We start from the raw sequence: 57,671 nt of genomic DNA on the forward strand, positions 1-57,671 counted from the left end.
CTCTTATAGAAGAACCTGGCGTGAAAGATATCCTTGAGATAATTAAGTCAGCCGGTATTGTGGTTCATGGGATTGGGGAAGCTAGAACGATGGCACAGAGGCGTAAGTCTACGCTTGATGTTGTTGAAAAGATTGAGCGAGAGCATGCTGTTGCTGAAGCGTTTGGGTATTACTTCAATCAGTCAGGAGAAGTCGTTCACAAAGTGAAGACAATCGGACTACAGCTTGAAGATTTAGAACGTAGTGAATTAGTCATTGCGGTAGCCGGCGGCCGTTCGAAAGCAAAAGCCATCGAAGCCTATCTAAAGACAGGGATCCAAAGTATCCTTGTAACTGATGAAGGCGCCGCTAAAGCGTTATTAGAGGGAGATTCCCTTTATTAAATAAAACACACCTCGGGAAACGAGGAAATTCAAGGAGGAACTACACAATGGCAACAAAAGTAGGTATTAACGGTTTTGGACGTATTGGACGTAACGTATTCCGTGCAGCATTAAACAACCCTGGTGTTGATGTTGTAGCTGTAAACGATCTTACAGATGCAAACATGCTTGCACATCTTCTTAAATACGATTCCGTACATGGAGAACTTAATGTTGAAGTTGAAGTTAACGGTGAGAATCTTGTAGTTAACGGAACTGAAATCAAAGTTCTTTCTGAGCGCGACCCAGCACAACTTGGATGGGGAGATCTTGGTGTTGAAGTGGTAATCGAATCCACTGGCCGTTTCACAAACCGTGACGATGCTGCGAAGCACCTTGAAGCAGGAGCTAAGAAAGTTGTCATCTCCGCACCAGCTAAAGACGAAGATATCACAGTTGTTCTTGGTGTTAACGAAGACAAGTACGATGCAGCTAGCCACCACGTTATCTCAAATGCATCTTGTACAACGAACTGTCTTGCACCAGTTGCTAAAGTATTGAATGACAAGTTCGGTATTAAGCGCGGTCTAATGACGACAACTCACTCTTATACAAACGATCAGCAAATTCTTGATCTTCCACATAAAGACTACCGTCGTGCTCGTGCGGCTGCTGAAAACATCATTCCAACATCTACAGGCGCTGCTAAAGCAGTATCTCTTGTACTTCCAGAGCTTGATGGTAAGTTGAATGGTATGGCTATGCGTGTACCTACGCCAAACGTATCAATCGTTGACCTTGTAGCTGAACTTGATCAAGACGTTTCAGTTGACGAAGTAAACGCTGCTCTTAAAGAAGCTGCTGAAGGCGATCTTAAAGGATACCTTGGTTATAGCGACGAGCCACTAGTATCAAAAGACTACAACGGTAACCCGAACTCTTCAATCGTAGATGGTCTTTCTACAATGGGTATCGATGGAAACATGGTTAAAGTTATCTCTTGGTATGACAACGAGTGGGGCTATTCTAACCGTGTTGTAGATCTAGTCGACTACATCGCTGCAAAAGGGCTATAATAAGAATTGTTAATAGAGGAGGAGGAAGTCTTGGGCCTTCCTCCTTTTCCATTGTCATTACTAACGATATAGCTTTAGTTAAAAGGTAAACCTTTTAATACTTTGTGCAGAGGAGGACATGCGTGATGAACAAAAAATCAATTCGTGACGTCGAGTTAAAAGGCAAAAAGGTATTCTGCCGCGTTGATTTCAATGTACCTATGGAAGATGGAAAGGTAACAGATGAAACACGCATTAAAGCAGCACTTCCAACGATCAAGCATTTGTCTGATCAGGGAGCAAAAGTTATTCTGGCAAGTCACCTTGGTCGACCAAAAGGTGAAGCTGTTGATGAGCTACGTCTTGATCCGGTTGCAGACCGTTTAAGCGACCTTATTGGCAAAACCGTTACAAAAACAGATGCAGTGTATGGTGAAGAAGTTGACCGTGCGATTGCAGATCTTGAAGATGGCGATCTTCTTCTTATTGAGAATGTTCGTTTTGAGGCTGGAGAAGAGAAGAATGATGAAGAACTTGCGAAGAAATTTGCTGCAATGGCAGATCTTTACGTAAATGATGCTTTTGGCGCTGCACACCGTGCTCACGCTTCAACAGAAGGCATTGCTCATCATATTCCTGCTGTAGCTGGTTTTCTTATGGAGAAAGAACTTGAAGTTCTTGGAAGTGCTCTAACAGAACCTTCCCGTCCATTCACAGCAATCATCGGCGGAGCAAAAGTTAAGGACAAAATCGGTGTGATTGATCACCTACTTGATAAAGTAGATAACTTGATCATTGGCGGTGGACTTGCTTACACATTCGTGAAGGCTCTTGGACATGAAGTTGGCTTATCCCTTCTTGAGGAAGACAAAATTGATCTTGCGAAATCCTTCATGGATAAAGCAAAAGAAAAAGGCGTTAATTTCTACATGCCACAAGACGTTGTGATTGGCGACGATTTCTCCAATGATGCCAACACGAAAGTCGTAAGCATTGAAGAAATTCCTTCTGACTGGGAAGCACTTGATATCGGACCAAAAACGAGAGAAACGTACAGCAAAGTGATCGCTGAGTCAAAACTCGTTATCTGGAACGGACCAATGGGTGTATTCGAGCTTGATATCTATGCAAATGGAACAAAAGCAGTAGCTGAAGCACTTGCGAACGCAAAAGATACGTACTCTGTTATTGGTGGCGGTGACTCTGCAGCAGCGGTTGAGAAATTCAACTATGCTGATCAAATGAGCCACATCTCTACTGGTGGTGGTGCTTCTCTTGAGTTCATGGAAGGGAAAGAACTTCCTGGGGTTGTCGCACTGAACGACAAATAAAATACTTATGTTTTAATCTTATAAAGGGATGGTGAGTGAACATGCGCAAACCAATCATCGCAGGTAACTGGAAGATGAACAAAACACTTACGGAAACAAAGAGCTTTGTTGACGAAGTGAAAGGACTTATTCCTGATGGCAATCGCGTAGATTCCGTTGTCTGTGCTCCTGCTCTTTTCCTTGATTATTTAACGGATGAGCTAGAAGGAACAGCACTTCAAGTAGGTGCTCAAAACATGCACTTTGAAGAAAACGGCGCGTTTACAGGTGAAATTAGCCCTGTAGCACTTAACGATCTTGGAGTAGGCTATGTCATTCTTGGTCACTCTGAACGTCGTGAGCTATTTGGTGAAACGGACGAAATCGTGAATCAAAAAACTCATGCAGCGTTTAAACATAATCTAACGCCAATCATCTGTGTCGGTGAAACGCTTGAACAGCGTGAGAGCGACGTAACAGAAGATATTGTAAAAGGACAAGTTCAAAAAGCAATCGCTGGTTTAACAAATGAACAGGTAGCTCAATCTGTTATCGCATATGAGCCAATCTGGGCAATTGGAACTGGTAAAACAGCGACAAGCGATCAAGCAAATGATGTATGTGCATTTATCCGCGGCGTCCTTAAAGACGAAACGTCTGACGAAACAGCTAATGCGGTCCGTATCCAATATGGCGGCAGTGTGAAACCTGGTAACATTGACGAGCTTATGGGTAAATCCGATATTGATGGTGCTCTAGTCGGCGGCGCAAGCCTTGATGCGAAATCTTTCCTACAGCTTTTGGAGGCTGGTCAGAATGCCTAAAAAGCCAGAAGCTCTCATTATCTTAGATGGTTTCGGCCTTCGAGATGAAGAAAAAGGGAATGCCGTAGCACACGCAAACAAACCAAACTTTGACCGTTATTGGAACCAATATCCTCACGCAACCCTACAAGCGTGTGGGAAAGCTGTTGGTCTTCCAGAGGGACAAATGGGGAACTCTGAAGTTGGTCATTTGAATATCGGTGCAGGACGCATTGTGTATCAAAGCTTAACAAGAGTAAATCTCGCGATTGAAGAAGGCGACTTCTTTGAGAACGAAACATTTTTAGAAGCGATTGACCATGTGAAGAAAAAAGGAACAAGCCTACACTTGTTTGGACTTCTTTCTGATGGTGGGATTCATAGTCACATTAAACATCTTTTCGCTCTTCTTGAACTTGCTGCGAAGCAGGGACTTGAAGATGTGTACGTTCACGGTTTCCTTGATGGTCGCGATGTTGGCCAACAATCTGCGAAAACCTACATTCAGCAGTTAGAGGATAAAATGGAAGAAGTCGGAGTTGGTCGTCTTGCGACGCTCTCAGGCCGTTATTATTCCATGGACCGCGACAAACGTTGGGATCGTGTTGAAAAGTCTTACCGTGCCCTGGCATACGGTGAAGGCCCTTCTTACAAAGACCCATATGAGATGATTGATGATAATTACGAAAATGAAATCTATGATGAGTTCGTTCTTCCTTCTGTTATGACGGAAGAAGACGGTTCACCGATTGCGACGGTAAATGATGAAGATGCTGTCATCTTCTTTAACTTCCGTCCTGACCGAGCAATCCAGATTTCACAAGTGTTTACAAATGATGATTTCCGCGGTTTTGATCGTGGGGAAGAACGTCCGAAAAATCTTCATTTTGTCTCACTCACTCGTTTTAGTGAAACAGTTGGAGGCGACGTTGCTTTCAAACCAACAAACCTTGATAATACGCTTGGTGAAGTACTCGCTCAACAAGATTACAAGCAGCTGCGTATTGCTGAGACTGAAAAATACCCACACGTTACGTTCTTCTTTAGCGGTGGACGCGAAGAAGAGTTTCCTGGGGAAGAACGCATTCTTATCGACTCTCCGAAGGTTGCAACCTATGACTTGAAACCGGAGATGAGCGCCTATGAAGTGACGGACGCGTTGCTGAAAGAACTCGATGCCGATAAGCACGATGCAATTATCTTAAACTTTGCGAACCCTGACATGGTTGGGCATTCCGGAATGCTTGAACCAACAGTCAAAGCCATAGAGGCGGTTGACGAATGTCTTGGTAAGATCGTTGATAAAATCACTGAAAAAGGCGGACATGCCATTATCACCGCTGACCACGGGAACTCAGATGAAGTGACAACGCTTGATGGCGATGCGATGACCGCTCATACGACGAACCCAGTACCTGTTATCGTTACAAAAGAAGGTGTAGAGCTTCGTACAGATGGTATTCTTGCGGACCTTTCACCAACACTTCTCGATTTGCTTGGCGGCAAGCAACCGAAAGAAATGACAGGAAAATCATTAATTAAATAACTTACATTTAAAGGAGATGACACGTTATGCCAATCATTACTGACGTTTATGCACGCGAGGTCCTTGACTCCCGCGGCAACCCAACAGTTGAAGTAGAAGTATTTACAGATGCAGGTGTTAAAGCACGTGCAATGGTACCATCTGGCGCATCCACTGGTGAATACGAAGCAGTTGAACTTCGTGACGGTGACAAAGATCGCTACCTTGGTAAAGGTGTAGAAAAAGCAGTAGCTAATATCAATGAAACAATTGCTCCAGAACTAGTAGGAATGAGCGTTTACGACCAGCTTGGAATTGACCACATGATGATCGACCTTGATGGTACTGACAACAAAGGTAAGCTAGGTGCTAACGCAATTCTTGGCGTATCAATGGCTGTTGCACGCGCTGCTGCAGAAGAGCTTGAGCTTCCACTTTACGTTTACCTTGGTGGATTCAACGCAAAAACTCTTCCAACACCAATGATGAACATCCTTAACGGTGGAGAGCATGCGGATAACAACGTAGACATTCAAGAATTTATGGTAATGCCTGTTGGCGCACCTTCTTTCAAAGAAGCACTTCGTACTGGCGCTGAAATCTTCCACAGCCTTAAAGGCGTTCTAAAAGAAAAAGGCCTTAACACTTCTGTAGGTGACGAAGGTGGATTCGCTCCTAACCTTGGTTCAAACGAAGAAGCGATCCAAACAATCATCGAAGCAATCGAAAAAGCTGGCTACAAGCCTGGTGAAGAAGTCATGCTTGCGCTTGACGTAGCATCTTCTGAAATCTACAGCGACGGTAAATACAACCTTGCTGGTGAAGGCGTAGTGAAGACTTCTGAAGAGATGATCGAATTCTACAGCCAGCTATGTGAAAAATACCCAATCATCTCAATTGAAGATGGTCTTGATGAAAACGACTGGGAAGGTTGGGAGAAACTTACCCAAGCACTTGGTGAGAAAGTTCAGCTTGTTGGTGACGATCTATTCGTTACAAACACAAACAAACTTTCTGAAGGAATTGAGCGTAGCGTAGGTAACTCAATCCTAATCAAAGTGAACCAAATTGGTACACTTACTGAAACATTTGATGCTGTTGAAATGGCGAAGCGCGCTGGTTACACAGCTGTTATCTCTCACCGTTCTGGTGAAACAGAAGATACAACAATCGCTGATATCGCTGTTGCGACTAATGCTGGACAAATTAAAACAGGCGCACCGTCTCGTACGGACCGCGTAGCAAAATACAACCAGCTTCTTCGTATCGAAGATGAGCTTGAGCACCTTGCAATCTACGGTGGCCGTAAGAGCTTCTACAACTTAGATAAGAAGTAAGTTAAACAAACCCCCGCGTGAAGACGCGGGGGTTTTTGATGGGTTCTTATCTTTTTTAAGTCTTTGTTAGTGAACAGTGTTGATTTATGGCTCATTTGCGCGAAGTTGAGATTTCACTCAAATGAGCCATAAATCAAGAAATCAATAATATGAGATAACATAGCCTTTTTTAAAAGTGATTTTGTTTTGAGGACGGGTTTCTATGACGAGCCATACTTCGTAGCTGATTGAAGCGGAAGGTGCTCGACTCCTGCGGGATAAGCGGGACAGGTGAGACCCCACAGGAGTGTAAGCGACGAGGAGGCTCACCGCCCGCCCCGCGGAAAGCGAGCACCTGGAGCGCAAATCAGCCACCACTCTTATCGGAACAACGTCTACAAAAACAGTCGTTACCGTTCAAGAAGTGTTAACACAATGTTAAGAAGGTATGAGAATGTCCTGTATTACCGAAATAGATTGCTTTTACTGAAAAATTTATGGTAAATTTATAGTATTGGAAAGGCTATAGTCCGGGAGGTGGAATCATGCATCTTGCAGCTACAATTGCATTAGTTATCGTTTCAATCTTACTTATTACTGTCGTCTTGCTTCAGTCAGGTAAAAGCGCCGGTTTATCAGGAGCTATTACCGGTGGAGCTGAGCAACTATTCGGAAAGCAGAAGGCCCGCGGTTTTGAAGCGGTTTTAAATAGAGTAACGGTAGTACTTGCCGTATTGTTCTTTGTTCTTTCAATTCTCGTTGCGTATCTTGTGTAACGGTAATCAGAAAGCAGCAGGTGTTGAGTCACTTGCTGCTTTTTTCATTGTACTGTAAGAATTTTTAAATGACTAAAGTATAAGAAAAACTAAGGCTTCCGCTAGTACTTGGCGGCAAGCTTTTCTAAGAGGAAGCGAAAGGAAGTTTTTTGTCGAATGGAACAGGGAAATAAGCTATAAGAACGAATTCCTTTTGCCTTCCGACTGAAACAGGTAAAATGCAGATAAAGACTCCATGAAACAGGATAATTCGTTTTTGGTAGGTCAAACTAATAGGTAGATGATTTAGAGGAGGATCACATCATGAAAGTAGTAGCACCAAAGCCATTTACATTCGAGGGAGGCAATCGAGCGGTATTAATGTTACATGGCTTTACTGGTAATTCAGCAGATGTACGAATGATGGGGCGTTATTTGCAGGAAAGAGGATATACGTGCCACGCCCCACAGTATGAAGGACATGGCGTTCCACCTGAAGAGCTCGTACATACGGGTCCACAAGATTGGTGGAAAAACGTCACTGAAGGATATGAAAAACTAAAAAGCATGGGCCATGATGAAATTGCGGTTGTCGGCTTATCACTTGGAGGCGTATTTTCTTTAAAGCTCGGTTATACTGTTCCTGTAAAGGGAATCGTACCCATGTGTGCTCCGATGGATATGAAAGACGAAGAAACCATGTATCAAGGCGTCCTTTCCTATGCGAAAGAATACAAGAAATTTGAACGAAAATCCGCTGAACAAATTGAAGAGGAAATGGAAGCTTTCAAAGAAACGCCGATGAATACGCTTGGAGAACTTCGTAACTTAATCTATGATGTGCGTGATAACATTGATATGATTTATGCGCCAACATTTGTGGTACAGGCAAGACATGATGAGATGATTAATACAGAAAGTGCTCACGTGATTCATGATCATGTTGAATCGGATGAAAAGAGCTTGAAATGGTACGAGAATTCCACGCATGCGATTACGCTTGGGAAAGAGAAAGAAGAGCTTCACAAAGACGTCCACGCATTTCTTGATGGGCTTGACTGGTCTGAATAATCTATGGATATATTTTACTAGAAAGAAGGTGGAAGACAATGGCAGAAGAACATGAACAGAAAATATTGAGCTTCATGAAGGACGAGGCATATAAGCCGCTAACTGTTCAGGAGCTTGAAGAAGTATTTGGTGTAAAAGATTCAAGTGAATTTAAGGAATTTGTCAAAACATTAAACAGCATGGAAGATGAAGGGTTAATTGTTCGTACAAGAAGCAATCGCTATGGTATTCCAGAGAAAATGAACCTCGTTCGCGGAAAGTTACAAGTTCACGCAAAAGGGTTTGCTTTCCTTATTGCTGATAGCGATACTGGCGAGAAGGATGTCTACATCAATCAGGGTGATTTAGAAGGAGCAATGAACGGTGATCGCGTCATTGTAAGACTTCATCAGAAATCTTCTGGCACTCGTCCAGAGGGCACTGTGATACGTATCATCGAGCGTGGTGTAAAACGCACAGTTGGTACATATTCTGATAGTAAGCATTTTGGGTTTGTCATCGCAGATGATAAAAGAATTCCACACGATATTTTTATTCCAAAAGGAGCTACTGGCGGTGCAGTAGATGGTCATAAAGTCGTAGTTGAGATTACGAAATATCCTGAAGGGCGTATGAGCGCGGAAGGCCGTATTACCGAAATTCTTGGGCATAAAAACGATCCAGGCGTAGATATACTTTCAATTATTTATAAACATGAATTGCCAGGTGAATTCCCTGAAGCTGCAATGGATCAAGCTCATAAAACACCTGATCAAATTGATGAAAAAGAAATTGAAGGGAGACGCGACCTTCGCGAAGAAACAATTGTTACGATCGATGGGGCAGATGCAAAAGATCTTGATGACGCCGTTAACGTTGTGAAGCTTCCGAATGGGAACTACAAGCTTGGTGTTCATATCGCGGATGTGACGTATTACGTTACGGAAAACTCTCCAATTGATCAGGAAGCGCTTGATCGCGGTACCAGTGTGTATCTTGTCGATCGTGTGATTCCAATGATTCCACACCGCTTATCAAACGGAATTTGTAGTTTAAATCCTCAAGTGGATCGTTTAACGATTTCATGTGAGATGGAAATTACCACACAGGGTGAAGTCGTGAACCATGAGATTTTCCCAAGTGTGATCCGTACAAATGAACGCATGACGTATACAGATGTGCGTAAAATTCTTCAGCGTGAAGACGATGAAGTGTTAGAACGTTACAAATCTCTTGTTCCATTCTTCGATAGCATGGGTGAACTGGCTGAAATTTTAAGAAAAGGTCGTTTCGAACGAGGCGCGATTGATTTTGATTTTGCGGAAGCGAAAGTGCTCGTTGATGAAGAAGGGACACCACAGGAGATAGTTCAACGAGAACGCTCGGTAGCTGAACGCTTAATTGAAGAGTTTATGCTCGTTGCTAACGAAACCGTAGCGCAGCATTTTCACTTTATGGAAGTTCCGTTCATGTACCGTATTCACGAAGATCCCGATGCAGACAAGCTCAATACGTTTTTTGAGTTCATTACGAACTTTGGATACGTTGTAAGAGGAAATGCGAATACCGTACATCCACGTGCCCTGCAAAAGCTTCTTGAGGAAGTGAAGGGAGAGCCAGAAGAAGCTGTAATTAGTAAAGTGATGCTTCGTTCAATGCAACAGGCAAAATACTTCCCTGAAAGTCTTGGTCACTTTGGGTTATCGACAGATTTCTATACGCATTTTACGTCGCCAATCCGTCGTTATCCTGACTTAATCGTACACCGTTTAATACGTACGTACCTATTTGAGAAGAAAGTGGATAACCAGACAACTTCAAAGTGGGGCGAAGCGCTTGGTGAAATCGCTCAGCACGCTTCTGCAATGGAACGCCGTGCGGTTGACGCTGAACGCGAAACCGATGATCTGAAAAAAGCTGAGTTTATGAAAGACAAAATCGGGGAAGAGTTCGAAGGTGTCATTAGTGGTGTAACAAACTTTGGCTTGTTTGTTGAATTGCCAAACACGATTGAAGGTCTCGTTCACGTTAGTTATTTAACTGATGACTACTACCACTACGACGAAGGTGCTTATGCGATGATCGGTGAACGCACCGGGAACGTGTATCGCATTGGTGACGAAATCGCCATTCGCGTCTTAAATGTCAACATTGATGAGCGAGCAATCGACTTCGAAATTGTTGGTATGAAGCCACCGAAAGAGCGTCGTCGTAGAGAAAGTCCAAAGGTTATTGAAGGCGGAAAGCGCAAAAAGCGTGGAAAGTCCTCAAATAAAACAACGGATGCAGGGAAGAAAAAGCGAAAGTTCTCTCCGCCAAAGGATGGGCAGGGGACAAAAAAGAAACCGAAAAGTAAAAAGAAAAAACGTCGAAATAACAATGCTTAATTAGCGGCATTTCAAGTATGACGGTCAGAGTAAGTCATCTTGACTTATTCTGACCAAATTGATATACTAGAGTTCGACGCTTGAGAGGGGGGACGGTCATGCCAAAAGGTGATGGTGGACTCATTGCACAAAATAAGAAAGCAAGACACGATTATTCCGTTATTGAAACGTACGAAGCAGGGTTGGTCCTACAGGGAACAGAAATTAAATCCATCAGGGCAAGACGCGTAAACCTGAAAGACTCTCACGCCATTATTCGTAAAGGAGAAATCTTTCTCTTGAATATGCACATCAATGAATATGAGCAGGGAAATCGTTTTAATCACGATCCAACCCGTACTCGTAAGCTATTGATGAAGCGGAAAGAGATTGATAAGCTCATTGGCCTAACGAAAGAACAGGGCTACACGGTGATTCCACTTAAAGTTTATATCAAAAATGGCTACGCGAAAGTACTTTTAGGCCTTGCAAAAGGTAAGAAGAAGTACGATAAGCGTCAGGATTTAAAAGATAAGACGATGAAGCGTGAAGTGGACAAAGCGTTGAAAGAACGTCAGCGGATATAGTTTCCATTTGATTGGAAGCTGATCTATGTTATAATAAAAATTACCGAAACAACATATGAAGCTTAACTGCTTACCCGTTTTCGGTTCTCATTTTCTTACATGGGGACGTTACGGATTCGACAGGGGTAGGTCGAGCTTAAGTCGCGAGTCGAGTTGGCGAGCTACGTTAAAAACGCCATGCCTATAACTGGCAAAGAAAACAACAACTTCGCACTAGCAGCGTAAGCTGTTTTGCGGTTCCTCCCTCCATCGCCCATGTGGTAGGGTAAGGGACTCAACTTAAGTGGGATACGCCAACAATCCACCGTCTGAGGAAAGTTGGAAGAGATTAATCAGACTAGCTACAAGGAAGCCTGTCGTTGGGCTGAATTGTAGTGAAACGCTAATATAACGACTACACTCGTAGAAGCTTAAGTGCCGATACTTCTGGACGTGGGTTCGACTCCCACCGTCTCCACCAAATACATATTTGGTGGTTTTTTATTTGGAAAAAATCATCTCAATGAAAAAGCCCAGAGCTCTGGGCTTTTCTAGAATTAATTCACTTTTTCTGTATGCTTCCCCTGGAGACGTTTCCTAAAAGAATTGGCTTGAGGGGTAACCGCAACACGACCGAGGGCTTTACTTAATCCAAAGGGAGGCATATTGCCATAAAGGGTTTCATAGTGAGAACTCGAAAGGACATAAGTTTCATGATAGATCCCAACAGCGCGGTTATTGCCAACCTTTTGATTAAAGTTCTTCCATGCTTTCAAATGAACTTGACCATGGGCGTATTGACGAAGGTCTTCAGATGAGCGCCAGTATTGAAGAAGTAGCGTTGTTCGGAAGCTAAAGAAATTTTCCATAGAAAGGCAACCTAACTGCTTGTTGATGCTAAGCTCACGAATCATGCCAGGCATCGCAAGGAAAACAGGAAGCCACTTATGCACAGCCCACCATTGATTGACTCGCATACCTATGAGAAAGACCACAATGTCCTGCCCTTTATCTACCGTGTAGCGCCCGCTAAAGACTTGATTAGCCATTCCTCTTTCCTCCCTGAAGTGAATTTTTGGCATCATTAGCCCATTCAGAAGCTGCTTGCGTTGTCCGTATCCCATAATCTAATGTTAGCAGCCAGAATTTTGCATCTTTCTGATCCCCATATGTCCCACGTATCATTTCTTCAATTGCGAGATAAGTATTGAGACGTTCCTCTAGTTTTGTGTGGTAATGATCTAATTGGTTTAAGGTCATTTCAGTGCTCTGGTGATGACTGAAAAAAAGTTTAAGCAAAAGCTCATTTTTTTCTACGCCAATTTCCTGAATTGGCGTTTCCATCCAATTTTGAAGAGACTGCCAACCTAATGAAGTTAATTGATATTTCTTTTTATCAGGCTTTCCAGACTCGCTCTGCTTTTGCACCGTGATGAGTTCTTCATCGAGTAGATTTTTTAGCGTCGGATAAATTTGCCCGTAGCTGATTTTCCAGAAATGATTTAAACTTTCATCCATCATCTTTTTCATTGAATATCCCGTTTGACAACCGATTGTTAACAATCCAAGAATGGCATATTTCGTATGAATTTGCTTTTCCACGTATTCACACCCTATATCTATATGATACATATCATTTAGATATATCATACATGATTTTCAAAGATATGGAAAGTTTGTGTTTGGAATTGTCCGATTTTTACCCATGTTAATAAAAGAAGCCGCCCATATGGACGGCTTGTTTTATTAATCAATTCGGTGCTGCCTTTGTTACCTCTAATTCACGCTGATTAAAAACCTTTTTTGCAATCGTAAGCGCATTGTATTCCATCAATTTATCTAGCCCTAGTTTCATGCGATCATTTTCCATTGTAAAAGCCTCCAGGTGTCTATCCTTTAGTAAGATCACGTATCCTAATATAACGCTAGAAGGCTTTGGTGTGAAATCCCGATTATGAACCACGACTATGCATCATCGGTATGGAGCTAGATTGACGAGGTAATGTAGTTAATGAAAGCACGTGAAGCATAAGAAATGTATTTTTCTTTTCTTAGGATAATGCCAAGTTCCCATGGAATTTCTGGATCCACGAGTGGAATGGAAACGACATTGGTCTGATTAATTTTCGAAAGAATGGATTTAGGGAAAAAGGTAATTCCTAGATTGTGACTCACCATATCGCTAATAAAATCCCATTGTGAGCTAACGTATGAGATATGAGGTTCAAAACCAGCCTGACGACATTGCTCAATCATTTGATCGTGTAGCATAAAATCTTCACTAAATAAGATGATCTGCTCATTTCGTAAATCGCTGATTGAGACTTCATTTTTTTCTGCGAATGGATGCGTACTGTGGACAAACAGCATTAATTCTTCCTTTTTGAATGGAAGTGTTTCAAATTTTGTTTCATCGACAGGTAAGAGTCCCACTGCAAAATCCAGTTCACCGTCGAGAATTTTTTGTTGGGCAATGTTGGCACCGTGCTCCATTAGTTCAATCGTAATATCAGGATAGAGTTCTTGAAACCCCTTCAAAATTTTAGGGAAGTAGAGAGCTCCAATCAGTGGTGGAAGGCCGACTTTAATGTGTCCTTTCTTTAAATTCATCATGTCATATAAATGGGAAGAAAGATCGTCAACCATGTTCAGTATTTTTTCACCTTGCAAATACACGATTTTCCCTGCATCGGTAAGCTCACTTGATCGTGCCGAGCGATCGAGTAGCTCAACATCTAACTCAGCTTCTAAACTTTTTACCATTTTACTTAATGTTGGCTGTGAGATGTAGAGCGAGTGTGAGGCTTTTGTGAAGCTCTTTTGCTTCGCTACTTCAACGAAATAGGCTAGTTGCTTAATGTCCATTTAGAAGCTCCTGTCTCTATTCCCCATCACAATGAGAAATGCATTATGGTTTATTGTAGTCGCAAATCATAAGCGAATTCAACCATTGACGGAGATTCTCTCCCTATTTTTGCTAGATCCGTTACATATGTAAAAAAAAGGGGTATTGATAGAGGCAAACAAATTTCTGTTGGAGGTGCTTGTTTTGAGTAAAAAAGTATTAATTCTTTCAGGTGATGCTGTTGAAGCTCTTGAGATTTTTTACCCATACTATCGTTGTCTTGAGGAAGGGTTTGACGTGACGATTGCATCACCAACCGTTAAAAAACTCCAAACGGTATGTCATGATTTTACGGATGAAATGGAAACGTTTGTTGAAAAACAAGCCTATGGAATTGAATCACATGCTTCGTTTGCTGACATTAAGCCCTCAGAGTATGATGGATTAATTATTCCAGGCGGACGTGCCCCAGAATACATTCGAATGGACGAGAATGTACCAGACATCGTGAGACACTTTTTTGAAGAAAATAAACCAGTAGGGGCAATTTGTCACGCGGCTCAGGTACTGAATGTCGTTCCAGATATCATGAAGGATCGCGAATATACGGCCTATCCAGCTTGTAAACCAGATGTCACTGCTTGTGGCGCTACATATATCGATGAGAAAGTTCATACGCGTGATAATCTCGTCTCAGGACAGGCATGGCCCGATTTACCTGGATTTATGAAAGAATTTCTGAGACTAATGAAAGAGTTATCTTAATAAATTGTTGGAATTAAATACACGAACCGCTTTTCTAGCGTTTCGTGTTTTTTAATTTTAAGGATATTTTGTTTGACCAATTGCAGAAATAACCGCTCCTGTAGCCTGAATCCAACTTCCGACTATATTAATATTTTCACCATCTTCGTTTCTTAATCCTTTAGCTCCAGCATATGCTTGCAAGGAATTACCTGTAGCTTGTAGGGAATTTCCGTATATACTATAAAGTACTGCTGCACTAGGGGGTGATTCCAGTGCTTGAGCTAGAGAAGTAGCCCCTCCTAAAGCCTGAAGCAGGTTACCATCAATATCAAGTTTAATTTTTGTTTGTACATCTAAATCAAGTAGTATTCCGGAAATAACGGTAGAGTTTCCAATCGCTTGTATTTCATTTCCTATTTTATCGAGAGAAAGCTCCTTAATTGTGTCAGCCAAAATGGCATTTCCCGTTGCCTGAAGCACATTGCCTATTAAATTTAAGCTGTTTAATATTTCGGAACTAATTGTAAAAAAAGATGATATGCCAATAGCTGAAATAACTGTACCAGTAGCTTGAATCCATGATCCGAAGACAGCTTTTAGCTGATCTTGTTCATTTTCATTATTCATAGCTTAACCGCCTACTCTATTGTTCTCCGTTATTTATACTATACATTCTAGCCACTTCTTGTTAATGAATGTCAGTATGAACCTCTCTTGTTAAGACCATCATATAGCTAAGGAGGTGAAGGGAATGGCATTAGATGTGTTGTGCGAAGTCGCTAACTGCGTTCACAATCGTAATGGGAAAAACTGTGGAGCAGAGGAAATCTATGTTGTCAGTCATCAGGGGAATAAAGCACGTAATAGTGAAGAAACCGACTGTAAAACATTTGAGCCTGGCACCCTTTAAACTCTTCCAAGCATTATGGATAAAGCCGAAGCCGTCCTCTTGAGAGGATGGCTTCTATTTGTTTTGAAGCCATTATGATCCCTAAAAGCGACACTAATCCGAACTTTCGCAAAAAGTTTACAATTTAATTTCAGATAATTGTTTGCGTTAAAGTGCGAAAACTAGTATCATCAAAGAATATAAATTTTGAATTAATTAAATTGTCTAATTTTATGAGTGATTTGGAAGGGTGATTGGAATGGAAGGCAAAAAAGATCTTCGAATCAGAAGTAAAGTGATCAGTGAAGGTGTAAACCGTGTACCTAACCGCTCCATGCTTCGAGCAGTCGGTTTTACAGATGAAGATTTTAAGAAACCAATGATTGGTGTAGCGAGTACCTGGAGTGAAGTTACACCGTGTAATGTACATATTGATAGCCTTGCACGAGAAGCGAAAGCGGGTGCTAAGGATAACGGCGGCGCGCCAATGATTTTTAACACGATTACTGTTTCAGATGGGATTGCAATGGGACATGAAGGGATGTTCTACTCTTTGCCAAGTCGCGAGATCATTGCGGATTCAATTGAAACGGTTACGAATGCGGAACGTCTTGATGGTATTGTAGCGATTGGCGGCTGTGACAAAACAACGCCAGGATGCTTAATCGCAATTGGCCGCATGAACATTCCATCCGTTTATGTGTACGGAGGAACGATTCAGCCAGGAAAATTGAATGGAAATGATATCGACATTGTTTCGTCATTCGAAGCGGTTGGCCAATACCAGGCGGGAACAATTAACGATGAAGAGTTACACAAAGTTGAATGTTCTGCATGTCCGGGCGCAGGAGCATGTGGCGGCATGTATACGGCCAACACAATGGCATCTGCGGTTGAAGCACTTGGAATGAGTATTCCTGGCTCCTCATCTACGCCAGCAGTAAATGACTATAAAGAATCAGAGTGTCGTCAAGCTGGTGAGCTAGTGGTTTCACTTCTTGAAAAAGAGATCTATCCTCGTGACATTATGACAAAAGAAGCATTCGAGAATGCAATCACGGTTGTCATGGCTCTTGGTGGTTCAACAAATGCCTTCTTACATTTAACAGCAATGGCTCACTCAGCTGGTGTAGATTTATCACTTGATGATTTTGAGCGCGTTCGCGAACGTGTTCCATACATTGCGGATATGAAGCCAAGCGGTAAATATGTCATGCAGGATCTATATGAAATTGGCGGCGTACCTGCTGTCATGAAGCTTCTTCATGAGCATGGCTTGCTTCATGGCGATTGCCTTACTGTAACGGGGAAGACAGTGGCAGAAAACCTTGCTGATGCACCATCACTGAAAGAAGGACAAGAAATTATTCGCTCTCTAAATAATCCGATTAAAGCAAGCGGCCCACTTGTTGTTCTTCGAGGGAATCTAGCTCCCGAAGGTTCAGTTGCAAAAATGTCTGGTCAAAAGATTAGTCATTTTGAAGGACCAGCTCGCGTTTATAATAATGAAGCTGAAGCAACGGCAGCGATTGAAGCGGATGATATTAAAGAAGGTGATGTTCTCGTCATTCGCAATGTAGGACCTAAAGGCGGACCGGGTATGCCAGAGATGCTTTCCATCACTTCCATGATTGTGGGAAAAGGGTTGAATGGTAAAGTAGCGCTTATGACAGACGGTCGTTTCTCAGGAGGATCGCACGGATTTGTAATCGGACACGTCTCGCCAGAAGCATTTGTAGGTGGACCAATTGGCCTCTTAAAAGAAGGCGACACCATTACAATCGATAGTGAAAAGCAACAAATCAATTTTGATGTAACAGACGAAGAGCTCGAGCGTCGCCGTGCTGAATGGGTACGCCCAGAGCTTCGATATAAGACAGGTATTCTCGGTAAATATGCTCGACTCGTTTCCTCTTCTGCTAAAGGTGCAGTGACAGATCTTGATCTTGAGTAAATGTTAATGCGAAAGCCAGCTTCCTTCTATGTGAAGGAGCTGGCTTTTTTTGATGGAAGTTTATTCTAGAAAGGAGATAGCGGTTAAGTGGAGAATGAGTTTTATTAGAAAAAATATAAGGTAGAGGAGTGAGTACCAGTTTGATAAAGAAAGAACACGAGCCCCCGCTACACCTCCACAAATTAAGTACCTTATTAAATCGCCTGCCTTCCCATCATTTACGCTTTGATGAAGTAAAGGAGCAGCTTTCCATGTACCAGGCAGGAATTTCAGGTGAAAAATCTCTAAATTTCCCGCTAAGTTTTTTAGATGATAAGCGGTTTTCGATTTATCATGACCTGCGTCTTTTTGACGGCGTTCATTATTTTCAAATCGATACGCTTGTTGTGTCTCAGCACTATCTTCTCATTCTTGAAGTGAAAAATATCTCTGGGACTCTTATGTTTGATCCCTCTTTCAACCAGCTCATTCGCATTTCTGACACGAAAGAAGAAGCCTTTCCAAATCCCCTTACTCAGGTGGAGCGCCAGTGCTCCCAACTTCGAGCTTTGCTTCAAAAAATAAATATTCCAGATGTACCTATTGAAACGCTTATTGTGGTCGCTAATCGAAGAGCGGTTTTGAAAGCGACAGAGGAGGTTCAGTTCATCTCTTCAAAAGTCATTCGGAGCGAGTACCTGCCGACAAAAGTGAAGCTGCTGGATAAGCGGTATAGTGATGAGCGTTTGACGGTGAAGGAAGTACGAAAGTTAGGGCGTACTCTTGTTAAGCTACATGAGCCGCTTGACCGAGACGTTCTGAAGCGTTTTTCAATTACTCGGGAAGACTTGCTTATTGGCGTCGCGTGTCCTTCATGTGCTCGTCTTGCTATGCTGAGGCTGCATGGGAGGTGGTATTGCGAAATATGTGGCACTTATTCGCGTGATGCTCACTTAAGGGCGCTTCGAGATTATGCGCTCCTTGTGTCTAAAGAGATTACGAATCAGGAGGTGAGGCGGTTTTTGAGGATGGATTCCGGAGATGCTACTACACGTTTATTAAGATCATTAAATCTAGAGTCAACTGGATCAACAAAAGGGAGGCGCTATAAGCTGGATTTTGACGTTTCGCGGAATTAATTGAATTTCCGCGGAAATAATTCGTGTTTTCGCGGAATAAAATTGATTTTCGCGGAATTATCCAGAAAATCGCGGAATTAACAAGGTTTCCTCCACCAAACAACCACAAAAAAAGCCCCCACACGCGTGGAGACCTCACTCACTATTTAGATGACCCGGATTTCTCAAAGTTAAGATCCCAAATCACTCCATATGCATCCTTTACCTTCGCATATGTCGCTCCCCAGAAGGTATCTTGAAGCTCCATATAAACGGTGCCTTTTTCTTTTAGGCGCGCATAGAGTGACTCGATTTCTTCAGTGCTATCGAGTTCTAGGGCAAGAGAGAGGTTATTACCTACAGTGATCGATTGATTCATAAAACCATCTGATACCATGAAAAAAAGCTCGTCTTTTCTGAAACGCGCGTGCATGATGTAATTGTCCATTTCTGGTGGCGTTTCAAAATTGGCTTCTCCGAAAGTTTGGACATCGGTTACTTCTCCTTCAAAAACTTCCTTGTAGTATTCCAAAGCCTCCCGCGCTGTACCTTCAAATGTGAAATAGGGAATTGGATGGTGTTTCATCGTCTTCACTCTCCTTTAAATTAGCCTGTCTATCTAAGACTAGTATAACGTTATAACAAAGAAAGCGAAAGAACATTCGTTCGTCATGAATTGCCACATTTCTAGCAGCTTCTTTTCGGATGAGAGCGAAGGAAGAAAGCCATCTAAAAGCGAATTAGTAAAATACCAGGAGGTGCTGTATGTTTCAGAAAGTCATCGATCCAAGAGTTTCAGAAACTGATGGAGCGGGTCATATTAATAATACGGTCATACCCGTATGGTTTGAATCTGGCCGTGATCCGATTTTTCGCATGTTTAATCCAGATTTACGTTTTCACGATTGGCACTGCGTTCTTTTAAAAATGAATGCGGAATATGTTTCTCAAATCTTTTATGGAACTCAGGTAACCGTCTACACTTGGATTAAGCGAATTGGAAGAACAAGCTTTGAAGTTTATGAGGAAATCCATCAAAAAGAGAACCTATGCGTCAGAGGAAGCGCTACATACGTTAACTACCATTTTGATCAACAGAAAAGCATGCCAATCCCTGCTGAAATTCGAAGTCAGTTGGAAGACCATCTTTACGAAAACCAAAAAGCCACCAGCGAGTAACTTCGCTAGTGGCTTTTCGTCGATGAACTTAAATGTTGATTTTCACATCAGCATCTTTTTTAAGTTTGTCGATCAGTTCTTGCGTTTTCTTATTTTTCTGTTCACCTTCTAGACCTTCCTTGATCTGAGGTTTCACATCTTCATAAGCCGGCATTTCTTCAGAACTACCCTGTTCTTTTGCCTTCTCATAGTATTCTTTCATTTCTTCTTCGCTAACTTCATCAACTTTAATTTCTTGATCGATGTACTTCGTATATTGGATGTTTTTCGCGATTTCTTTCTTAAGATCTTCCATTGTCATGTCGCTTTCTTTAAGAGCTGCTTCGAATTTCTTCTCATCTTCAAAGCCTTTTTTGACATTTTCAAGTTCTTCATTGATCTTATCGTCAGATGCTTCAATACCTTCTTCTTGTGCAGCTTGAAGGATTAGCTCCTGTCCGACCATGCTTTCAGCGACTTGTTTTTTCATTTGATCTAGCTGATCTTTTGGGACTTCTTGCCCCATTTGTACATATTGCATCTGGCTTTGACTATAAAGGGCGTTGAAATCTTCTCCTTTGATTTCTTTTCCATTAACGGTAGCAACTACTTTGTCTTTATCAACTTTATCTACTTCCGGTTGCTTTTGTTCACCGGCTTTTTCTTCTGTCTTTGTATCTTCTTGTTTCTTGTCATTACTGCTTTCTTCATTTCCTCCACAGGCTGCTAATACAACGATTAATAAACCTGTTATGAGTAAGTAAGTTAATTTACGCAATTCACATGCTCCTTTCAAAAGGCTGTGTCCATTGTTCCACAAAAACCATCGCTTGAAAACCCCTAACAGTAAGTATGGGATAAAAAACACATTCTTATTACATTCTTTCATTGAGAAGGCAGAAACACTACCTTCTGATGCACATCCTGCATAGTTTAATAAGTAGTTTTATGAAAAGGGGAGACGGCATGATTAATGGTGAAGAGTATATCGAACGAATAGATGCGCTCCAAAATGAGGTGTGGATTGAAGGAGGAAAGTGTTCAGGGAAATTATCTGAGCTGGCACCTTTTAAAGGTATTATCAAGAGTAAAGCGGTCCTATATGATTATCAGTGCCAACCGGAAAACCAAAAGCTGTTTCAATATTCAACGCCTGATCGTAAAGTTGATTATGGGTTTTCTTACCATCAACCGACAACAGTGGAAGATCTCACAAAACGCCGCTTAGCAACCCAGGAGTGGGCGAGGTTAAGTGCGGGACTGATGGGGAGATCACCAGATTATATGAACACGCTACTGATGACGCTTGGTATGGCAGCGCCACATTTTGCTCAGGATCAAAAAGCTTTTGGAGATAATATTAAACGGTTATATGAAAAAGCAAGAGCTGAAGATCTTTCTATCACACATACATTTATTAATCCGCAGGTAAATCGATCCGTTGGACAGTATTTTGATGATACGAATGTAACAGCCGCCAAAGTGATTGAAGAAAATAAGGAAGGAATCGTGATTCAAGGTGCCAGGTTGTTGGCTACCCAGGGGGGATTAACAGATGAACTGCTCGTTTTACCTGCCGGGGGTTACACGTTAGACGATTCCTATTTATTCGGTTTTATGATTCCTTCGGACACAAAAGGGCTGAAATTTTTATGTAGGGAATCTTTCTGCTATCGTGATTCGCGCTTTGATCATCCACTAGCTTCTCAGTTTGAGGAAATTGATTCGATTGTTGTCTTTGATCACGTACTTGTCCCGTGGGAATGTGTGTTTCTTTATAAAAATGTCAAAATTGTTGGTGATATGGAAGAAGCAACTGGTATGTACGCCTTCTTGCAATTTCAATCTGTTTGCAGACAGGTTGTGAAAGTAGAATATATTCTCGGACTATGTGAGTTAATGGGAGAAGCCATTCAAATTCAAGAATATGAACACATTAAGTTGAAAATGAGTGAGATTATCACAACGCTTGAAATTATGAAAGCTTTGTTAATAGCGTCTGAAGTCAATAGTCAAGCGAATCAATATGGCACGCTTGTCCCGGAGAGTCAGCCGTTGAAAGCTGCTATTCAATATTTCCCTAGCGTTTATCCGAGATTGATTGAAATCATTCAACTACTTGGTGCAAGCGGATTGATTTCAATCCCTACTGAGAAGGATTTTGATTCAGATATTCAAGAGGATCTGGCGAGATATCTTCAAGGTGCGAATATCAATGCGAAAGAACGTGTGCAGCTATTTCGGATGGCTTGGGATCTTGGCATGAGTGCATTTGGATCTCGTCAAACCCAGTTTGAGCGCTTTTTCTTTGGAGATCCGATCCGTCTATCTGCGATTCATTATAACCGATATTACACTCAGCCATATGTTGACATGGTTCAAGCATTTCTAAATAACCTAGAAAAGTAGGGTCGCTGTTGAGCGACTTTTTTTATGTGGAAAAAACTTTTTGAAAGCGTTTTCTGATTAAGGTAGGAAATTACAGAGTCATTACCGAATGAAGAAAAGTACCTCATTATCATTAACAAGGAGTTGAATGTATGCTGAAATCTTCCATCGCATTATCTAATCGGATCATGCAGCGGTATTTACCTGATCCATTTTTGTTTGTGATTATCTTAACATTCGTTGTATTTGCACTTGGGATGGTTTTTACCGGCAGTTCCCCGGTTCAAATGGTTCAATACTTTGGCGAAGGATTTTGGAGTTTACTCGCTTTTTCCATGCAGATGGTGCTTGTGCTCGTCACAGGCTATGTTCTAGCAAGTAGTCCACTTTTTAAAAAAGGTCTTCGTTTTCTTGCAGAAAGAGCGAAAACTCCTGGACAGGCGATCGTATACGTTACACTCATTTCCTTAATCGCCAGCTGGATCAACTGGGGTTTTGGTCTTGTGATTGGTGCCCTTTATGCAAAAGAACTAGCAAGACAAGTAGAGAAGGTCGATTATCGTTTGCTGATTGCAAGTGCTTATAGTGGTTTTCTTGTATGGCATGGAGGGCTTGCAGGTTCCATTCCCCTTACCATTGCCACTCCTGATCATTTCACATCTGATTTAATCGGCATCGTTTCAACCAATGAGACGATATTTTCACTCTTTAATTTGATGATTGTAGCGTCCCTCTTTCTTCTATTACCTCTCATCAATTACTTCATGTTACCTTCAGAAGAAGAACGTATACATATTGATCGAACGCTGCTTGAGGAAAATCATGTAGAAGCAGCGAGTCTCGAAGGTGAAGTAACGCCAGCTGAAAGACTTGAGAATAGCCGCATTGTATCTATGGTTATATCGATTGTGGGGCTAGCCTACCTCATTTATTATTTTGTGAACGCAGGATTTGAATTGAATTTGAACATTGTAAACTTTGGTTTTCTTTTTCTTGGAATACTTTTTCATGGGACACCACGTCATTTTCTTGAAGCGGTTAGTAATGCGGTGAAAGGAGCAAGTGGGATCATCATTCAATTTCCTTTCTATGCAGGGATTATGGGAATGATGGTAGCCTCTGGTCTCGCCGCCCAACTTTCCCAGGGGTTCGTATCGATATCAAATGAGTTTACTTTTCCATTCTTTGCTTTTATCAGCGCTGGAATTGTGAATTTCTTTGTACCTTCTGGCGGAGGACAGTGGGCGGTTCAGGCACCAATTATGCTTGATGCAGCTAGGGAGTTAGGCGTTTCAATTCCAAAAACCGCCATGGCTGTCGCATGGGGAGACGCGTGGACGAATATGATCCAACCATTTTGGGCCTTACCAGCTCTTGCAATTGCCGGGTTGAAGGCAAAAGACATTATGGGATATTGTTTCATCGTATTAATTGTAAGCGGTGTGGCCATTTCGCTTGGCCTTGTCTTTATTGGGTAAGAGAGGCAGGACTTCTCATTCAAAATGTAGAGGGGGAAATGGAACAGAAGCTTCTTTCAAAGCGGCTTCTGTTCTTTATATTCAATGAAAGCTTAATGGGTTTCCTTCGTTTGAGCTAGTTTGTGATTTCGAATCATGCCGTAAATCGCGAACACAATGAAAAAACAGCCAAGGATGACAAAAGTGAAGGAATATCCTATCTGATTATCCTGATACATAGTAAATGCATACAAGCCCATAGCGATCGCGCTTATGAAAAGGTTCATGATAATTAGAATTTTAGTTTTATCCATAATTTACCTCCTTTCATTTTATTCTAACATAGCCACATTGGCATTTGTTCCGAGTTCGTCAAAGATCCTTCACTCGCCGTTTCGAAAAATATGGTACGGTAACTGGTGAAAGGATGATCTGAACATGAAAAAGGAATTCCAAGAACGAATAGAGGAATGGAAGAATTTTTTGTTCATTTACAAATTTGCACTCGATGAAATTAACACCAAATTAACGATCTTAAATGATGAATTTCAATTTGTTCATCAGCATAATCCAATTGAACATGTTAAATCACGTATAAAATCTCCTGAAAGCATTATGGCCAAACTTGAGCGGAAGGGACTAGAGATAACGACTGAAAATGTGAAGAAACATATTAATGATATCGCTGGAGTCCGAGTAACATGCTCCTTTACAAATGATATTTATCGCATCTATGAAATGATTGAAAGTCAGGATGATATACGTCTAATTAACGTAAAAGATTACGTGAAACACCCAAAGACGAATGGGTACAAAAGCCTGCATCTGATTGTAGAAATTCCTGTGTTCCTATCAAAAGGTCCGGAACTGGTAAGAGTAGAAATTCAACTGCGTACGATCGCGATGGATTTTTGGGCAAGCTTGGAGCACAAAATTTACTATAAATTTGAAGGAGAGATTCCTGACAAATTAAGTAACGAATTAAAAGAAGCGGCAGAGATTATTCATTATCTTGATGCAAAGATGATGCGAATCAAAGACGAAGTAAATGAATTTAAGGAACATGAAATTGAGGAAAAACAACTTTCAGCTAGGGGGCACATATGAAGACAATCCGTTGGGGGATCATCGGTTGTGGAAAAGTGGCAGAGAAGAAAAGCGGGCCGGGCTTTCAAAAAGCTGAGCATTCGGAGCTTGTTGCGGTTATGCGACGTGACGCAGATCTTGCTCGTGATTATGCAGAGAGACACGGCGTTCCCAAGTGGTATACAAGTGCGGAAGAGTTAATTCAAGATGACGAAGTAGATGCTGTCTATATTGCTACACCTCCATCAAGTCATAAAGAATACACGCTTCTTGCTGCTCAAGCTGGGAAACCAGTATATGTCGAAAAGCCAATGGCCTTAAACACAGAGGAATGTCAGGAGATGATCAACGCATGTCGTGAGAATGATGTTCCTTTATTCGTCGCTTTTTACCGTCGAGCGATGCCAGCTCTTTTGAAAGTAAAAGAGTTGTTGGACAATGATACGATCGGAAATGTAAGATTTGTGAGAACCGTTCATCATAAAAAAGCTTCTGAACAAGAGAAAAAAGGGGATCTACCGTGGCGGGTAAAGCCAGAAATTTCGGGCGGTGGTCACTTTTTTGATCTGGCTAGCCATACACTCGATTTTCTAGATTACCTATTTGGTCCTATTGAACAAGCGAAAGGCTTTGCACACAATCAAGGCGGTCTTTATGAAGCGGAAGATATGGTGTCCGGCACTTATGTTTTCCAATCCGGTGTACATGGTACCGGTCAATGGTGTTTTCAATCGTATAAAAATGAAGATTTAAATGAAATTGTCGGTGATCAAGGTTCTCTCATTTATTCAACACTCCAAGAGCGTCCAATTATTCTTAAAAATGAGGAAGGTGAACGGGAGATTGAGATCGTTTATCCTGAACATGTTCAACAGCCATTAATTCAGACTATTGTAAATCAACTTAATGGAAAAGGACAGTCACCGAGTACAGGAAACACGGCGCTAAGAACAAGTAAAGTCATGGATCAGCTTGTGGCAAATTATTATCAAGAAAGGGAAGTCTAACATAGGCTTTCTTTTTTTGGTTGACATTGATAATCATTATCAATAAAATAAGGGTAGAAGAAAACCAATTTATTCAATCGTGCCCCTAAGCAAATCTGCAGGAAAGGTGCTTGATAAATCATGATAGAGACAATTCAACAAACGATTGTTTCAAGAAGAACGATTCGAAAATTTCTGCCCGACGATATTCCATTACATACGATCGTAGAAATCCTTGAAGATGCGAAGTGGGCCCCTAATCATAAACTTAGGGAGCCGTGGGAAGTGCTGTTATATAAGGGAGACGGCAAAGTACGCCTTATTGAGCATATTCAAGAAAGTATTGCCCGAACAGAATTTAATGAAGAAAAAGTGGAAAAGAAAAAGGAAAAGATTAACCAATTCATTCGTGACATACCCATTCATCTCGTCGTGGCGGTGAAAGCGGCTGGGACTGAAAAAGAGCGTCATGAAGATTTTGCGGCCACGTGTGCGTTTATTCAAAATATACAGCTCCTCTCCTGGGCGAAAGGATTAGGCGTTGTATGGAAAACGAATGGCTTTATTTTTGATCCTTCCTTTCGAGATGAAATGGGACTAGATCCTGGTGACGTAATCGTTGGGATGCTTCATATTGGGAAACCAGCTTTTATCCCCAATCCGAAAGAACGTAAATCGATTAAAAACAAACTTACCATTTACGATACGCAACCAAAAAAGCAGCCTTCCTTTTTTTAGCTAAAAAGGGAAGGCTGCTTTTCTCTATGCCGCTTGTTCGATTGTAACCATCTTTCTTTTGCGAACTTTCCATAGTTGATAACCAAACCATCCTGCCGTTAAACAGGTAATGATCCCGCCAAAGACCATTGAGATATTGTATGGAAATTGAAACCCTTCTGGTGCAAGGAAAAGGTAGGTTGAAACGGTCATTGTCATGAATAGGGCTGGCAAGCTACAGATCCAATGGAATTTTTGTTTTTTTACAAGATACATCGCTGCTGTCCAAAGCATGACAGTAGCCACGAGTTGATTTGTAAAACCAACGTATCGCCATAGGAACGTATAATCAATCTGTGTTAATAGAAAAGTTGGTGTTGCGACAGCCGCTGTTAAAAGAAGTGTTTTTCCTTTTCCGTTCGTATCTTTTGAAGACCCTTTTTTAGTAAATAAATCTGCAAGCATCATACGAGACGACCGAAGCGACGTATCGCCAGTCGTGATTGGAAGAATAATAACACCCACAATGGCAAGAACACCACCAAATGTACCAAGTAAGGAAGAGCTTATTTCGTTTACGACTCCAGACGGTCCACCTGCAGCAAGTGCTCCTTGAAGTCCCCCTGTACTTCCAAAGAAAGTCATTCCGGCAGCCGCCCAGATAAGTGCAATCACACCTTCTGCAATCATTGCTCCATAAAAGACCTTTTTCCCATCGCTTTCTCGTTTCATCGTTCTTGCAATGATCGGACTTTGGGTGGAATGAAAACCTGAAATGGCTCCGCACGATACGGTAATCATTAAGAGTGGCCATAACGGTAAATTATCCGGATGGAGGTTTGAGAACGTTAAATTTGGGATAGGATTGTCCATAAAGAATAATCCGATTGCAATTGAAACAGCCATCACGATCAGAATAACCCCAAAAACAGGGTAAATTCGACCGATGATTTTATTTACTGGTAGAATGGCTGCTAGTACAAAATAAGCAAAAATGAGTAGTAAGCTCATCGTAAAACTAAGCGGCGTTACTTGCGCCATTAGCTGGGCAGGACCAGCTGTAAAGGCAGCAGCAACAAGGATCATCAAAACAATCGAGATAATATTGATCGTTCCTTTCGCCCCTTTTCCAAGGTAGCGTCCTACGAGTGAAGGATACTGTTCCCCATTATGTCTAAGTGACATCATACCTGAGAAATAATCGTGAACAGCTCCTGCGAAGATTGATCCAACAACAATCCAGATAAATGCAACTGGCCCGTATAATGCTCCAAGCACTGCACCAAATATGGGACCAAGGCCGGCGATATTTAAAAGCTGAATCAAGCTCCCCTTCCACCAGCTCATCGGCATATAATCCATGCCATCTTGCTTTGTATATGCAGGCGTCTCACGATCATCGTCAATGCCGAAAATTCGTTCAACCACCTTAGAATAAACGTAATACCCAACAATCAATAAACAAATGGCTCCGACAAATGTGATCATGTCTCCCGCCTCCTTTTGTATGTGTGAAAATATAACATTCATTCTACTCATCACTGAAGAAAAAAACAATAGGATTATTCAGAAAAAATATATTTTTCTATTAATTCAAACGTTTTCAAAAGAAATTAAGCCATTCGCCTCAATTTTAAGTGGTAAAAAAGTTGTGTTTCTAACGGGGAATAGCGTTAGAATATTCTTTCTTTTAGTGATATTGACAGAATTATACGATCAAGGTGCGAATAACTTACAAATATAAAGGATGAAAATATGAAATTGAGGGTATATAGAGAAAGACGGTGCCGTCTTTCAATCCTTTGAGGAGGTTGTTTTTCGTGTCAGAACGTATTGCATACTTCGATAATAGTAAAGCTATCTTAATATTATTAGTTGTTGGCGGTCACCTGCTGACGCCGTTTATTAATGATTCTCGCTTTCTATACAGTCTGTATCATGTCATTTTTATTTTTCATATGCCTGCATTTATCTTTTTAGCTGGCTATTTCACTAGAAAAGCATCTGGAACAAAATATTTTTGGAAAATATTCACGACATTTTTATTGCCCTATGTGATTTTCCAGGTCGTTTATTCCATTTATTATACAAATCTCTATCAAAAATCCTTTGCAATTGAATTTCTAACACCAAGATGGGCAATGTGGTTTTTATTGTGCATCGCTGCGTATAAGTTGATCTCACCGATTCTGTTAAAAATGAAGCCAAGCCTATTGCTTCCATTAAGTATTGGGGCTGGCCTCGCTGTTGGGTACTTTGATGTGGAAAGGTTTCTGTCACTTGATCGACTTTTCGTTTTCTTACCCTTCTTTGTCCTTGGAATGGTGATGGGGTGTCGAAAGAAGCCAATTCGATTCCCTCATATGAAGTGGATTGCTCCTGTGGTCCTTGGTGGATTGTTTTTACTGTTTTATTTATACAAAATTGAAGGACTAGCTGACCTTCTTTACGGTACGTATGTGTACGAATCAAACACAGACTTGTTCATTCGTCTTACGTATTACATTGGGACAGCAATAGTCATGTTTCTGTTCTTTTCGATGATTCCAGAAGGACCAATGGTATTTACCCCATTAGGATCAAGAACCTTTGCGATTTATTTGTTCCATGGTTTTGTGATTAAATGGTTCCTCGAACAGCAGTCTTCTGAAGTGATTGCGACTATATGGGGTATTCCATTTATCTTAATCTTTACTTTGTTTGTTTCCACCATATTTGCATTGCCGTTTTTCTCGAAATTACTGGCATTCGATCGATGGTTGCCTTCACCAGATAAGTTAACATCAGCTAAAAGATAACAAAAGGGACCGCGCGTGCGGTCCCTTTTTTCCGTTAAGCTTTCATTGTATCTCGTTCTTCTGGTTGCAACAGCACATCTTCTTTACACGGGTAAGTTTTTTCAATGTGCTGCTCGCCCCACGAGCAAAGTGAGTCCAGTATTTCTTTTAAAGACCATCCGTAGTCAGTCAATGAATATTCAACTTTTGGTGGGATTTGATTGTATACTTTTCTTAAAATGACACCATCATCTTCTAATTCTCGTAGCTGTTGTGTCAGCATTTTTTGCGTAATACCAGGCATCAATTTCTTTAGTCCACCGGTTCGTTTCGTACCTTCAATCAAGTGACAGAGTATGACGACCTTCCACTTTCCTCCAATCACTTCGAGGGCAGCTTCGACAGGGATATTGTATTTTTTCATCGTATATACTCCTTACGAAAAATTTAGTTTCGTTCTATTTTTATATCCTATCACCTATGAGGAAATTTAACCAGAAAAATGATGACACACCCGGGCGGTTTTACAGAAACTTTAAAACCGATCGAAAATCTACGATGGATCTGAAATAAGTTACACTAAAGAAGAGTTAATGAAATCGTAATACTTTCTTCAGTAATCTCTAATTTTTATTTCTTATGATGAGGATATTCTAAAAGAGAAAGGAACGATGTGGATGAGTAAGAAATGGGTTTCTCTGAGTACCCTTCTCGTCCTTATGCTCATAGTAGGCTGGTGGTTGGTTTCTCCCCTTTTTCTAGATGAAACGGTAAATGAAGAGCTTCCACCAACGATTAAAGGAGCAGAAACAGCCAGTGCTGAAGAACTGTCAGATGAGCGCTCCGAAGTAGCACAAGAAAGACATCGTTCTGGAATATTTGTAAATGCCGATGAGAAGCATCGGGCGTCAGGGGACGTGACAACGTTTCATTCAAATAACCAACAGTGGATTCGATTTGAGAACTTTGAAGTAACAAATGGTCCTGACTTATATACGGTCCTCGTAAAAGAAGGACAGTTAACAAGTGAAGGGATCATTCTTGGGAAATTAAAAGGAAATATCGGAAATCAGAATTACCGTGTGCCGTTGTCTCTAGAAGAAGGCGATCGAATTGTCATTTGGTGCAAAGCTTTTGACGTTGATTTCGGTTTTGCAGAACTGTTTCTTAAGGAATAGAGGTGAAGTGCAGTGGCAGATAAGATACTGCTGGTGGATGATGAAGAATCCATATTAGATGTTAGTAGGAGATATTTAGAGAGAGATGGGTATCACGTGATTACTGCAACAGATGGTCAAGAGGCTATAAGTAGGTGGGAAAAAGAGAAGCCAGATCTCATTGTACTTGATTTGATGATGCCTATAAAAGATGGAATCGAAGTCGCTGAGGAAATTCGATCAGTCGATGATGTTCCTATTATTATGCTAACAGCGCTAGGTCAGGAGCGAGATCGACTTTTAGGCTTAACAGTTGGAGCAGATGATTATTTAACCAAACCGTTTAGCCCAAGAGAGCTTGTTCTTAGAGTGCGAAACATCTTGCGCAGAACTAAACGACAGCATGTACCATCTTTAATAACATTTGGTGAGCTCACAATTGATGAATCAAGAAGGAAAGTAACGATTAATGGCGCCGAGGTAGAGTTGACCGTTAAGGAATTTAATCTTCTTTATTTACTTGCCAGTCACCCAAGTCGGGTTTTCCCTCGGTCGCAATTGATTGAAGCCATTTGGGGATATGAATTTGATGGTGATGTTAATACGATTAATGTACATGTTAGGCGCCTTCGTGAAAAAATAGAAAAAGATTCAGCAGCACCTAATTGGATAAAGACGGTATGGGGTATCGGGTATAAATTTGAGGGGAAATCTTCATGAAGCTTCGAACAATGTTCATGCTTGCTAATGGAATTTCTATTGCATTCATTCTTGTTTTTCTTATTATTAGTTATGTCAAAATGGTGCTTTCACCTGAATTGATTTTTACCCTTACGTTGATCACAGTGGGAGCAGGGTCTCTTTCCATGCTGGCTCACTTTCTATTTACTTCCCAAATTCTAAAATCAGTGAATCAGATGACCGAGGATACAAGTCGCATTGCAGAAGGAACGTTTGATGTAAAGGTGACAGAGAAAGGTCCGAAAGAAATACAAGAATTAGCCCACCATTTTAATGTGATGTCTGAAAAGTTGAACGGTATGTTTTCAGAGGTGAAGCGTTCTGAACGTTATAAAACAGAGTTGATTGCCAATGTTTCGCATGATCTAAGAACCCCGGTATCTTCCATTCGGTCTTTTGCAGAAGCCTTACTGGACGGGGTTGTGACTGATGAGAAAACCGAAAAGAAATATCTTGAGACAATTGAAAGAGAGACAGAGCGGTTAAGTTACTTAATTGAAGAACTCTTACATTTGTCACAACTAGAGAGCGGCACCTCACCTTACGAACCACAACTGGTTCATCCTGATGTGATTCTCGTCGAAACGTTACAGCAATTTGATCGTAAGCTTGAAGAAAGGGAAATTGAGCTTTCTGTGCACATTGATGAAGAGCTAGATGTCATTCCGATGATGCCTGATCAGATTAAACGCGTGTTAACCAATTTGATCCAGAATGCTATTGCTTTCTCGTATAATCGCTCTACTATTACCATTTCACTGAAAAAAGTTGAAGCTGCCGCTGTTTTTTTTATTAAAGATGAGGGACGCGGCATTCCAGAAGCTGAGTTAGAAAAAATCTTTGAACGCTTCTTCCGTGTAGAAAAATCACGGAATACGAAATATGGAGGATCAGGTCTTGGTCTGGCCATATCGCGCCAGCTGATTGAGCTTCATGGAGGTAAGATAGGTGTTGAAAGCTCTGTAGGAGAAGGCAGTGAATTCTGGTTTATGCTTCCATTAGAAATAAAGGAGGAATAACAGATGAAAATAACAAGGTGGATATTGTTGGCTGGTATAGCCGCTGTTTTGGTTTTTACCTTGCCGAAACTATATGATGTGATCTTTAAACGTTCATATGGGAGTGAGCCGGCACAGGCTGTCCAGGATAATGAAGCGGTAGCAACTTTTGCTGGAGGATGCTTTTGGTGTATGGAGCCACCATTTGAAAAGTTAGATGGCGTACGAGAAGCCGTCTCTGGATATATTGGTGGCGAAACGGAAAACCCTTCTTATAAAGAAGTATCTTCAGGGGGGACCGGTCATGTTGAAGCCGTTCAAGTATACTATGATCCTTCTGTTGTTAGCTATGAGACACTTTTAGATGTTTTTTGGAGACAAATTGATCCGACAGATGATGAAGGGCAGTTTGTCGATCGGGGTGATCAATACTTATCGGGAATCTTTTATCACAATAAAGAGCAAAAATCGGCTGCGATGCAGTCGAAACAGGAGATTGAGGATTCAGGAAGGTTCGATAAAGAGATTGTCACTCCGATTGAAGAAGCAACGACCTTTTATGTAGCAGAGGATTATCATCAAGATTATTATAAAGAAAATGAGTTTCGCTACAAATTTTATCGAGAAAACTCTGGTCGCGATCAGTTCCTTGAGAAGGCCTGGGGAAATGATCGCGAAGTACCCGTATCAGAACCAAAAGCATCGGTTACGTATACTGATAAAGAATTAAAGGAAATGCTCACGCCAATTCAATACAGTGTGACGCAGGAAGATGATACTGAGAAAGCATTTGAGAATGAATACTGGGATAACAAAGAAGCAGGGATTTATGTTGATATCGTTTCAGGTGAGCCGCTTTTTAGCTCGATCGATAAATATGAATCAGGTACAGGGTGGCCAAGTTTCACTAAGCCACTGGTACCAGAGAACATTATAGAAAAAGAAGATAGAAGTTGGTTTACCGTTCGCACTGAAGTAAGAAGTAAAGAGGCAAACTCTCATCTTGGTCATGTGTTTGAAGATGGTCCTGAGCCTACGGGTCTTCGCTATTGTCTAAACTCAGCTGCACTTGAATTTATACCGAAAGATGAAATGAAAGAGAGAGGATATGGTGAATTCGTACGTTTATTTGATGAAGAAGTAGAATCGTAATCGATTCTGCTTTTTTTGCTTTTAAAGGGATACAATAAAAGTGATCGATAGTTGCATATATACGCAAGGGGGTATATAATGCAGTTCAGGTGAGGTGAGGAAACATGGAAAATAAAAAAGCGGATGGACGTGTGCAGCAGCTTTTAGCAAATGAACGAACGTTTCTAGCCTGGGTTCGCACTTCGATTGCTATCATAGGTATAGGTTTTCTAACAGCGAGCTTACATTTTACTAGAGCTGCAGGAGAACGTGCTGATGACCAGGTAGCAGTCTTCATTAGTTTTTCTTCACTATTTTTCGGGTTGCTGACGATCGCGGGGGGAGCCGTGCAGTTCTATCGCACGAAAAAACGTATTTTAAAGTTCGAGGTACCTTCTTCTTCATGGATCGTTGTTTTTCTACTCGTTGTCGTGTTGTTAATGATTGCACTAATCGCTACGTACTTTATTATTCAAATCAATTGGCTTTCTTAAAACCAGGGTGTTGACATTTTCTATAGATGCGTTATAATACCCCTATAGGTATTTGAAGCACAAACCAAATTGTTTTACAGATAAATTTTTTTACTTGATTTTATACCCTTAGGGGTATATAGTTGGGAGGTAAGTAAATGAAATACGATAAAGCCGTTATGAATCGATTGAAGCGTATTGAAGGTCAATTACGCGGTGTCATCCAGATGATGGAGCAAGAGAAGAGCTGCGAAGATATTGTAACGCAACTCTCAGCAACACGTTCTGGTATCGATCGTTCCATTGGAGTCATCGTAAGTTCGAACCTTGAACAGTGTCTTCATCAACAAATCGAACAGGGAGAATCGACTGATGATGTGGTGAAGGAAGCTGTTAATCTGTTAGTTAGAAGTCGATAAAAAATTTTAATACATTATATACCCCAGGGTGTATAAGAGGAGGATATAGATAGAATGAGTGAACAGAAAAAAACAACAATCGTTTTATTTAGTGGAGATTACGACAAAGCAATGGCTGCTTACATTATCGCAAACGGTGCAGCCGCTTATGATCATGAGGTAACCATTTTTCATACTTTCTGGGGCTTGAACGCTCTTCGGAAAGATCAGCAAGTTGATGTTAACAAAGGTTTTCTTGAGAAAATGTTTGGCAAAATGATGCCACGTGGCGCTGACAAAATGGGCCTTTCCAAAATGAACTATGGTGGAATGGGAAAGAAAATGATTAAGAACGTCATTAAAAAGCATAATGTAACAGAACTTCCTCAGCTAATTGAACTTGCACAAGAACAAGAAGTGAAACTTGTTGCTTGTACGATGACAATGGATCTACTAGGTCTACAAAAAGAAGAGCTATTGGAAGAAATCGATTATGCAGGTGTTGCCGCATATCTAGGTGATGCTGAAGACGGTAACGTTAATCTCTTCATTTAAGGAGCGAATGAGATGGAACTTTTAGTAATCGCAGTTATCGTCATAGCTGCCTGGTTCATTTTCAAGAAAGTAGGACCTGGAAAAGGTGTAACCACCATCACTTCTGAACAGGCAAAAGCGAAATTTAACGAACGAGATGTTCAGTTTATTGATGTTCGGACACCTGGTGAATATAAAGGACAAAAAGTAAAGCAATTCAAAAATATGCCGCTTCACCAATTAAGCAAACGATCAAAAGAACTAGATCCGAATAAAGAAGTTGTTGTGATCTGTCAAAGTGGTATGAGAAGTTCAAAAGCCTGCGGAGAATTGAAGAGACAGGGATTTAACTCTGTTTATAATGTTCGCGGCGGAATGAATATGTGGAAATAGGGGGAGTTCTAATGTCTGGTTATGTAAAAGATGTCACACCAGCTGAAGTAAATGAAATGGTAAAAGCTAATAAATCGATTAGTATTGTCGATGTTCGCGGACCAGAAGAAGTGGCCGCAGGAAAGATTCCTGGTGCCTATAATCTTCCGGTTAATGAACTACAGGCGAGAATGAATGAACTTGATAAAGATACAGAGCATATCATTGTCTGCCAATCTGGTGGCAGAAGTAGTATGGCTTCAATGGTTTTGAAATCAAACGGGTATTCCGTTCTAAATATGACAGGCGGCATGCTTGCATGGACTGGAGAAACAGAATAACTACTACAGGAGGTAGACTTATGATACAAACTGATCACGTACTCGATGCGAAAGGGCTAGCGTGCCCGATGCCCATTGTCAAAACAAAGAAAATGATGAAGGACCTTGATTCTGGAGTCGTTCTAGAAATTCTAGCGACAGACAAAGGATCTAAAGCTGACCTTAAAGCGTGGGCTGATAAAGTTGGGCATCACTATCTTGGTACAGTGGAAGAAGGAGACGTATTAAAGCATTATGTTCGTAAGGCGTCAGATGGAGAAACGACACTTGAGAAGAGTCATCCACATGTCATTTCAAATGAAGACCTTACAGCTAAACTATCCGACGATGAAGTCACGATTGTAGATGTAAGAGAACCAGCAGAATATGCATTTAGCCACCTTCCAAATGCGATCTCAGTGCCACTAGGCGATTTGGATACACGTATGGCAGAGCTAGATAAAGAAAAGAAAATTTATGTGGTTTGTCGTACAGGTACAAGAAGTGATCTTGCTGCTCAAAAGCTAGCTGAGAGTGGCTACGATGTTATTAATGTTGTGCCAGGAATGTCCGAATGGGACGGTCCAACAACGTCTGATCTTTAATCATTAATGGGCGGGGAGTTTTTCCCCGCAACATAAATTTTTTTGGAAACTATAATACGTATGGGGGTATAAAAGTGGCTTTGAAACAAAAACAAGCAAGTGAAGTTGCAACAAAAATAATCAATCAGCAAGAGCTCTTTATTCTCGATGTAAGAAATGAAGATGCATACGGCGATTGGAAAATCGAAGGGGCTTCCGTTACGTCAATGAATGTTCCTTATTTCGATTTAATTGATGGAGTAGAAGAGATTCTACCAAAGCTTCCAAAAGACAAAGAAATTCTTGTTGTATGCGCAAAAGAAGGATCTTCCATTTTTGTAGGGGAAGAGCTTGTTGAAGCAGGACTAGAGAATGTGTCTTATCTTTCAGGTGGCATGAAGGCATGGAGTGAATACCTCGAGCCAGTTAAAGTTGGCGACCTTCCGGGAGGAGCGCTTTATCAATTTGTTCGCCTTGGAAAAGGGTGCCTTTCCTATTTGATCGAATCGAATGGTGAAGCAGCTGTTGTGGATACGAATCGCATGATTGAGAATTACACATCGTTTGCTGAGAATAAAGGTCTTGCTATTAAAGCAACGTTCGATACTCACCTTCACGCAGACCATATTTCTGGTGGTAAGACTTTAGCTGATCAGGTGAATGGAACGTATTACCTACCAGAAGAAGATGCTGGTGAAGTAACGTTCGACTATACAGCATTGAAGGAAGGAAGCACAGTAACCATTGGTGAGGTTACGATTGAACCGATTTACTCTCCAGGACACACAATTGGAAGTACGTCCCTTATGATCAATGATGCTTACCTTTTAACAGGCGACATTCTATTTGTCGAGTCCATTGGACGCCCGGATTTAGCTGGTAAGGCTGAGGATTGGGTCCAAGACCTACGCACAACGCTTTACAACCGTTACAAAGAAATGGCTGGAGAATTAGTTGTGCTACCAGCTCACTTTTCAAAAATGGCAGAGCTTGATGAAAAAGGACTCGTCTCTGCAAAGCTGCAGGATCTTTACCAAAAGAATGATGGTCTTAACGTAGAAAAAGAAGAAGATTTTAGAAAAATGGTAACGGAAAACCTTCCGCCACAGCCAAATGCTTATCAAGAAATTCGTGAAACAAACATGGGGAAAATGACCCCGGATGAAGAAACGAAAAGAGAAATGGAAATTGGACCAAACCGCTGTGCGGTTAACTAATAAGGAGGAATTACAAATGAATTCACAAAAAACATTAGACACAAAAGGGCTAGCATGCCCGATGCCAATCGTAAAAACGAAAAAAGCAATGAAGGATATGGAGTCAGGTGAAGTACTTGAGGTGCAAGCAACAGATAAAGGTGCACAAAGTGACCTTGCTGCCTGGGCGAAGTCTGGCGGTCATGAATTGATGAAGTCTGAAGAAACAGATGGCGTGTTTTATTTCTGGATCAAGAAGGCTTAGTAATGAGATAGGAGGTACTGATTCAGTACCTCTTTTTTAATGGAAGGAGTGAATAGGATGGATTTCAGCTTTATTATCACGATTTTTGCAATTGGATTTATTGGTTCCTTTATTTCAGGGATGGTTGGAATCGGTGGTTCCATTATTAAATACCCCATGTTGCTTTATATTCCACCTCTACTTGGCTTTGCTGCATTTAGTGCCCACGAAGTTTCTGGTATAAGCGCGGTGCAAGTTTTCTTTGCAACCATTGGTGGTGTTTGGGCCTACCGTAAAGGTGGTTATCTCAATAAACAATTGATCCTCTACATGGGAGTTAGCATTCTTATCGGTAGTTTTATCGGTGGATATGGGTCAACGATGATGTCGGAGCAGGGCATTAATGTTGTTTATGGACTTCTTGCAGCGATTGCAGCTGTTATGATGTTTATACCGAAGAAAGGCATTGATGATGTTCCTCTTGATCAAGTGAAATTCAATAAATTTCTTTCAGCAGCCCTTGCCTTTATTGTTGGGATTGGTGCAGGGATTGTTGGTGCAGCGGGGGCGTTTCTTCTCGTACCGATCATGCTCGTCGTGTTGAAGATTCCAACGAGAATGACGATCGCTTCTTCTCTTGCCATTACGTTTATTTCATCAATTGGTTCAACCGTAGGTAAATTGGCAACAGGTCAAGTTCTCTTATTACCAGCTGCCATTATGATTGTCGCAAGCTTAATTGCTTCGCCACTGGGTGCTAATGCTGGTAAGAAAATCAACACAAAAATTCTTCAATGGGTGCTTGCTGCCCTTATCCTTGGGACGTCCATTAAAATATGGATTGACCTTTTATCTTAAATGAAAAAGCTGTGGCATCGTTTTATAGGATGCCACAGCTTTTTTCTATTGGTTTTGCTTAATGACAAGCTCTTTAATCTGATGTCCATCTACTTCACGAACGGTAAACTGATAGTTATCGACTGTAAATGATGTACCCTGTTTAGGTTCAATGTCATGAGTGAGAATCCAACCGCCAATTGTGTCAACATCCGTATGATCGATGGATGTACCGAGAAGCTCATTAATATCGCTAATAAGTGCTTTTCCATCTACAATGGTTTGTCCGTTATCTTCTTCACGAATCGGAAGCTTTTCATCAAAATCAAATTCATCTTGTATTTCTCCAACGATCTCTTCTAGAATATCTTCCACAGTGACGAGTCCTGCTGTCCCGCCATACTCATCTACAACGATCGCGATGTGATTATGACTTTTTTGCATTTTCGCCAACAGTGTTTTAATATGAGCCGTCTCAATCACATGATTGATAGGATGGATGTAATCTTTAAGAATGAGCTCATCGCCCCATTTATACTGTGTTAAAATTTCTTTAATGTTCACAACACCAATGATTTTATCCTTATCCCCATCTGCCACAGGATAGCGTGTATACTTTCCGTTTTTCATGATTTCAAGGTTTTCTTCCGTCGTATTATCTAAAAAGAGACATGTCATTTCGGTTCTTGGAATCATAATCTCTCGAGCCATACGCTCATCAAATTCGAAGATGTTATTGACAAATTCCATTTCGGATTTATTGATTTCACCACTTTTGTAGCTCTCTGATAAAATAAGACGAAGCTCATCTTCAGAATGGGCTTGTTCGTGCTCATTAGCAGACTTAAGCCCAAATAACTTTACAACACCTCGAGCTGACCCATTTAATGCCCATATAAACGGGTACATAATTCGGTAAAACCAAATCAGGGGACCAGCAAGGAGTAAACTAATGCTTTCAGCTTTTTGAATAGCAAATGTTTTAGGAGCAAGCTCACCAAGAACAACGTGAAGAAACGTAATAATCGCAAAAGCTAGCGCAATCGTAAGAGGAGTCGCAATGGAGTCAGGTAGATTCATGAGCTCAAACAACGGATGTAAGAGTAGTTCCACTGTTTCTTCCCCGAGCCAACCTAGCGCTAGCGCAGTAATCGTAATACCTAATTGACAGGCTGACAGGTAGCCATCTAAGTTACCGAGTACTTTTTGAACGGATTTCGCTTTCTTATTTCCTTCACTAGCAAGTGCATCAATTCGCGTTCTTCTGATCTTAACAATTGCAAATTCAGAAGCTACGAAAAATGCGGTTAATACAATTAGCAAGATCACAGCAATCACTTTAATTAGTTCCAATAAGGCCCTTACAGAGTTGTAAGGGTTCACCTCCTATGTAATAGTTGTCTTATTATATCGAAGTTTTCCTCTTTTAGGGGAAGGTAAAACAAAAATATTTCCAAAGCACTTTCGATTTAAAAGAGGAATGTGCTGGTAACGTCTGCACACTATTTCAAGCATCGGTATACTCTAGTTTTTTCAGAAGAGGAGTTAATTATGAAAAAGTCAGTGAATCCATTCTTATGGATCGGAATAACCATGATCATTGTCATCATAGTTATCTTTATCATTAATCCACCGTGGTTAGCGAAAATGCGCTCTATCCTTTCACTTGAATCGCTATCTGTCCTTGCTACATACTTTCGATCTTTAGGCATTTGGGCACCGATTATTAGTATAGCGTTCATGATTGCTCAGGGGATACTTGCGCCACTTCCATCATTTGTAATTGCGGCGGCGAATGGACTAGCATTTGGCATTCCATTTGGTTTCCTCATCAGCTGGACGGGAGGAATGGCAGCAGCCATTGTGATGTTCTGGCTCGCAAGGCTTCTAGGTGCAGGCTTTGTTGAGAGAGTTACGAAGCAGAATCATCTCCTCCATCAAGCAAATCGGTACAGCGGCAAAAACGGTTTCTTTTTAATTTTTGTGGCAAGGTTAATTCCCATTGTCTCTTTTGATTTTATCAGCTTTCTTGCAGGACTTAGTCAGATCTCGTTTCGTTCTTTTTTTATAGCAACGGCTCTCGGTCAAATTCCAGGGACGTTCCTATACACACTTGTCGGGCATGACATTGCCAATTTGGATAAATATCAACAACGTTTTATTTGGACAAGTGTTCTAATTGCCTTGTTCGTTATTATTGGAAAAGTGAGGTCCGATTACAAAAAGAAAACAGCATCGAAGGGACATAGCTAAATGCATATTACTTTCCAATTAGACTAACTTAGCTTATTGTATAAGAAATAAACAAATTGGAGCGATGAATTTTGGCCAAAATTGTTGTCCTTTATCAGGAACCGAAGCAGGTAGAAGAATTTAAAAGTTATTATGAGAAGAATCATATGACTCTTGTAAAAGATGTTCCAAATGTCACTCATGCTGAAGTAAATTACGTTACAGCAGCAATGAATACCGACAAGAAATATTTCTTAACAGCAACGATTGCATTTGAATCCAAAGAGCATTTGGAGGATGCGATGCAGTCTCCAGCGTGGGCAAAAGTATCGGAAGATGGACAAAACATGATGAAATTTCTTAACGAACCGCCACTTCTGCTCATAACAGAATAATGAAGAAGGAAAACACTTGAAGCGCTATTCAAGTGTTTTTTTGATTTGAGGGCTCTTATAAATAGCATAAGGAGTTGTTTAAATTATGGAGGAAGAGGTAAAGAGATGGTAGGAATAACCAAAGTTTAGAGAGGAGCTCCATATATGAAAGCATTGTTTTTAAATTGCTCACTTAAAACGAGTGAAACGACGTCAAATACAGATGCGCTTTACAATGAAGCGGAAGTCATTTTTCAAGAAGAAGGGATTGAGTCTGAAACAATCCGGTTAGCTGATTATAAGATCGCTTACGGCATTTCAGAAGATGAAGGACAGGGGGACGAATGGCCAGTTATTTTCGAAAAGGTGAAAGCGGCTGATATTATTGTGTTAGGAACACCACTATGGCTAGGAGAAAAAAGTAGCATTGCAACGCTTGCGATGGAACGCTTGTACGGAGGAAGTAGTTTAACGAACGAGAAAGGCCAGTCCCTATACTATAATAAGGTTGGCGGCGTTGTGATTACAGGTAATGAAGATGGAGCCAAGCATGCGGCGGCTTCCATCCTATACGGATTTTCTCATATTGGCATTACCGTTCCGCCAAATGTGGATACTTATTGGGTAGGAGAAGCTGGACCAGGTGAGTCCTACATTGAAGCAAATGGACAGAAGAATGACTTTTCAACAGGTCATGCGAAAACAATGGCCTATAATTTAATTCACTTTGCGCGTATTTTTAACGAAAACCCGATCCCGGCTAGAGGGAATACAATGGAATAAGCATGAAGCAACAGCCTCTTCATTTAGGAAGGGGCTGTTTTTTGGTTAGTGAGGTTTCATTCACCTGGGTGCCCAAAGTTACATAAACTAGTAAACGACCGATTACGGGGGGATCTCAATGGATGAATTAATTTTGTTTCTTATCCTTTTCATTCTTCTTGTGATTATTTTACTAGCTGTAGCAGGCATTCTCTAAACGTGACAGATAAGTTGAGATGATATTTCTATCGAACTATGGACACTAGCCTAATCCTTCTTTTCCTTTACAACATATAGTGTTAGTAACCTTCCAGGAAAGGGGGTTTTCTAATGAGTGGTGGAAAAGAGCAAGTACGTGGCGGAGGCTACGGTAAAGGCTTTGCGTTAATCGTTGTATTGTTCATTCTATTGATTATCGTTGGAGCTGCTGCAGTTGGCGGAGCTAATTACGGCGGTCAGTGTGGTGGTTACGGAAAAGGTGGCTACGGCGGTTACGGCGGATATGGCTACTAAACCTTTCTTGTTACATTAGCATGAAGGGAGGGATACACATGAGTTACGGTTATGGTCAAGGCTTCGCGCTAATCGTTGTATTGTTCATTCTATTGATTATCGTTGGCGCAGTATGGGCTTACTAAAATAAGCAAAGCACCCGAATGGGGTGCTTTTTCTTATGAAAATTATTGAAAAACGATTGTTTTGTTTCCATGAACAATCACGCGCTTTTCCAAATGCCATTTCACAGCACGATAGAGGACAATTCGTTCAATATCTTTCCCATGCCTTTTTAAGTCGGTCACATCGTACCGATGATTGATCCGAGTGATATCTTGTTCAATGATTGGTCCTTCATCCAGCTTAGCATTCACATAATGCGCCGTCGCTCCAATCAGTTTGACACCTCGATCAAACGCCTGTTGATAAGGATTCCCTCCGATAAAGGCTGGTAGGAAAGAGTGATGAATATTAATGATTTCGTTGTGATAAAGGTGAATAAGCTCTTCGGGAATGATTTGCATATACCTGGCGAGAATAACCGTATCCACATCGTGCTCCTTCAGGAGGCGAAGATGCTCGGAAGTTGCCTCCGGTTTAGACTCTTTTGTAACTGGTACGTGGTAGAAAGGAATTCCAGCGTTCTCAGTCAGCTCTTTAAAGTCAAGGTGGTTACTAATGACCATAGCAATGTCTGCGTGAAGCTCTCCTAATTGCCATCTCCACAGTAATTCCTGCAAACAATGGTCTTCTTTTGTCGCAAAAATAGCGAGGCGAGATTTTTTAGAAGAAACAGTAATGGACCATTCCATCTTGAAGGGTTTTGCGGTTTCTTCAAAAGCTTCTTTTAACGCTACTAGTTGATCATTCAAGTGTGGATGACTAAATTCAATCCGCATAAAAAAATGGCCCTGAACAGGATCCGTAGAGTGTTGGTCAGAATGAATGATGTTAGCCCCATTTGAAAATAAAAAAGTTGAAACTGCTGCAACGATCCCTTCTTTATCTGGACAGGAAATTAATAAAATCCCTTTTTCTAAGTTCTCCTTCATTATTTGCCTCCTGTTATCTTGTAAATATTTAAAATAATACATTATTTCGAAGTAAAGCGCAAAAGGATTTTTTGAAGGAAGGTTTAAGAGAGGAAATAAGAATTAAATACTTACAATTACTTATCTTTAATTAAATATAATTATTAATACTTATTTACTATTGAATATATGCTTATAAAAACTTATAATGTAAGTGGTTGGAAAAGAGGTGCACCGATGTATCAAGAAGAAAGAATGCTTGCCATTCTAGATTATTTGAAAGAATATGAACGGATTTCAGTAGAGCGCATTTGCGAACTATTTCTCGTATCGAGGGATACAGCTAGACGCGATTTAGTGAAGCTTGAAGAAGAAGGAGCAGTCACGAGAACCAGGGGTGGGGCCGTACTTCCTGAATTACGTCATGAGATCCAGTCCTATCACGATCGGCTGAAAGTGGTTTCCAAAGAAAAACAGCGAATCGGAAAAATGGCATCAAATTATATTAGTCCGGGAGACGTTGTCATTCTTGATGCATCTACGACGGTTCAAGCATGCGCCGAATTTCTTGTGGAGAAGCAAGCGACTGTTATTACAAATTCTATTCACCAAGCGGACATTCTATCGAATGGAAACCAACTTGATATTCATCTTCTTGGTGGGAAACTAGAGAAGGACCATCGCTTTCTTTATGGATCTGCAGTTGTCGAAAAAGTAGGCTCTTATAATGCTGACATTGCTTTTATTGGTGTTATTGGCATATCAGATAAAGGATTAACGATTGCTCATGAAGAAGACGGCATGGTGAAAAGGAAGATGATTGAACAATCTCAGTATGTGATCGCGCTTGCTGATAATTCGAAATTTTATCGTTCTGAATTTTTTACATTTGCACAACTTGAAGACATTGATTTGATTATTACGGACAAGCTTCCAGAAGAGAATATACAGACAATGCTTCGCAATCATCAGGTTAAGCTGGTTGTTGCAGAAGAGTAAGTTTTCTGTAATAACTTTAAAATACAGCTTATTTAGATTAAAGAAACGGACTGGCGTAACCAATTGGGCGTGACAGTCCGTTTTTTTGTTTGCAAAAAGGGTAACAACTAATAGCGGACAGGCAAAATAATTGGTCTACCCTTTTTCTTTTGATAAGATCAACTGTAATGATTATTTTTACATTAAAGGAGCGACTAAAATATGAAATTAAGTGTACTTGATCAATCGCCTGTTTCAAGAGGCAATACGCCAACTGAAGCACTTAGAGAAACAACGACACTTGCAAAAGAAACAGAAAAGTTAGGCTATCACCGTTTTTGGGTTTCAGAACACCACAGTACGAAAAGTCTTGCTGGCTCTAGTCCGGAAGTCCTTATTTCGCACCTGGCAGCGAATACGGAGCGGATGCGGATCGGTTCTGGTGGGGTGTTGCTACCTCATTATAGCCCTTATAAGGTTGCGGAAAACTTCCGTGTGCTTGAGACGTTAAATCCAAACCGCATTGATATTGGTCTTGGACGTGCTCCAGGAGGGATGCCGAATGTTACAAAGGCCCTAGCAGGGGGTAACAGTATGGGGATGGACAGCTATTTAGAGCAGGTCAACGAGCTAGCCGCTTATCTAAAAGGGGAAGACCCTGAGAGAATGAACGTACGTGCAACGCCACTTGGAAGTACGACACCTGAAATGTGGCTGTTAGGTTCAAGTGGAGCGAGCGGAATGATGGCGGCTCAACGTGGACTTGGATTTACATTTGCCCATTTCATTAACGGTTATGGTGGAACAAATGTGGTTGACAAATACCGTTCTCGTTTTGTACCATCTGAATTTAATGAGACGCCTAAAACAAACGTTGCAATCTTTGTTATCTGCGGGGAAACAGAAGAAGAAGCGGAATATCTGGCCTCAAGTTTGGATTTATCAATCTTATTAATTGAACAAGGAAAATCGGGAGATGGATTTCCTTCACCCGATGAAGCACGTCGCTTTCCTTATACTGTGTTTGATAAAGAACGGATTCGGGAAAACAGAAAAAGAATGATCGTAGGTAATCCGACTCAGGTGAAACAGCTAATAGAAGAATTAGCCGATCAATACCAAACGGATGAAGTGATGATTAATACCATTACACATGATTTTCAAGCTCGACTGAAGTCATATGAACTACTTGCAGAAGCATTTCATTTAAATGATAGTGTCTCTTGACAAAATGAACTGTAATATTTAAAATTACACTATACCTTGACTCAGTTGGAACACAAACTAGTCTTCCAAATAAGGAGGTAAAATGATGATGAATCAACTACATCAACAAGAACAATACCAAAAAGGTGATTGGGTAAAAGGAAAATCTGTCCATGATGAACTGATTCATGGCTACGTTGAATCTGTTAATAATTATCTTGGAACGATTAAAGTATTCGTTCTAGAATGTGATAACCCAGAAACTGTTGGAAAAGTAATTGAAACTTTCCAGAATCGTATTTCTCAGCTGGAAGAACCTAATTTTGAGCAGGATGAATCCTTCTTGCTAAATCTTATTGAAGTTGCCTTGATCACAAAAGACAAAGAATGGTTCATGGAACTTTCGGCACAGCTAAAAGAACTTCGAAATGAGTCGGAGGAAGTAGTTCCCTGTTAAAATTTTCTTGCCAGCAATAAATGAAATACGATAGGATGGAAGTGGAAGAAAGTGTTGGGAGGCGCTGCAATTGAATAGTGATTTTACTCTCGCCGTACACAGTCTGGCTTTACTCGCAATTAAGCCAGGGCAGATGGCAACAAGTGATTACCTTGCCGGAAGTGCTTCGGTCCATCCCGTTCGTATGAGAAAAATTCTTAGTTTACTCAAGAAAAACGGTTATATCGTTTCAAAAGAAGGGGCTGGTGGCGGTTTTACGTTATCTTGCCAAGTGGAAGAAGTAACGCTTGATAAGATCTATAACCTAACGTCTATTGGCGCACTTCAACCAAGGTGCCCTGATTCAAATCAGTATTGCCTTGTTGGAGCGAACTTGGCAAATGTACTTGGCGATATTTTTACAGATGCTGAGAATCACTTAACAGCATTCTTGAAACAATATACGATCCGTGATATTATTCAAAGCCTGAAGCAAAAACAATTATAAACGATTGTTTTTGTTTTATGTTCTAACTGTAATAAAAAATATTTCAATAACCTATTGGGGGTGAGCAGACATGAGTACTAGTCTGGTGGCAAAAAACGAAAGTAAGTTTAATATGAAAGATTGGAATCGATTAGAAAGATCTGGTCAGTTAATTAAACGTAACAAAGGTAGGTTTTTGATAAAACCAGAGCATACGAATCGTGACGTTTACATCATTAGAAGTGGAAGCATCGCCATTTATCATGCTGATAATATGGAAGAACCGCTTGCCGTTCTTACGGCCCAAGATGTTTTAGGAAACCGCTCGATTTTTGTACATCAAAATTTGTATGCTAAAACGGTAACTGATGTTGAGCTCATTCAATTAGATCAAACGTCCTACCGAGCACTTTATCTAGCGTACCCTGAATTAGCAATTAAGTTAACTGCTGAATTGTCTAAGCTTAAACTAACCCTTGATTTCCCAGAACGAAAAGCACCTTCATTTATCCAACAGGTGAAGAGCGGGGTTCAAAGCTGGGTAAATAAAAACAATGGCAAGAAGGGTAGATACTGCCACAACTGCTAATAAATTTCTGTTTTCTAACTGTAATTAATTGTGTTACTGTATAATTGATGAAGTAAGATACGAATAACATAGAGAGAAATTTTGATGGATTAAAAGGAGAGAAATGAAATGTCTGTAAGTGTTCAAGAAAATCAGAGTGTTTTAGATGTAATGAAAGATCGTCATTCTGTTAGAAAGTTTGAAAAAGGCGTTAAAATCCCTGAAGTTGAGATGAATGAAATTCTAAATGCAACAATCGAAGCTCCTTCTTCATGGAATCTACAGCATTGGAAGTTTCTTGTCATTGAAAGTGACGAGCAGAAAGAAAAGCTTCTTCCAATTGCCTTTAACCAACAACAAATTGTGGATAGCTCAGCTACCATTGTTATCCTTGGTGACATGGAAGCTAACTTACATGCGGAAGAAATATACGGACAAGCTGTCGAATTAGGCTTTATGGACAATGCGGTTAAAGAAACGCTTGTTGGTCAAATTAATGGTGCATATGAACGTGAAGGTTTTGCGTTAAGTGAAGCGATTAAAAATAGTTCATTGGCGGCGATGCAGCTGATGCTTGCTGCAAAAGCAAAAGGCTATGACACCGTTGCAATGGGTGGATTTAATCCGGTTGCACTTGTTGATGAGTTCAACATTCCTACACGCTATGTTCCTACAATGCTTATTTCTGTAGGTAAAGCGGCTGTTGAAGCATATGGAACAGCACGTTTCCCACTTGAGCGCGTCGTTATAAAAGAAAGTTTCTAAGTATAGATTTAGAAAAAGGAAGGGCAGTGGCCCTTCCTTTTTCTATTGGGAACTCTTATATCATCAAATAAAAAGGATTCATCTAAAATACGAATCAAAATTCATGGTTTTACAGGTGAAGACGGTATACTAGAAAGAGAGAATAAGGGGGGATAAAATGGCACAGGCAGCCGAACAAGAGAAAAAGATGAACTGGCGTGGGTTATTTAAGTTAATTCGAGATACAAACCCGTCGAAACTTCTCGTAGCTGTAGCTATTGCAATGAGTATGATTGGAACAATCGCTGGTTTAATTGTTCCATTTTTCACAAAAAATTTAGTGGATCAGCTTTCAGATAGCACCCTTTCGTCAGGGGTTATCACGTTATTAATCGCTGCTTTTATCGTTCAAGCGATCTTTTCGGGGTTATCCATGTATTTGCTTTTATATATAGGCGAAACGGTTGTCGCTCGTTTAAGAGAGCGATTAATGAAGAAAGTACTTTCTCTTCAAATTCCGTACTTTGATCATAATCGTGTGGGAGATACGACAAGCCGAATCGTCAATGATACAGGAGTTATAAAGGATCTCGTATCAAATCATTTGATTAGTTTATTAACGAGCACGCTTTCCATTGTCGGATCAATAGGAATATTACTCTATTTAGATTGGAAATTAACGGCGATCTTACTTGCAGTGGTGCCAATTATGATGATTGGCATCCGCTTTATTGGAAAACGAATGTATAAAGTATCAAAAGGTTTGCAGGAAGAAACGGCTAAATTTACTGCAACGATTACCCAGGTGTTATCAGAAGTTCGTCTCGTCAAATTCTCAATGGCTGAGAATGTAGAAGAGGAAAATGGAAAGAACGGTATTAAAAATGTTTTTAGCTATAGTATGAAGGAAGCGAAAATCTATGCGCTTCTCATGCCTCTCATGACACTACTGTTGATGGGGGTGCTTGTCATTATTGTGGGGTATGGTGGCGTTCGCGTGTCGACTGGCGAATTAACGGCAGGAGAACTCGTTGCTTTTCTGTTATACCTGTTTCAGATCATTATTCCGTTTAGTTCGATGGCGCGTTTCCTAACAGCTATCCAAAAAGCAATGGGCGCTACAGAACGACTCCAGTTCTTACTTGATCATGATAGTGAAGACCGTCTAAAAGGGGAAGAAGTGGAAAATCCGGCCCAAGTCCTTTCGTTTAAGGATGTTCAATTTTCATATGGGAAGGAAATGGTATTGAAAAAAGCTTCTTTTGAAGTACCACCAGGGAAGGTGACGGCGATTGTTGGTCCTAGCGGTAGCGGAAAAACAACGACTTTTTCTATGATTGAACGCTTCTATCAACCACAGGAGGGTGAAATTAAACTAGGAGATAAAGAGATCACTTGTTTTTCACTTGTGTCCTGGCGGAAGCAAATCGGCTATGTGTCACAGGAGAGTCCACTCATAGCCGGGACCATTAAAGAAAATATTGTATATGGATTAGAAGAAGAAGTTTCGGATCAAGATATAGAAGCGGCAGCCAGACAAGCCTATGCCCTGCCTTTCATTCAGGATCTTCCGAATGGACTTAATACTGAAATTGGAGAAAGAGGAATCAAGCTTTCAGGGGGGCAACGGCAGCGAATTGCGATTGCTCGCGCGATTGTACGAAATCCATCGATTCTTTTGTTAGACGAGGCGACGTCGAGTCTTGATAGTACGTCAGAAGGTCAGGTACAACGTGCTTTGAACAATTTAATGAAAGATCGAACGACAATTGTCATTGCTCATCGTCTGTCTACGGTTGTGCATGCAGATCAAATATTGGTTATGGAAAATGGAAGGGTATCTGCACAAGGGACTCATGAAGAATTGTTTATGAAAAGCGATCTCTATAAGGAACTTGCGCAACAACAGTTTCAAATGGAAGAAAGCTCATAAGAAAAGGTGTCGGGGAGTGACCCGACACCTACACGTTAGTTAATTTGAAACGCCTGTGGAATGCGCCTCGCGTTTTTCTTCTTTTACTTTCTCAAGGAAACGTTTTGTCTCAGCAACCACAACTCCAGATAGACCGAGTAGGCCGATTAAGTTTGGTAGTGCCATTAAGCCATTGAAGATATCTGCAAGTAACCAAACAACGTTTAGTTTTAACGTTGTTCCTACAAAAACGGCTAATACGAAAACGAAGCGGTAATATTTGATCGATGCGTCTCCAAACAGATAAGAGAAACACTTTTCTCCATAATACGACCAGCCAAGAACAGTAGAATAAGCAAAAAGAATAAGGCCAATCGTCACAATGAGTGCGCCAGGAACGCCAAGGAACTTTTCAAATGTTGCGGTAGTTAAAGCCGCACCATTCAAGTCGCCTCCGTAAAGGTCTCCCATAACGAGCGCAATGCCAGTAATTGAACAGACAACAATCGTATCAATGAAGACTTGGGTCATCGATACAAGAGCCTGACGTCCTGGATAATCGGTTTTCGCAGCTGCAGCAGCAATTGGAGCGGAACCAAGTCCGGCTTCATTCGAGAATACACCACGCGCAACACCGTAACGAATAACGGCACCAATCGCACCACCAGCAGCTGCTTCACCTGTAAAGGCATCTGAGAAAATAAGCGATACAGCAGCAGGCACAAGATCAAGGTTCATGAAAATAACGACTAATCCCCCGATAACATAAAATAAGGCCATTACAGGAACGAAGTAAGCTGTTACTTTACCAATGCTTTTAATCCCACCAAGAATAACCATTCCAGTGAAAAGCATGAGAATCAGACCCGTAATCCATGGGGCAATTCCAAAAGTAGCGACTGCATCAGCAACTGAGTTTGATTGCACCATATTTCCGATCCCAAATGCAGCAAATGCACCAAAGAATGCAAAGATCATACCAAGCCACTTCATATTAAGGCCTTTATCAAGGTAGTACATCGGTCCACCTGACATTTCACCGTTTGCGTTCACCGAACGGTATTTAACTGCGAGAATGGCTTCTGCATATTTTGTGGCCATGCCAAAGAGCGCGCTGATCCACATCCAAAGAACGGCACCAGGTCCCCCCACAAAAACCGCTGTTGCAACACCGGCGATATTCCCTGTTCCGATTGTTGCAGCGAGAGCAGTCATTAACGCCTGGAAGTGAGAAATATCACCTTCAGATGTTTTGTCTTGCTTCTTCGTGAAGGCTTGCTTCAACGCATATGGAAGCATGGTGAATTGGAGAAAACCAAGACGGATTGTGAGGTAAATACCCGTTCCAACGAGCAGGACGAGCAGAGGCCACCCCCATACAAATCCACTAATACTACTTAATGCTGCTTCCAATAAGAACTCCTCCTTTTATGTATGTTAATACTAAATATTCTAACAAATTACCACAATAACCTTTATAATACAAAATAAATTTTTCATAAAATTGTCGAATGATAGAAAATAGCGCTTTCTAATGTGGGTTAGTGCACTTTGTTCGATTAAAATAAATTTCTTTTGTATGGTAGAGAAAGGAGAGGAGGAATAGGATATGAAGTACTTTGATCTATCAAACAAGGTAGCTGTCGTAACGGGAGGCGGAAGAGGGATTGGAAAAGCAATCGCTCATGCTCTCTCAGAAGCTGGTGCTAAAGTGGCCCTAGTAGGGCGAACATTTACGGTACTGAATGAAACCGCAACAGAAATAAGCAAAGAAACGGATGGAGAAGTTCTTCCATTTTCTTGTGACGTTACAAAGGAAGAGAGTATCAAAGAATTAGTAACGGAAATCCACAAGAAGCTAGGTTCAATTACCATTCTCATTAACAATGCCGGGAAAACGGTGCGGAAATCTATCGAGGAATTGGAACCAGGTGAATGGGATGACGTCATGGAAACCAATGTGAAATCTGTTTATATGATGACAAGAGCTGTTCTTTCTGATTTAAAAGAACAACAGGGGTCACGGATCATTAACATCGCATCCATGGCTAGTGAAGTTGGTCTGCCATTCTCAACACCTTATGGTCCAAGTAAAGCGGCAGTTGTACAATTGTCAAAGCAGCTTGCACAAGAGCTCTCTCCGCTTGGCATTACCGTGAATGCGATTAGCCCTGGGTTCATAAAAACACCATTTAACGAAAAAGCGCTCGAGAATCCGATACTTATTAATAAAATAAACGGAAGTAATCCGATGCACCGTATTGGTCAGTTGGAAGAGCTAATTCCTGCTGTTCTTTATCTTGCCTCACCGTATTCTAGCTATACGACAGGTCAGAACCTTGTCATTGATGGTGGGACGACTTCACACGCCTTTTAGATGTGGGCTTGAAAGAAGTGACGTCATCCCTTATAATATATTTAACCTGAAAAGAAAAAGGGGAAAAGTTTATGTTATCGGTGATTCTTAACTAACGTAATTTTATAGACAGTTTGGTTTTTAAAGGCGCATAGATACTATGCTTATTTAAATCTGCCTTCTGTCAAATTAGTTAAGAACACAGATTAAGCTCATGAATGTTGACGACCATTCCAGCTGCGCCTCTGTGCGCGGCTTTTTATATGCTTTTTTAAGCATGGGAATTGGGGAAGTCTACCCTTTTATAAAAGAGCTACGAGTGAACCTGTGTTCATTTGTAGCTCTTTTTTTCGTTGGAAGAAAGGTGTGTATATGTTAATTGAACGAACGCTTTATATGATGAACAAACGACTGAGGAGGAAGAAAATTGAATGAACAAACGATGGTAACTCTAGAATTTGATAAAATCCGTAGCGAGATCGCCCACTATGCGCTTTCTGAAGAAGCGAAAAGTGAGATTCAGAAAATGAAACCCTCACATGAGTCAAAAGTGGTGCAAAATAGATTAAATGAAACAACAGAAGCAAAAGCCATTATCCAAAAGAGCTCAAGCGTTCCTCTTCATGGTCTTCATGGCATTATTCAAGTGATGAAGCAACTAAACAAGGGAGTTGCACTACGACCTGACCAGCTCACAACCGTACTTGATTTGATTGCAAGTGGGAGAAAAATGAAGCAGTTCATGGCCGGGAAAGAGTGGTTAGCTCCTATAATTTCAGGCTATGTGCATTCTCTCTATGACCTTAGGGATCTTGAAGAAGAGTTAAAACGAGCGATACGAAATGGGGAGATTGACGATGCAGCAAGTAAAGAGCTTGGAAGAATTCGAAAGAAAGTCACGGTTTATGAAGAACGGGTGAAAGAGAAGCTAAATCAGCTCCTGCGCTCGTCTTCTAAGCGAAAAGCACTACAGGATACAATCATTAGTGATCGCAATGGGCATTATGTGGTTGCGGTGAAAAAGGAATATCGTAAACAAATTAAAGGAACGGTTCATGATCAATCCTCAAGTGGTTCAACGGTTTATATTGAGCCTGAGGAAGTTCAAAAAGTTCAAATAGAATTAAATGAATTAAAGGCAGATGAATACTTGGAGGAGCAGCGCATTCTTAGCAGACTAACAGGAGAAGTGGAGCGACATGCACACGAAATCGCCATTAACATTGAAACGATGACGCACTATGATTATATTTTTGCCAAAGCGAAATATAGTGTAGCGATTGATGGCAGTCAAGTTCAGTTATCACCTGAGCCAATGATCGAACTGCGCAATGGTCGCCATCCTTTGTTAGCAAAAGAAGCTGTTCCGCTAACTCTTGAACTTGGAAAAGGTTATAAAGGTTTAGTGATTACTGGGCCAAATACAGGAGGGAAAACCGTTGCCATTAAAACAGTTGGTCTTCTTGCAATGATGGTGCAATGTGGCTTACACATTCCAGCAGAAGAATCTTCTATGTTTGGAATGTTTGGCGCCATTCTTGTTGACATTGGCGATGGTCAGAGTATTGAACAGTCGCTCAGTACCTTCTCTTCACGAATTTCAAATATCATTACGATTTTACAAGACGCAGGGCCTGATGCTCTTGTCATTCTAGATGAACTTGGTTCAGGCACAGATCCTGGTGAAGGAATGGGAATTGCCGTTTCGATTTTAGAACAATTGAATCGCCTTGGTGCAACGATTCTCTCCACCACCCACTATAGCGAAATGAAAAATTTTGCATCTGCTCATCCAGATTTTGAAAATGGATCCATGGAGTTTGATCCAGAATCATTGCGTCCAACATTTAAGCTTCGCATGGGCATACCAGGTGAAAGTCAGGCATTTGCAATTGCCCTCAGGCTAGGCATGCATCCGAAGATTATTGAGCGTGCTCATGAAATTACGTATCAAGAGAAGGAAGTTTACGATAAGGGCGATCATAAAAAGCGTGACTGGCACTATGAACAACAACTCAAAAGTAAAAAAGTTGAAAAACCACGTAGTCGGCAGAAGATTGAAAAGCACTTTGAACAGTATGCTATTGGGGACAGCGTAGCGATACCTTCTATGGAGGAAAAAGGAATTGTTTATAAACCGATGGATGAGTTCGGGAACGTTATTGTCATGATTAATGGACAAAAAGAGACGATTCACGCCAAGCGCTTAAAGCTTCTTCTGCCTGCAAGCGAACTTTACCCTGAGAATTATGATTTTGACATTCTTTTTGAAACTGTTGAGAACAGGAAGAAAAAGAAATTAATGAATCGAAAGCATGTGGATGGCTTGAAAATTGATTATGAAGAGTAGTGAAAAGCATATATAAGCCGAAACCCTGCTTTGTCGCAAGAGTGAACATGTTTTTCTGTCGTTTTCATCGAAAACGGTTCCCTCCTAAAGTACCAAAAGTACCAATCTCTCTGCGTAAAATTCCGCTAAAAAGGGTAATGCATCTACTAGAACATTCTGCTCGAGCAGAAAAGATAGCAAAGTGGAGGATGAGAGAGATGCAAAAAATGAACAGAGGAATTTTAACAGCCGTATCATCGATCGCAATTGCTCAAGGGTTGAAGATTTTAACCCATAAGAAATTGACGGGAGAATGGGATTTGAAGCAAGTCGCGACGACCGGTGGCATGCCAAGTTCGCATTCCGCTGGTGTTGCGGCACTTACTTCTTACATTGCCTCAAACAAAGGATCTCGTCACACGGAAACAGCTCTAGCGACTATTTTCGGAGTAATTGTGATGTATGATGCCCAGGGAGTGAGGCGTCATACAGGAGAAATTGCTGCCCTCGTAAACGATTTAGAAGATAACCTGGCAACCATTTCAGGCGATTACCCAAGCATGCAATTCGTGGAAAGAGAAAAAGAGTTGAAAGAGCTTCTTGGACATCAGCCTGTTGAGGTTTTAGGTGGCGCACTTTTAGGAGCAGCTTTAGGCTTTCTTTCGGCTAAATATGAGAATAAATAAGAGAAAGGAAATCATAGGCGCATTGCCTATGATTTTTTTCATTAGGCAGATCACGGAATTGATCGAAAAGACGCGGTTTTATTTCAAATATCGCAGAAAAAATCGACTTTTCTCGGAATGATGATGAGTATCGCGGAATTAACAGCATTTTCAGGATCAATCACACCACAAGCACATCACACAAACAGATTGCTTTCATTTAAAATGCGATTTTGAAATAATATGAAGTGCACGAAGGATAGAGGAGGAAATCAAATTGACACATACAAAAAAATCTACCGAAGCGTTATTTAAAACGTTCAATAGCGAAAAATTGTCTTTAGAAAATCGTACGGTTATGGCACCTATGACGAGAGGCTTTTCACCAGGAAATGTACCAGGTGAAGATGTAGCCGCATATTATCGTCGTCGAGCTGAGAATGGTGTCGGATTAATCGTCACAGAAGGAACTGGCATTAACCATCCTTCATCCGTTTCCGGTGCAAGTATTCCAGTATTTCATGGTGAAGAAGCACTTAAAGGCTGGGAAAATGTTGTGAAAGAAGTACATGAAGCAGGTGGTAAGATCGCACCTCAGCTTTGGCATGTTGGGATGACTCGGAAAATGGGTGAACTACCTAACGAAGAAGCACAGCCGGTTGGCCCTTCTGGTCTAGCTTTATCCGGCGAGAAGGTAAATGAGCCTATGACAACAGAAGAAGTTGAACAGCTTGTTGAAGCATACGCTCAGGCTGCCGCAGATGCGAAACGACTCGGCTTTGATGCAATTGAACTTCATGGCGCACATGGTTATTTAATCGACCAATTCTTTTATGAACAGACAAATAAACGCACTGATCGCTATGGTGGCGACCTTGTAGGTAGAACGCAATTCGCAGTTGAAATTATTGAAGCATGCCGTCGCGAAGTTGGGCCAGACTTCCCAATTATTTTCCGTTTTTCTCAATGGAAAATGCACGACTACAAAGCGAAACTCGCAACGACACCTGAGGAGTTAGCTCAGTTTCTTACGCCGCTCGTTAAAGCTGGAGTCGATATTTTCCACTGCTCAACACGTCGCTTCTGGGAGCCTGAATTTGAAGGTTCAGAATTGAATTTAGCAGGTTGGACAAAGAAGTTGACTGGTAAGCCAGTTATTTCAGTAGGTTCAGTAGGGCTTGATGGCGAATTTACAAGCTTCGCTGGAGCAAATACAACTAGTCTTGATGGTTTGATTGAAAAAATTGAGAATGAAGAGTTTGATCTTGTTGCGATTGGTCGCTCGTTATTAATGGATCCAGAGTGGGTAAGGAAAGTGCGTGATGGACGAGCGGATGATCTCCTTCCATTTAATAAAGAAGCTTTACAAAAATTATACTAAATAAATAAAGCGATCATACCGGTCGCAAAACGTAATGAACAGGTTTAAAATCAAGTATTCCTTTACAACATGTAAAGGAATACTTGATTTTTTTATGGCTTATCTAAAAATAAACACATACTATTATTTACCAAAATACTAGGATAGGTGTAGAATCGATAAAGAACAGTCATGGAAAAATAACTTTTATGGAAGTGACACGGTCGATGGAATCATTATTAGCTAACTTTTCAATCTTACTATTTATGCACCTTTGTATCCAAAGCGTATATTATATTGCTTTTCAGAAGCGCTGGCCCAATCAAGTTGTTGCAATCGCTCACGTGCTAATTGTAGTCATTGGTATCATTTTCCTCTATCAACTTCCCGTCATTCTTAATGACTATTGGTTTGATTTACGGACAATTCCGATGGTTATTCTTGTCCTTTATCATGGATATAAATTTGGCGTCCCGGTACTCATTATCGCATCACTGGCTCGCTTCGCTTTTCCAGGAGAGTTTGTTATGTTGGAGCTTCTTTTTACCATGTTGATTCCGACAATGGTGACACTCCTTATTCGTGAGCGGCTGTTTCGAAATCTGACTTATTTAAATCTCTTTCTCTATTTTGTTGGGATTTGGTTAATTTCTGATGCAATTATCGGTTATATCATCTCAGACGGGGTTACGATCTATTCCTATTTTCTTCGTTTTCTTTCTTTTCAGCTGTCTGCTTTGATTATGTATTTCTTTATTCAAACGAGTACAAAAAACCTTGAAATGAGTGAACAACTTCGCTTTTATGCTGAACACGACTCTCTAACCGGGCTCCTAAACCTGAGAAGTTTTCTTAGGAAAGCGACAGACCATGAAAGTCACCTAAAGAAAATGGTAGCGATGCTTGACCTTGATTTTTTCAAACAAATCAATGATACGTATGGTCATTTGAATGGCGATCGTGTCCTTGCTGACTTTGCCACTTTTCTTTCAGAGCAGGATGATTGGCTTGTTGGAAGATACGGAGGAGAAGAATTCATTGTTATGCTTGAAGCTTCAACGAAGGAAGAGGCGTACCATCGCATGAAAACGTTGCAAGAAAGTTTGAGTAAACAGCAATTCATCACCGAAATGGGAGAAGAAATAAAAGATGTTTCTGTATCAATTGGACTAGCTGAACTCGACCAACAAAAGCCGTTAATGGCATCGGTTGAACGAGCAGACAAATCTCTATATAAAGCAAAGAAAAATGGTCGAAATCAGGTCTGCTTTTAGCACTTTGCACATTCGCTGGTTTAAAAAGATGAATTTGCGGAATATAACAAGTGTTAAGGTTTTTAAAGGAGGACAAATTGTCATGAAAGTACTCGTTATTGGAGCAAACGGACAAGTAGGTACACATTTAATTACGAAATTAGCTGAGCGCGGTCATGAACCAGTTGGTATGATTCGCGATACAGACCAAGTCAAGGCGATTGAAGATGCTGGAGGGAAAACCGTACTCGGTGATCTTGAGAAAGATTTCTCCCAAGCGTTGTATGGC

General features: G+C 40.9%; 64 protein-coding genes, 1 other RNA gene and 1 pseudogene (2 of these 66 cut by a window edge). 54 read left to right on the forward strand and 12 right to left on the reverse strand.

Going from position 1 to position 57,671, the window contains the following annotated elements:
- From LC090_RS03835 to ssrA, 12 genes are all read left to right on the forward strand, one after another.
- Positions 1-383: the 3' portion of a sugar-binding transcriptional regulator gene (locus LC090_RS03835; RefSeq protein ID WP_226655458.1), read on the forward strand. It extends 649 nt beyond the left edge of the window; 383 of the gene's 1,032 nt are visible here — the last part of the coding sequence; the start codon falls outside the window, past its left edge; the stop codon is at positions 381-383.
- A gap of 47 nt (positions 384-430) precedes the next feature.
- Entirely contained in the window at positions 431-1,438 is a 1,008-nt protein-coding gene (gene gap, locus LC090_RS03840; protein ID WP_224882168.1) for a type I glyceraldehyde-3-phosphate dehydrogenase, read from the forward strand.
- 125 nt (positions 1,439-1,563) lie between these two features.
- A complete protein-coding gene (locus tag LC090_RS03845; RefSeq protein WP_226655460.1) occupies positions 1,564-2,748 on the forward strand; it encodes a phosphoglycerate kinase in 1,185 nt (394 codons plus the stop codon).
- 41 nt (positions 2,749-2,789) lie between these two features.
- Positions 2,790-3,551 (forward strand): triose-phosphate isomerase, encoded by a 762-nt coding sequence (gene tpiA / locus LC090_RS03850; RefSeq protein ID WP_226655462.1) that lies wholly within the window; start codon positions 2,790-2,792, stop codon positions 3,549-3,551.
- On the forward strand, positions 3,544-5,076 hold the full coding sequence (gene gpmI / locus LC090_RS03855; RefSeq protein ID WP_226655464.1) for a 2,3-bisphosphoglycerate-independent phosphoglycerate mutase: 1,533 nt from the start codon (positions 3,544-3,546) through the stop codon (positions 5,074-5,076). Before tpiA ends, gpmI begins: the two co-directional genes overlap by 8 nt.
- A 26-nt stretch (positions 5,077-5,102) precedes the next feature.
- Positions 5,103-6,392, forward strand: a complete 1,290-nt coding sequence (eno, locus tag LC090_RS03860; protein WP_224882172.1) for a phosphopyruvate hydratase — start codon at positions 5,103-5,105, stop codon at positions 6,390-6,392.
- 227 nt (positions 6,393-6,619) lie between these two features.
- Complete coding sequence (locus tag LC090_RS03865; protein WP_226655466.1) at positions 6,620-6,802, forward strand: hypothetical protein; 183 nt, start codon at positions 6,620-6,622, stop codon at positions 6,800-6,802.
- 114 nt (positions 6,803-6,916) lie between these two features.
- Entirely contained in the window at positions 6,917-7,147 is a 231-nt protein-coding gene (gene secG, locus LC090_RS03870) for a preprotein translocase subunit SecG (protein WP_224596343.1), read from the forward strand.
- A 303-nt stretch (positions 7,148-7,450) separates the two neighbouring features.
- Positions 7,451-8,197, forward strand: a complete 747-nt coding sequence (locus LC090_RS03875) for an alpha/beta hydrolase (protein WP_226655468.1) — start codon at positions 7,451-7,453, stop codon at positions 8,195-8,197.
- 38 nt (positions 8,198-8,235) lie between these two features.
- The gene (rnr, locus tag LC090_RS03880; RefSeq protein WP_226655470.1) at positions 8,236-10,563 is read left to right on the forward strand and encodes a ribonuclease R; all 2,328 of its coding nucleotides are present in this window, start codon (positions 8,236-8,238) and stop codon (positions 10,561-10,563) included.
- Positions 10,564-10,661: 98 nt separating this feature from the next.
- A complete protein-coding gene (smpB, locus tag LC090_RS03885; RefSeq protein WP_048311765.1) occupies positions 10,662-11,129 on the forward strand; it encodes an SsrA-binding protein SmpB in 468 nt (155 codons plus the stop codon).
- Positions 11,130-11,230: 101 nt separating this feature from the next.
- Positions 11,231-11,589: a transfer-messenger RNA gene (gene ssrA, locus LC090_RS03890) on the forward strand.
- A 76-nt stretch (positions 11,590-11,665) separates the two neighbouring features.
- On the opposite strand, the gene LC090_RS03895 is transcribed toward ssrA, so the two are convergent.
- The 3 genes from LC090_RS03895 to LC090_RS03905 form a co-directional block, all read right to left on the reverse strand.
- Positions 11,666-12,157 carry a DUF4188 domain-containing protein gene (locus LC090_RS03895; RefSeq protein ID WP_226655472.1) on the reverse strand — a complete coding sequence of 164 codons (492 nt, stop codon included), beginning with the start codon at positions 12,155-12,157 and terminating at the stop codon, positions 11,666-11,668.
- A complete protein-coding gene (locus LC090_RS03900) occupies positions 12,150-12,710 on the reverse strand; it encodes a PadR family transcriptional regulator (protein ID WP_226655474.1) in 561 nt (186 codons plus the stop codon). The genes LC090_RS03895 and LC090_RS03900 overlap by 8 nt, the downstream gene beginning before the upstream one ends.
- 384 nt (positions 12,711-13,094) lie before the next feature.
- Positions 13,095-13,973: a LysR family transcriptional regulator gene (locus LC090_RS03905; RefSeq protein ID WP_226655476.1), complete on the reverse strand. Its 879-nt coding sequence runs from the start codon at positions 13,971-13,973 to the stop codon at positions 13,095-13,097.
- 184 nt (positions 13,974-14,157) lie between these two features.
- Between LC090_RS03905 and LC090_RS03910 the strand changes: the two genes are divergently transcribed.
- Complete coding sequence (locus LC090_RS03910) at positions 14,158-14,718, forward strand: DJ-1/PfpI family protein (protein ID WP_226655478.1); 561 nt, start codon at positions 14,158-14,160, stop codon at positions 14,716-14,718.
- Between the two features lie 57 nt (positions 14,719-14,775).
- Here LC090_RS03910 and LC090_RS03915 read toward each other — a convergent pair whose 3' ends face one another.
- The gene (locus LC090_RS03915) at positions 14,776-15,327 is read right to left on the reverse strand and encodes a DUF6944 family repetitive protein (protein ID WP_226655481.1); all 552 of its coding nucleotides are present in this window, start codon (positions 15,325-15,327) and stop codon (positions 14,776-14,778) included.
- Positions 15,328-15,451: 124 nt separating this feature from the next.
- Here LC090_RS03915 and LC090_RS03920 point away from each other — a divergent pair, with 124 nt between their 5' ends.
- The 3 genes from LC090_RS03920 to LC090_RS03930 all read left to right on the forward strand — a co-directional run bounded on the left by LC090_RS03920 (position 15,452) and on the right by LC090_RS03930 (position 18,661).
- Positions 15,452-15,610, forward strand: a complete 159-nt coding sequence (locus tag LC090_RS03920) for a DUF1540 domain-containing protein (RefSeq protein ID WP_226655483.1) — start codon at positions 15,452-15,454, stop codon at positions 15,608-15,610.
- 238 nt (positions 15,611-15,848) lie between these two features.
- A complete protein-coding gene (gene ilvD, locus LC090_RS03925; protein ID WP_226655485.1) occupies positions 15,849-17,543 on the forward strand; it encodes a dihydroxy-acid dehydratase in 1,695 nt (564 codons plus the stop codon).
- Between the two features lie 140 nt (positions 17,544-17,683).
- The gene (locus LC090_RS03930; RefSeq protein WP_226655486.1) at positions 17,684-18,661 is read left to right on the forward strand and encodes a nuclease-related domain-containing protein; all 978 of its coding nucleotides are present in this window, start codon (positions 17,684-17,686) and stop codon (positions 18,659-18,661) included.
- Between the two features lie 142 nt (positions 18,662-18,803).
- On the opposite strand, the gene LC090_RS03935 is transcribed toward LC090_RS03930, so the two are convergent.
- A complete protein-coding gene (locus tag LC090_RS03935; RefSeq protein ID WP_226655487.1) occupies positions 18,804-19,226 on the reverse strand; it encodes a VOC family protein in 423 nt (140 codons plus the stop codon).
- Positions 19,227-19,405: 179 nt separating this feature from the next.
- Here LC090_RS03935 and LC090_RS03940 point away from each other — a divergent pair, with 179 nt between their 5' ends.
- Positions 19,406-19,819, forward strand: coding sequence for an acyl-CoA thioesterase (locus LC090_RS03940; RefSeq protein ID WP_226655488.1), 414 nt, complete (start codon positions 19,406-19,408; stop codon positions 19,817-19,819).
- A 28-nt stretch (positions 19,820-19,847) separates the two neighbouring features.
- On the opposite strand, the gene LC090_RS03945 is transcribed toward LC090_RS03940, so the two are convergent.
- Positions 19,848-20,576: a SurA N-terminal domain-containing protein gene (locus tag LC090_RS03945; RefSeq protein WP_226655490.1), complete on the reverse strand. Its 729-nt coding sequence runs from the start codon at positions 20,574-20,576 to the stop codon at positions 19,848-19,850.
- A gap of 188 nt (positions 20,577-20,764) precedes the next feature.
- On the opposite strand from LC090_RS03945, the gene hpaB reads away from it, so the two are divergent.
- Together hpaB and LC090_RS03955 are read left to right on the forward strand one after the other, a co-directional pair.
- A complete protein-coding gene (gene hpaB, locus LC090_RS03950; protein WP_226655492.1) occupies positions 20,765-22,207 on the forward strand; it encodes a 4-hydroxyphenylacetate 3-monooxygenase, oxygenase component in 1,443 nt (480 codons plus the stop codon).
- A 134-nt stretch (positions 22,208-22,341) separates the two neighbouring features.
- Complete coding sequence (locus tag LC090_RS03955; protein ID WP_425590631.1) at positions 22,342-23,664, forward strand: short-chain fatty acid transporter; 1,323 nt, start codon at positions 22,342-22,344, stop codon at positions 23,662-23,664.
- A gap of 92 nt (positions 23,665-23,756) precedes the next feature.
- On the opposite strand, the gene LC090_RS03960 is transcribed toward LC090_RS03955, so the two are convergent.
- Positions 23,757-23,957 (reverse strand): hypothetical protein, encoded by a 201-nt coding sequence (locus LC090_RS03960; protein ID WP_226655496.1) that lies wholly within the window; start codon positions 23,955-23,957, stop codon positions 23,757-23,759.
- A 124-nt stretch (positions 23,958-24,081) separates the two neighbouring features.
- On the opposite strand from LC090_RS03960, the gene LC090_RS03965 reads away from it, so the two are divergent.
- The 3 genes from LC090_RS03965 (at position 24,082) to LC090_RS03975 (ending at position 26,453) form a co-directional block, all read left to right on the forward strand.
- The gene (locus LC090_RS03965) at positions 24,082-24,750 is read left to right on the forward strand and encodes a GTP pyrophosphokinase (RefSeq protein ID WP_226655499.1); all 669 of its coding nucleotides are present in this window, start codon (positions 24,082-24,084) and stop codon (positions 24,748-24,750) included.
- Positions 24,747-25,736, forward strand: coding sequence for a Gfo/Idh/MocA family protein (locus LC090_RS03970; RefSeq protein WP_226655501.1), 990 nt, complete (start codon positions 24,747-24,749; stop codon positions 25,734-25,736). The genes LC090_RS03965 and LC090_RS03970 overlap by 4 nt, the downstream gene beginning before the upstream one ends.
- A gap of 120 nt (positions 25,737-25,856) precedes the next feature.
- Positions 25,857-26,453, forward strand: a complete 597-nt coding sequence (locus LC090_RS03975; protein WP_226655503.1) for a nitroreductase family protein — start codon at positions 25,857-25,859, stop codon at positions 26,451-26,453.
- Positions 26,454-26,477: 24 nt separating this feature from the next.
- Here the strand turns inward: LC090_RS03975 and LC090_RS03980 are convergent, their stop codons facing one another.
- Positions 26,478-27,920 carry a carbon starvation CstA family protein gene (locus LC090_RS03980; RefSeq protein ID WP_226655505.1) on the reverse strand — a complete coding sequence of 481 codons (1,443 nt, stop codon included), beginning with the start codon at positions 27,918-27,920 and terminating at the stop codon, positions 26,478-26,480.
- 332 nt (positions 27,921-28,252) lie between these two features.
- Between LC090_RS03980 and LC090_RS03985 the strand changes: the two genes are divergently transcribed.
- Complete coding sequence (locus LC090_RS03985; RefSeq protein ID WP_226655507.1) at positions 28,253-29,230, forward strand: acyltransferase family protein; 978 nt, start codon at positions 28,253-28,255, stop codon at positions 29,228-29,230.
- A 34-nt stretch (positions 29,231-29,264) separates the two neighbouring features.
- On the opposite strand, the gene LC090_RS03990 is transcribed toward LC090_RS03985, so the two are convergent.
- Entirely contained in the window at positions 29,265-29,633 is a 369-nt protein-coding gene (locus LC090_RS03990; RefSeq protein ID WP_098444991.1) for a winged helix-turn-helix transcriptional regulator, read from the reverse strand.
- Between the two features lie 253 nt (positions 29,634-29,886).
- Between LC090_RS03990 and LC090_RS03995 the strand changes: the two genes are divergently transcribed.
- From LC090_RS03995 to LC090_RS04055, 13 genes are all read left to right on the forward strand, one after another.
- A complete protein-coding gene (locus LC090_RS03995) occupies positions 29,887-30,387 on the forward strand; it encodes a DM13 domain-containing protein (RefSeq protein ID WP_226655509.1) in 501 nt (166 codons plus the stop codon).
- 12 nt (positions 30,388-30,399) lie between these two features.
- Positions 30,400-31,086, forward strand: coding sequence for a response regulator transcription factor (locus LC090_RS04000; protein WP_226655510.1), 687 nt, complete (start codon positions 30,400-30,402; stop codon positions 31,084-31,086).
- Positions 31,083-32,126 carry a sensor histidine kinase gene (locus tag LC090_RS04005; RefSeq protein WP_226655511.1) on the forward strand — a complete coding sequence of 348 codons (1,044 nt, stop codon included), beginning with the start codon at positions 31,083-31,085 and terminating at the stop codon, positions 32,124-32,126. The genes LC090_RS04000 and LC090_RS04005 overlap by 4 nt, the downstream gene beginning before the upstream one ends.
- Positions 32,127-32,129: 3 nt before the next feature.
- Positions 32,130-33,257 carry a peptide-methionine (R)-S-oxide reductase MsrB gene (gene msrB, locus LC090_RS04010; RefSeq protein WP_226655512.1) on the forward strand — a complete coding sequence of 376 codons (1,128 nt, stop codon included), beginning with the start codon at positions 32,130-32,132 and terminating at the stop codon, positions 33,255-33,257.
- A gap of 104 nt (positions 33,258-33,361) precedes the next feature.
- The gene (locus LC090_RS04015) at positions 33,362-33,730 is read left to right on the forward strand and encodes a YidH family protein (RefSeq protein WP_098444989.1); all 369 of its coding nucleotides are present in this window, start codon (positions 33,362-33,364) and stop codon (positions 33,728-33,730) included.
- A gap of 137 nt (positions 33,731-33,867) precedes the next feature.
- Complete coding sequence (locus tag LC090_RS04020) at positions 33,868-34,128, forward strand: metal-sensitive transcriptional regulator (protein ID WP_224596240.1); 261 nt, start codon at positions 33,868-33,870, stop codon at positions 34,126-34,128.
- Between the two features lie 54 nt (positions 34,129-34,182).
- Positions 34,183-34,662: a DsrE/DsrF/DrsH-like family protein gene (locus tag LC090_RS04025; RefSeq protein WP_226655513.1), complete on the forward strand. Its 480-nt coding sequence runs from the start codon at positions 34,183-34,185 to the stop codon at positions 34,660-34,662.
- A gap of 12 nt (positions 34,663-34,674) precedes the next feature.
- The gene (locus LC090_RS04030) at positions 34,675-35,034 is read left to right on the forward strand and encodes a rhodanese-like domain-containing protein (RefSeq protein ID WP_226655514.1); all 360 of its coding nucleotides are present in this window, start codon (positions 34,675-34,677) and stop codon (positions 35,032-35,034) included.
- A gap of 11 nt (positions 35,035-35,045) precedes the next feature.
- Positions 35,046-35,354, forward strand: coding sequence for a rhodanese-like domain-containing protein (locus tag LC090_RS04035; protein ID WP_226655515.1), 309 nt, complete (start codon positions 35,046-35,048; stop codon positions 35,352-35,354).
- 20 nt (positions 35,355-35,374) lie between these two features.
- Positions 35,375-35,938, forward strand: coding sequence for a sulfurtransferase TusA family protein (locus LC090_RS04040; RefSeq protein ID WP_226655517.1), 564 nt, complete (start codon positions 35,375-35,377; stop codon positions 35,936-35,938).
- 74 nt (positions 35,939-36,012) lie between these two features.
- Positions 36,013-37,134, forward strand: a complete 1,122-nt coding sequence (locus tag LC090_RS04045) for an MBL fold metallo-hydrolase (RefSeq protein ID WP_226655520.1) — start codon at positions 36,013-36,015, stop codon at positions 37,132-37,134.
- 16 nt (positions 37,135-37,150) lie between these two features.
- Positions 37,151-37,378, forward strand: coding sequence for a sulfurtransferase TusA family protein (locus LC090_RS04050; protein ID WP_224596228.1), 228 nt, complete (start codon positions 37,151-37,153; stop codon positions 37,376-37,378).
- 57 nt (positions 37,379-37,435) lie between these two features.
- Positions 37,436-38,215 (forward strand): sulfite exporter TauE/SafE family protein, encoded by a 780-nt coding sequence (locus LC090_RS04055; RefSeq protein ID WP_226655523.1) that lies wholly within the window; start codon positions 37,436-37,438, stop codon positions 38,213-38,215.
- A 45-nt stretch (positions 38,216-38,260) separates the two neighbouring features.
- Here LC090_RS04055 and LC090_RS04060 read toward each other — a convergent pair whose 3' ends face one another.
- The gene (locus LC090_RS04060; protein ID WP_226655526.1) at positions 38,261-39,547 is read right to left on the reverse strand and encodes a hemolysin family protein; all 1,287 of its coding nucleotides are present in this window, start codon (positions 39,545-39,547) and stop codon (positions 38,261-38,263) included.
- A 198-nt stretch (positions 39,548-39,745) separates the two neighbouring features.
- Here LC090_RS04060 and LC090_RS04065 point away from each other — a divergent pair, with 198 nt between their 5' ends.
- From LC090_RS04065 to LC090_RS04085, 5 genes and pseudogenes are all read left to right on the forward strand, one after another.
- The gene (locus LC090_RS04065) at positions 39,746-40,447 is read left to right on the forward strand and encodes a TVP38/TMEM64 family protein (RefSeq protein WP_226655528.1); all 702 of its coding nucleotides are present in this window, start codon (positions 39,746-39,748) and stop codon (positions 40,445-40,447) included.
- 71 nt (positions 40,448-40,518) lie between these two features.
- On the forward strand, positions 40,519-40,821 hold the full coding sequence (locus LC090_RS04070) for an EthD family reductase (protein WP_226655530.1): 303 nt from the start codon (positions 40,519-40,521) through the stop codon (positions 40,819-40,821).
- A 144-nt stretch (positions 40,822-40,965) separates the two neighbouring features.
- A complete protein-coding gene (locus LC090_RS04075; RefSeq protein ID WP_226655532.1) occupies positions 40,966-41,583 on the forward strand; it encodes a flavodoxin family protein in 618 nt (205 codons plus the stop codon).
- A gap of 309 nt (positions 41,584-41,892) precedes the next feature.
- Positions 41,893-41,997 (forward strand): annotated as a pseudogene (locus tag LC090_RS04080) (YjcZ family sporulation protein); the annotation flags it as partial.
- 116 nt (positions 41,998-42,113) lie between these two features.
- Positions 42,114-42,200: a YjcZ family sporulation protein gene (locus LC090_RS04085; RefSeq protein WP_136948892.1), complete on the forward strand. Its 87-nt coding sequence runs from the start codon at positions 42,114-42,116 to the stop codon at positions 42,198-42,200.
- A gap of 42 nt (positions 42,201-42,242) precedes the next feature.
- Here the strand turns inward: LC090_RS04085 and purU are convergent, their stop codons facing one another.
- Positions 42,243-43,109, reverse strand: a complete 867-nt coding sequence (purU, locus tag LC090_RS04090; RefSeq protein ID WP_226655536.1) for a formyltetrahydrofolate deformylase — start codon at positions 43,107-43,109, stop codon at positions 42,243-42,245.
- Between the two features lie 216 nt (positions 43,110-43,325).
- Here purU and LC090_RS04095 point away from each other — a divergent pair, with 216 nt between their 5' ends.
- The 7 genes from LC090_RS04095 to LC090_RS04125 all read left to right on the forward strand — a co-directional run bounded on the left by LC090_RS04095 (position 43,326) and on the right by LC090_RS04125 (position 49,440).
- Positions 43,326-44,087, forward strand: a complete 762-nt coding sequence (locus LC090_RS04095) for a DeoR/GlpR family DNA-binding transcription regulator (RefSeq protein WP_226655538.1) — start codon at positions 43,326-43,328, stop codon at positions 44,085-44,087.
- A gap of 201 nt (positions 44,088-44,288) precedes the next feature.
- Positions 44,289-45,293, forward strand: coding sequence for an LLM class flavin-dependent oxidoreductase (locus LC090_RS04100; RefSeq protein WP_226655539.1), 1,005 nt, complete (start codon positions 44,289-44,291; stop codon positions 45,291-45,293).
- A gap of 85 nt (positions 45,294-45,378) precedes the next feature.
- On the forward strand, positions 45,379-45,729 hold the full coding sequence (locus tag LC090_RS04105; protein WP_226655540.1) for an IDEAL domain-containing protein: 351 nt from the start codon (positions 45,379-45,381) through the stop codon (positions 45,727-45,729).
- A 70-nt stretch (positions 45,730-45,799) separates the two neighbouring features.
- Positions 45,800-46,216, forward strand: a complete 417-nt coding sequence (locus tag LC090_RS04110; RefSeq protein ID WP_224596183.1) for an RrF2 family transcriptional regulator — start codon at positions 45,800-45,802, stop codon at positions 46,214-46,216.
- A gap of 70 nt (positions 46,217-46,286) precedes the next feature.
- Complete coding sequence (locus LC090_RS04115; protein WP_226655541.1) at positions 46,287-46,784, forward strand: Crp/Fnr family transcriptional regulator; 498 nt, start codon at positions 46,287-46,289, stop codon at positions 46,782-46,784.
- A gap of 108 nt (positions 46,785-46,892) precedes the next feature.
- Entirely contained in the window at positions 46,893-47,528 is a 636-nt protein-coding gene (locus tag LC090_RS04120; protein ID WP_226655542.1) for a nitroreductase family protein, read from the forward strand.
- Positions 47,529-47,685: 157 nt separating this feature from the next.
- Positions 47,686-49,440, forward strand: coding sequence for an ABC transporter ATP-binding protein (locus tag LC090_RS04125; RefSeq protein ID WP_226655543.1), 1,755 nt, complete (start codon positions 47,686-47,688; stop codon positions 49,438-49,440).
- A 39-nt stretch (positions 49,441-49,479) separates the two neighbouring features.
- Here LC090_RS04125 and LC090_RS04130 read toward each other — a convergent pair whose 3' ends face one another.
- Entirely contained in the window at positions 49,480-50,832 is a 1,353-nt protein-coding gene (locus LC090_RS04130; RefSeq protein ID WP_226655544.1) for an alanine/glycine:cation symporter family protein, read from the reverse strand.
- 196 nt (positions 50,833-51,028) lie between these two features.
- Between LC090_RS04130 and LC090_RS04135 the strand changes: the two genes are divergently transcribed.
- The 6 genes from LC090_RS04135 to LC090_RS04160 all read left to right on the forward strand — a co-directional run.
- On the forward strand, positions 51,029-51,796 hold the full coding sequence (locus tag LC090_RS04135) for an SDR family NAD(P)-dependent oxidoreductase (protein ID WP_226655548.1): 768 nt from the start codon (positions 51,029-51,031) through the stop codon (positions 51,794-51,796).
- A 406-nt stretch (positions 51,797-52,202) separates the two neighbouring features.
- The gene (locus LC090_RS04140; RefSeq protein ID WP_226655552.1) at positions 52,203-54,125 is read left to right on the forward strand and encodes an endonuclease MutS2; all 1,923 of its coding nucleotides are present in this window, start codon (positions 52,203-52,205) and stop codon (positions 54,123-54,125) included.
- A gap of 197 nt (positions 54,126-54,322) precedes the next feature.
- Positions 54,323-54,790 (forward strand): divergent PAP2 family protein, encoded by a 468-nt coding sequence (locus tag LC090_RS04145; protein WP_226655556.1) that lies wholly within the window; start codon positions 54,323-54,325, stop codon positions 54,788-54,790.
- 256 nt (positions 54,791-55,046) lie between these two features.
- Positions 55,047-56,150: an NADH:flavin oxidoreductase gene (locus LC090_RS04150; RefSeq protein ID WP_226655558.1), complete on the forward strand. Its 1,104-nt coding sequence runs from the start codon at positions 55,047-55,049 to the stop codon at positions 56,148-56,150.
- 206 nt (positions 56,151-56,356) lie between these two features.
- Entirely contained in the window at positions 56,357-57,403 is a 1,047-nt protein-coding gene (locus LC090_RS04155) for a GGDEF domain-containing protein (protein ID WP_226655559.1), read from the forward strand.
- An 82-nt stretch (positions 57,404-57,485) separates the two neighbouring features.
- Positions 57,486-57,671: the 5' end (the start) of an SDR family oxidoreductase gene (locus LC090_RS04160; RefSeq protein WP_226655560.1), read on the forward strand. Its footprint extends 453 nt past the window's final position; only the first 186 of its 639 coding nucleotides appear in the window; its start codon is at positions 57,486-57,488; the stop codon falls past the right edge of the window.

The organism is Guptibacillus hwajinpoensis (genome assembly GCF_020524165.1).
Lineage (GTDB): Bacteria > Bacillota > Bacilli > Bacillales > Guptibacillaceae > Guptibacillus > Guptibacillus hwajinpoensis_D.

Coding starts and splice junctions, on each gene's coding strand:
- LC090_RS04040 (WP_226655517.1), top strand. CDS start 35,375: ATGATACAAACTGATCACGTACTCGATGCGAAAGGGCTAGCGTGCCCG.
- LC090_RS04105 (WP_226655540.1), top strand. CDS start 45,379: ATGATGAATCAACTACATCAACAAGAACAATACCAAAAAGGTGATTGG.
- LC090_RS04125 (WP_226655543.1), top strand. CDS start 47,686: ATGGCACAGGCAGCCGAACAAGAGAAAAAGATGAACTGGCGTGGGTTA.
- LC090_RS03920 (WP_226655483.1), top strand. CDS start 15,452: ATGGCATTAGATGTGTTGTGCGAAGTCGCTAACTGCGTTCACAATCGT.
- LC090_RS03845 (WP_226655460.1), top strand. CDS start 1,564: ATGAACAAAAAATCAATTCGTGACGTCGAGTTAAAAGGCAAAAAGGTA.
- LC090_RS04025 (WP_226655513.1), top strand. CDS start 34,183: ATGAGTGAACAGAAAAAAACAACAATCGTTTTATTTAGTGGAGATTAC.
- ilvD (WP_226655485.1), top strand. CDS start 15,849: ATGGAAGGCAAAAAAGATCTTCGAATCAGAAGTAAAGTGATCAGTGAA.
- LC090_RS04095 (WP_226655538.1), top strand. CDS start 43,326: ATGTATCAAGAAGAAAGAATGCTTGCCATTCTAGATTATTTGAAAGAA.
- hpaB (WP_226655492.1), top strand. CDS start 20,765: ATGATTAATGGTGAAGAGTATATCGAACGAATAGATGCGCTCCAAAAT.
- LC090_RS03895 (WP_226655472.1), bottom strand. CDS start 12,157: ATGGCTAATCAAGTCTTTAGCGGGCGCTACACGGTAGATAAAGGGCAG.
- LC090_RS04020 (WP_224596240.1), top strand. CDS start 33,868: ATGAAATACGATAAAGCCGTTATGAATCGATTGAAGCGTATTGAAGGT.
- LC090_RS03935 (WP_226655487.1), bottom strand. CDS start 19,226: ATGAAACACCATCCAATTCCCTATTTCACATTTGAAGGTACAGCGCGG.
- rnr (WP_226655470.1), top strand. CDS start 8,236: ATGGCAGAAGAACATGAACAGAAAATATTGAGCTTCATGAAGGACGAG.
- LC090_RS04055 (WP_226655523.1), top strand. CDS start 37,436: ATGGATTTCAGCTTTATTATCACGATTTTTGCAATTGGATTTATTGGT.
- eno (WP_224882172.1), top strand. CDS start 5,103: ATGCCAATCATTACTGACGTTTATGCACGCGAGGTCCTTGACTCCCGC.
- LC090_RS04015 (WP_098444989.1), top strand. CDS start 33,362: ATGGAAAATAAAAAAGCGGATGGACGTGTGCAGCAGCTTTTAGCAAAT.
- gpmI (WP_226655464.1), top strand. CDS start 3,544: ATGCCTAAAAAGCCAGAAGCTCTCATTATCTTAGATGGTTTCGGCCTT.
- LC090_RS03875 (WP_226655468.1), top strand. CDS start 7,451: ATGAAAGTAGTAGCACCAAAGCCATTTACATTCGAGGGAGGCAATCGA.
- LC090_RS04100 (WP_226655539.1), top strand. CDS start 44,289: ATGAAATTAAGTGTACTTGATCAATCGCCTGTTTCAAGAGGCAATACG.
- LC090_RS03995 (WP_226655509.1), top strand. CDS start 29,887: ATGAGTAAGAAATGGGTTTCTCTGAGTACCCTTCTCGTCCTTATGCTC.
- LC090_RS04085 (WP_136948892.1), top strand. CDS start 42,114: ATGAGTTACGGTTATGGTCAAGGCTTCGCGCTAATCGTTGTATTGTTC.
- LC090_RS03970 (WP_226655501.1), top strand. CDS start 24,747: ATGAAGACAATCCGTTGGGGGATCATCGGTTGTGGAAAAGTGGCAGAG.
- LC090_RS03960 (WP_226655496.1), bottom strand. CDS start 23,957: ATGGATAAAACTAAAATTCTAATTATCATGAACCTTTTCATAAGCGCG.
- LC090_RS03940 (WP_226655488.1), top strand. CDS start 19,406: ATGTTTCAGAAAGTCATCGATCCAAGAGTTTCAGAAACTGATGGAGCG.
- LC090_RS04075 (WP_226655532.1), top strand. CDS start 40,966: ATGAAAGCATTGTTTTTAAATTGCTCACTTAAAACGAGTGAAACGACG.
- LC090_RS04035 (WP_226655515.1), top strand. CDS start 35,046: ATGTCTGGTTATGTAAAAGATGTCACACCAGCTGAAGTAAATGAAATG.
- LC090_RS04030 (WP_226655514.1), top strand. CDS start 34,675: ATGGAACTTTTAGTAATCGCAGTTATCGTCATAGCTGCCTGGTTCATT.
- LC090_RS03980 (WP_226655505.1), bottom strand. CDS start 27,920: ATGATCACATTTGTCGGAGCCATTTGTTTATTGATTGTTGGGTATTAC.
- LC090_RS03975 (WP_226655503.1), top strand. CDS start 25,857: ATGATAGAGACAATTCAACAAACGATTGTTTCAAGAAGAACGATTCGA.
- LC090_RS04135 (WP_226655548.1), top strand. CDS start 51,029: ATGAAGTACTTTGATCTATCAAACAAGGTAGCTGTCGTAACGGGAGGC.
- LC090_RS03915 (WP_226655481.1), bottom strand. CDS start 15,327: ATGAATAATGAAAATGAACAAGATCAGCTAAAAGCTGTCTTCGGATCA.
- gap (WP_224882168.1), top strand. CDS start 431: ATGGCAACAAAAGTAGGTATTAACGGTTTTGGACGTATTGGACGTAAC.
- LC090_RS04065 (WP_226655528.1), top strand. CDS start 39,746: ATGAAAAAGTCAGTGAATCCATTCTTATGGATCGGAATAACCATGATC.
- LC090_RS04005 (WP_226655511.1), top strand. CDS start 31,083: ATGAAGCTTCGAACAATGTTCATGCTTGCTAATGGAATTTCTATTGCA.
- LC090_RS04155 (WP_226655559.1), top strand. CDS start 56,357: ATGGAATCATTATTAGCTAACTTTTCAATCTTACTATTTATGCACCTT.
- LC090_RS04120 (WP_226655542.1), top strand. CDS start 46,893: ATGTCTGTAAGTGTTCAAGAAAATCAGAGTGTTTTAGATGTAATGAAA.
- msrB (WP_226655512.1), top strand. CDS start 32,130: ATGAAAATAACAAGGTGGATATTGTTGGCTGGTATAGCCGCTGTTTTG.
- LC090_RS04145 (WP_226655556.1), top strand. CDS start 54,323: ATGCAAAAAATGAACAGAGGAATTTTAACAGCCGTATCATCGATCGCA.
- LC090_RS04050 (WP_224596228.1), top strand. CDS start 37,151: ATGAATTCACAAAAAACATTAGACACAAAAGGGCTAGCATGCCCGATG.
- secG (WP_224596343.1), top strand. CDS start 6,917: ATGCATCTTGCAGCTACAATTGCATTAGTTATCGTTTCAATCTTACTT.
- tpiA (WP_226655462.1), top strand. CDS start 2,790: ATGCGCAAACCAATCATCGCAGGTAACTGGAAGATGAACAAAACACTT.
- LC090_RS03965 (WP_226655499.1), top strand. CDS start 24,082: ATGAAAAAGGAATTCCAAGAACGAATAGAGGAATGGAAGAATTTTTTG.
- purU (WP_226655536.1), bottom strand. CDS start 43,109: ATGAAGGAGAACTTAGAAAAAGGGATTTTATTAATTTCCTGTCCAGAT.
- LC090_RS04115 (WP_226655541.1), top strand. CDS start 46,287: ATGAGTACTAGTCTGGTGGCAAAAAACGAAAGTAAGTTTAATATGAAA.
- smpB (WP_048311765.1), top strand. CDS start 10,662: ATGCCAAAAGGTGATGGTGGACTCATTGCACAAAATAAGAAAGCAAGA.
- LC090_RS03905 (WP_226655476.1), bottom strand. CDS start 13,973: ATGGACATTAAGCAACTAGCCTATTTCGTTGAAGTAGCGAAGCAAAAG.
- LC090_RS03990 (WP_098444991.1), bottom strand. CDS start 29,633: ATGAAAAAATACAATATCCCTGTCGAAGCTGCCCTCGAAGTGATTGGA.